This window comes from Candidatus Polarisedimenticolia bacterium (assembly GCA_036001465.1).
GTDB lineage: Bacteria > Acidobacteriota > Polarisedimenticolia > Gp22-AA2 > Gp22-AA2 > Gp22-AA3.
Window position 1 is genome coordinate 1 of record DASYUH010000045.1, and the last position, 43,951, is coordinate 43,951.

33 protein-coding genes, 1 tRNA gene, 1 pseudogene and 1 riboswitch are annotated in these 43,951 nt (G+C 70.1%); of the genes and pseudogenes, 16 read left to right on the plus strand and 19 right to left on the minus strand.

Annotated elements, in window-relative coordinates:
• The 7 genes from VGV60_09310 to VGV60_09340 form a co-directional block, all read right to left on the minus strand.
• A partial coding sequence (locus VGV60_09310) for a hypothetical protein (protein HEV8701454.1) occupies positions 1-381 on the minus strand: 381 nt, incomplete at its 3' end.
• A gap of 380 nt (positions 382-761) precedes the next feature.
• On the minus strand, positions 762-1,394 hold the full coding sequence (locus VGV60_09315) for a cyclodeaminase/cyclohydrolase family protein (GenBank protein ID HEV8701455.1): 633 nt from the start codon (positions 1,392-1,394) through the stop codon (positions 762-764).
• Between the two features lie 130 nt (positions 1,395-1,524).
• Complete coding sequence (gene hutI, locus VGV60_09320; GenBank protein HEV8701456.1) at positions 1,525-2,853, minus strand: imidazolonepropionase; 1,329 nt, start codon at positions 2,851-2,853, stop codon at positions 1,525-1,527.
• 34 nt (positions 2,854-2,887) lie between these two features.
• Positions 2,888-3,394: a DivIVA domain-containing protein gene (locus VGV60_09325; GenBank protein HEV8701457.1), complete on the minus strand. Its 507-nt coding sequence runs from the start codon at positions 3,392-3,394 to the stop codon at positions 2,888-2,890.
• A 15-nt stretch (positions 3,395-3,409) separates the two neighbouring features.
• The gene (locus VGV60_09330; protein HEV8701458.1) at positions 3,410-4,102 is read right to left on the minus strand and encodes a YggS family pyridoxal phosphate-dependent enzyme; all 693 of its coding nucleotides are present in this window, start codon (positions 4,100-4,102) and stop codon (positions 3,410-3,412) included.
• Positions 4,103-4,214: 112 nt separating this feature from the next.
• A complete protein-coding gene (locus VGV60_09335; GenBank protein HEV8701459.1) occupies positions 4,215-4,724 on the minus strand; it encodes a ribonuclease HI family protein in 510 nt (169 codons plus the stop codon).
• The gene (locus VGV60_09340) at positions 4,721-5,428 is read right to left on the minus strand and encodes a C4-type zinc ribbon domain-containing protein (protein HEV8701460.1); all 708 of its coding nucleotides are present in this window, start codon (positions 5,426-5,428) and stop codon (positions 4,721-4,723) included. The genes VGV60_09335 and VGV60_09340 overlap by 4 nt, the downstream gene beginning before the upstream one ends.
• Positions 5,429-5,751: 323 nt before the next feature.
• Here VGV60_09340 and VGV60_09345 point away from each other — a divergent pair, with 323 nt between their 5' ends.
• The 3 genes from VGV60_09345 to VGV60_09355 all read left to right on the plus strand — a co-directional run bounded on the left by VGV60_09345 (position 5,752) and on the right by VGV60_09355 (position 9,940).
• On the plus strand, positions 5,752-7,068 hold the full coding sequence (locus VGV60_09345) for a dicarboxylate/amino acid:cation symporter (protein ID HEV8701461.1): 1,317 nt from the start codon (positions 5,752-5,754) through the stop codon (positions 7,066-7,068).
• A gap of 89 nt (positions 7,069-7,157) precedes the next feature.
• Positions 7,158-8,339: an FAD-dependent oxidoreductase gene (locus VGV60_09350; protein HEV8701462.1), complete on the plus strand. Its 1,182-nt coding sequence runs from the start codon at positions 7,158-7,160 to the stop codon at positions 8,337-8,339.
• Complete coding sequence (locus VGV60_09355) at positions 8,336-9,940, plus strand: NAD(P)/FAD-dependent oxidoreductase (GenBank protein HEV8701463.1); 1,605 nt, start codon at positions 8,336-8,338, stop codon at positions 9,938-9,940. The genes VGV60_09350 and VGV60_09355 overlap by 4 nt, the downstream gene beginning before the upstream one ends.
• Here the strand turns inward: VGV60_09355 and VGV60_09360 are convergent.
• Together VGV60_09360 and VGV60_09365 are read right to left on the minus strand one after the other, a co-directional pair.
• Positions 9,937-10,824, minus strand: a complete 888-nt coding sequence (locus VGV60_09360) for an arginine deiminase family protein (GenBank protein HEV8701464.1) — start codon at positions 10,822-10,824, stop codon at positions 9,937-9,939. The genes VGV60_09355 and VGV60_09360 overlap by 4 nt on opposite strands.
• 26 nt (positions 10,825-10,850) lie before the next feature.
• Positions 10,851-10,925: transfer RNA gene (locus VGV60_09365), tRNA-Ile, on the minus strand.
• A 186-nt stretch (positions 10,926-11,111) separates the two neighbouring features.
• Here VGV60_09365 and VGV60_09370 point away from each other — a divergent pair.
• Entirely contained in the window at positions 11,112-12,548 is a 1,437-nt protein-coding gene (locus VGV60_09370; GenBank protein ID HEV8701465.1) for a Glu/Leu/Phe/Val dehydrogenase, read from the plus strand.
• Between the two features lie 37 nt (positions 12,549-12,585).
• Here VGV60_09370 and VGV60_09375 read toward each other — a convergent pair whose 3' ends face one another.
• Positions 12,586-13,077 (minus strand): tetratricopeptide repeat protein, encoded by a 492-nt coding sequence (locus VGV60_09375; protein ID HEV8701466.1) that lies wholly within the window; start codon positions 13,075-13,077, stop codon positions 12,586-12,588.
• A gap of 148 nt (positions 13,078-13,225) precedes the next feature.
• Here VGV60_09375 and VGV60_09380 point away from each other — a divergent pair, with 148 nt between their 5' ends.
• Together VGV60_09380 and VGV60_09385 are read left to right on the plus strand one after the other, a co-directional pair.
• The gene (locus tag VGV60_09380) at positions 13,226-15,154 is read left to right on the plus strand and encodes a DUF885 domain-containing protein (protein ID HEV8701467.1); all 1,929 of its coding nucleotides are present in this window, start codon (positions 13,226-13,228) and stop codon (positions 15,152-15,154) included.
• On the plus strand, positions 15,151-16,197 hold the full coding sequence (locus tag VGV60_09385; GenBank protein ID HEV8701468.1) for a hypothetical protein: 1,047 nt from the start codon (positions 15,151-15,153) through the stop codon (positions 16,195-16,197). The genes VGV60_09380 and VGV60_09385 overlap by 4 nt, the downstream gene beginning before the upstream one ends.
• A 30-nt stretch (positions 16,198-16,227) precedes the next feature.
• Here VGV60_09385 and VGV60_09390 read toward each other — a convergent pair whose 3' ends face one another.
• The 4 genes from VGV60_09390 to VGV60_09405 all read right to left on the minus strand — a co-directional run bounded on the left by VGV60_09390 (position 16,228) and on the right by VGV60_09405 (position 21,624).
• Positions 16,228-16,452 carry a cold shock domain-containing protein gene (locus tag VGV60_09390; protein ID HEV8701469.1) on the minus strand — a complete coding sequence of 75 codons (225 nt, stop codon included), beginning with the start codon at positions 16,450-16,452 and terminating at the stop codon, positions 16,228-16,230.
• Between the two features lie 208 nt (positions 16,453-16,660).
• Entirely contained in the window at positions 16,661-18,778 is a 2,118-nt protein-coding gene (locus tag VGV60_09395; protein ID HEV8701470.1) for a thioredoxin domain-containing protein, read from the minus strand.
• Positions 18,779-19,096: 318 nt separating this feature from the next.
• Positions 19,097-19,774, minus strand: a complete 678-nt coding sequence (locus VGV60_09400) for an FHA domain-containing protein (GenBank protein ID HEV8701471.1) — start codon at positions 19,772-19,774, stop codon at positions 19,097-19,099.
• Positions 19,775-19,785: 11 nt separating this feature from the next.
• Positions 19,786-21,624, minus strand: a complete 1,839-nt coding sequence (locus VGV60_09405; GenBank protein ID HEV8701472.1) for a serine/threonine-protein kinase — start codon at positions 21,622-21,624, stop codon at positions 19,786-19,788.
• A 240-nt stretch (positions 21,625-21,864) separates the two neighbouring features.
• Between VGV60_09405 and VGV60_09410 the strand changes: the two genes are divergently transcribed.
• Positions 21,865-23,916, plus strand: coding sequence for a thiamine pyrophosphate-dependent enzyme (locus VGV60_09410; GenBank protein ID HEV8701473.1), 2,052 nt, complete (start codon positions 21,865-21,867; stop codon positions 23,914-23,916).
• Between the two features lie 25 nt (positions 23,917-23,941).
• Positions 23,942-24,946 (plus strand): metallophosphoesterase, encoded by a 1,005-nt coding sequence (locus VGV60_09415; protein HEV8701474.1) that lies wholly within the window; start codon positions 23,942-23,944, stop codon positions 24,944-24,946.
• Positions 24,947-25,016: 70 nt separating this feature from the next.
• Here the strand turns inward: VGV60_09415 and VGV60_09420 are convergent.
• Positions 25,017-25,475, minus strand: a pseudogene (locus tag VGV60_09420) (TlpA disulfide reductase family protein).
• A gap of 22 nt (positions 25,476-25,497) precedes the next feature.
• On the opposite strand from VGV60_09420, the gene VGV60_09425 reads away from it, so the two are divergent.
• Positions 25,498-26,523 carry an arginase family protein gene (locus VGV60_09425; protein ID HEV8701475.1) on the plus strand — a complete coding sequence of 342 codons (1,026 nt, stop codon included), beginning with the start codon at positions 25,498-25,500 and terminating at the stop codon, positions 26,521-26,523.
• A 72-nt stretch (positions 26,524-26,595) separates the two neighbouring features.
• On the opposite strand, the gene VGV60_09430 is transcribed toward VGV60_09425, so the two are convergent.
• Together VGV60_09430 and VGV60_09435 are read right to left on the minus strand one after the other, a co-directional pair.
• A complete protein-coding gene (locus tag VGV60_09430; protein ID HEV8701476.1) occupies positions 26,596-27,636 on the minus strand; it encodes a hypothetical protein in 1,041 nt (346 codons plus the stop codon).
• A 145-nt stretch (positions 27,637-27,781) separates the two neighbouring features.
• Positions 27,782-28,234: a hypothetical protein gene (locus VGV60_09435; GenBank protein ID HEV8701477.1), complete on the minus strand. Its 453-nt coding sequence runs from the start codon at positions 28,232-28,234 to the stop codon at positions 27,782-27,784.
• A 164-nt stretch (positions 28,235-28,398) separates the two neighbouring features.
• On the opposite strand from VGV60_09435, the gene VGV60_09440 reads away from it, so the two are divergent.
• The 4 genes from VGV60_09440 (at position 28,399) to VGV60_09455 (ending at position 36,315) form a co-directional block, all read left to right on the plus strand.
• A complete protein-coding gene (locus VGV60_09440; GenBank protein ID HEV8701478.1) occupies positions 28,399-31,284 on the plus strand; it encodes a zinc-dependent metalloprotease in 2,886 nt (961 codons plus the stop codon).
• Positions 31,285-31,382: 98 nt separating this feature from the next.
• Positions 31,383-32,447: a thioredoxin domain-containing protein gene (locus VGV60_09445; protein ID HEV8701479.1), complete on the plus strand. Its 1,065-nt coding sequence runs from the start codon at positions 31,383-31,385 to the stop codon at positions 32,445-32,447.
• Between the two features lie 379 nt (positions 32,448-32,826).
• Positions 32,827-32,905, plus strand: a riboswitch (cyclic di-GMP riboswitch).
• Positions 32,906-32,945: 40 nt separating this feature from the next.
• Positions 32,946-35,549 (plus strand): S8 family peptidase, encoded by a 2,604-nt coding sequence (locus VGV60_09450; protein HEV8701480.1) that lies wholly within the window; start codon positions 32,946-32,948, stop codon positions 35,547-35,549.
• Position 35,550: 1 nt separating this feature from the next.
• Positions 35,551-36,315, plus strand: a complete 765-nt coding sequence (locus VGV60_09455) for a hypothetical protein (GenBank protein HEV8701481.1) — start codon at positions 35,551-35,553, stop codon at positions 36,313-36,315.
• 28 nt (positions 36,316-36,343) lie between these two features.
• Here VGV60_09455 and VGV60_09460 read toward each other — a convergent pair whose 3' ends face one another.
• Together VGV60_09460 and VGV60_09465 are read right to left on the minus strand one after the other, a co-directional pair.
• Positions 36,344-37,336 (minus strand): hypothetical protein, encoded by a 993-nt coding sequence (locus tag VGV60_09460; protein HEV8701482.1) that lies wholly within the window; start codon positions 37,334-37,336, stop codon positions 36,344-36,346.
• 31 nt (positions 37,337-37,367) lie between these two features.
• Positions 37,368-39,365, minus strand: coding sequence for a hypothetical protein (locus VGV60_09465; protein HEV8701483.1), 1,998 nt, complete (start codon positions 39,363-39,365; stop codon positions 37,368-37,370).
• 60 nt (positions 39,366-39,425) lie between these two features.
• Here VGV60_09465 and VGV60_09470 point away from each other — a divergent pair, with 60 nt between their 5' ends.
• The 3 genes from VGV60_09470 (at position 39,426) to VGV60_09480 (ending at position 43,694) form a co-directional block, all read left to right on the plus strand.
• Positions 39,426-40,832: a S1C family serine protease gene (locus tag VGV60_09470; protein ID HEV8701484.1), complete on the plus strand. Its 1,407-nt coding sequence runs from the start codon at positions 39,426-39,428 to the stop codon at positions 40,830-40,832.
• Between the two features lie 474 nt (positions 40,833-41,306).
• Positions 41,307-41,957, plus strand: coding sequence for an isochorismatase family cysteine hydrolase (locus tag VGV60_09475; protein HEV8701485.1), 651 nt, complete (start codon positions 41,307-41,309; stop codon positions 41,955-41,957).
• A 24-nt stretch (positions 41,958-41,981) separates the two neighbouring features.
• Positions 41,982-43,694 (plus strand): DEAD/DEAH box helicase, encoded by a 1,713-nt coding sequence (locus tag VGV60_09480; protein HEV8701486.1) that lies wholly within the window; start codon positions 41,982-41,984, stop codon positions 43,692-43,694.
• The last annotated feature ends 257 nt before the right edge of the window (positions 43,695-43,951 follow it).

Genomic DNA, 43,951 nt, shown 5'->3' on the forward strand with positions numbered 1-43,951 from the left:
GCCGTTGGCCCGGACGCCCGGTCCGGACGCCCGGAACTCGGCCGGGACGCGGTTCAGGGCGTCGTTCTTCTTCAGATTGATATGGCCGATGTTCGTGGAGATCAGCCCGCGCGGATCGCGCGCCTCGGCCGCCTTGAACCCCTTGCCGAACGGCGTCAGCCCCTCGGGCCGCGCCGTCGCGTTCAGGGGCGGGTTCCTGCGCCTCCACTTCTCGACGGCGACCTCGTCCATGTGGGCGCCGCCACTCTCGGTCAGCACCTGGTTCTGCCGGCCACCACGGCTCGCCCAGTTGAATGCGGCCGGAGCGACCAGCAGCAGGGAAAGCATCACGCCCGCGATCAGCACGCCACGGAGCGACCTGAAATAGGCACTTCGGCTCATCATGACCTCCCGAAATGGGAAGAGGCGCCTGGCAGGAGCTGGAGGCGCCTGTTCATCGGTAAAGACTTTTGATTCCTCGTACGCCCTCGAAGACTCGTCACCCGGTCCTTGCATCCCTGCGCCATCCGGGCCCGGCGGGACATGCCCACGGGCGCGGAGCCGCAGATATGAGTGGCCTATCTGTACGGTGGTACCGGGGGGTTGTCAACTTGATTCTTGGTGGAGAACCCGCTGTTTCATGATGCGGATTGTTTTTACAGCAATCCGAACCATATCCGCGGAGCGATGATTTATGGACGTTTTATATGGGTCTTTGTCATAACGCCAATGCCGGAACGGCGCCCCGGATGGGGCACGAGGCACTCGGGGGGGCGCCTCGATCAGCGGCTGCCGGTGCGCAGGTAGACAGCCGTCAGGGACTCCTCGCGCAGCCTCTCCGAGTCGATCTCGAGGCGCCTCGCCCGGTCGCGGATCTTCGTCGCCCGGGCCTCGTCCGTCACGCCCTTGAGGTTGACCCGCACGCTCAAAATCGCCCCGCGCAGCCCGGCGTAGGCCAGGAGCGCTGCGGCCCCGACGTCGCTGACCGCATTGACGTTCCCCTTGAACGCCAGCTCCCCCGCCATCCCCATCAGGACGGCGCAGGCGTCCGCGATCGCCATCGGCGTCTCGATGGCGAACAGATTGGCCCGGCCCAGGGCGGCGGCGCGCGCGTCCTTCTCGGCCGGGGTCGACTTGGGGAGCCGCAGCGCCTTCACCACGCTGTCGTACGCCTCCGCGTCCCGGTCCACCAGCGCCAGGAGGTCCTTGCGCAGGCTCTCGGCCCGCCCCTTGATTCCCTGCACGGCCTCCTCGTGCGACCGGTACGCCTCCCTGCCCAGGGTGAGATCGCACATCATGCGGAGGAGGGAGGCGGCCGTGGCCCCTGCCAGGGCCGAAGCGCTGCCGCCGCCCGGCGTCGGCGTGGGAGCGGCCAGGGCCTCCACGAATTCCTCGACGGTCAGTCCGGTCAGCATGGCTCGTGTCCTCGTGGCTCCTGCCCTTGCCTCACCACGGAGCCGGCGCGCCAGCCGGTCGATGAGGCCCCTGAGCGCGCGGCCGACTCGTGGCATGGAAATCTACGATCCTGTCTCCGGGGTGTCAAGGTCAGAAACCGCCGGAAGGCCTGTCTGTCGCGCCATTCCCTGGAGTGCCCGGCGCGGTCCCGGCGATGGCACCGTCCTCCACCACCACGCGTCCCCGCTTGACCACGGTGCGGCAGTGGTTGACGCCGAAATGGTAGACCAGGTGAAGGTGGTTTGGAACGTCGAGCACCTGGACGTCCGCCTCCTTGCCCGGCTCGAGGCTCCCGACCCGCCCGGCCAGGCCGAGGGAGTGGGCCGCATTCAACGTCGAGGCCACGATCGCCTCGGCCGGCGACAGACCGCCCTCCATGCAGGCCAGGGGCAGGATGGCGGACATCGCCTCGGTCGGGCAGGTCCCGGGGTTGAAATCGGTCGCCAAGGCCACGGCCACGCCCGCGTCCACCAGGCGACGCCCGAGCCCCGGGGCGCCGCGCCCCATGAAGAAGGCGGCCCCCGGCAGGAGGACGGCGTCGGTGCCGGACTCGGCGAGCGCCCGAATCCCCTTCTCCCCCGCGTGCTCGAGATGGTCGGCCGAGGCCGCGCCGAGGCGCGCCGCCAGGGCGGCCCCCCCGCCGTCGCGCAGCTGATCGGCGTGCACCCTCAGCCCGAGTCCGTGCCGGGCCGCCTCCGTCAGGACGCGCTCCGCCTCTTCGATCGTGAACGCGATGTCATCCACGAAGACGTCGCAGAAACGGGCCAGCCCCTCCCGGGAGACCTCCGGGATCATCCGATCGACGATCTCGCGCACGTAGGCCTCGCGCTCCCGCCGTCTCTCCGGGGGGACGGCGTGCGCCCCCAGGAAGGTCGGCACCAGGTCGACCGGATGGATGGCGTCCAGCGCCCGCACCACGCGCAGCTGCTTGATCTCGTCCTCGAGCGTCAGGCCATAGCCGCTCTTGGCCTCGGCGGTGGTCGTGCCGTGCAGAAGCATGCGGTTCAGGCGCCCCTTCCCCATCTCGATCAGGGCGTCGTAGGACGCCTTGCGGGTCGCCTCGACCGTGGACAGGATGCCGCCGCCGCGGGCGGCGATCGCCTCGTAGGACGAGCCCCGCAGGCGTTCCTCGAATTCGCGCTCGCGACTCCCGGCGAACGGCAGGTGGGTGTGGGGGTCGACGAAGCCCGGCAGGACGGTCCGCCCGGTGGCGTCGATCTCAACGCCGCTGCGCTCCAGCCGGACTTGCCGGCGGTACTCGCGCTCGTCCCCTATGAAGACGATCCGGCCGTCCTTCGCCGCCAGGCAGCCGCGCTCGAGGACGCCGAGATCGCCCTGGGCCGCGCCTCGGCGCGGCGCGGCGCCCGCCAGGGTGACGAGCTCGGCGGCATCGACGATCGCCAGGTCGGCGTCGATCATCGTGACGGATCCCGAGGGACCGGGCCCCGGCCGATCAGACCTTCTCCCCGGCGGAAGGCTTCTTCATGAAGCGCAGCCGGTCCTCGATCTCCTCTTCCTTCTTGTGCATGTCGAGCAGGCGCAGGTGCTGCTCGACCGCCGAGCGGACGCGCTGCTCGAAGGCGTCGCGCTCGACCCTCAGGTTCTGGATCATCCCCTCGATCTGGCCCGCCTTGCGCGCCGCCTGATCCAGGAGCTGTCCTCCCTTGATCTCCGCCTCCTTGATGACCAGCTGGGCCTCCTTCCGGCCCTCCTCCTTCATGTCCTGCGCCAGCTTCTGGGCGGTCAGCAGGGTCTCCTTCAGGATCCGCTCGCGCTCCTTGAAGTCGGCCATTCCCGACTTGAGCTGGGCCAGCTCCTCCTTGAGAGCGTTGTTCTCGATGACCAGCCGCTCGAACTCCCCCGCCACCAGGTTCAGGAACGACCGGACCTCCTCGGGGTCCAGGCCGCGCATCTTCTTCGCGAAACGGTGGCTGCTGATGTCGATCGGGGTGATCTTCATGCTCCTCCTCCTTCTTCAGTTCCCGGCCGCGACCGGCGGGCCGGCGCGGCGCTCTCCGAACAGGGCGCGGCCGACCCGGACCATCGTCGCGCCCTCCTCGATGGCCACCTCGAAGTCCTCCGTCATGCCCATCGACAGCTCCCTCAGGTCGAGCCGGGGGTGGCGCCGGCGCGACTCCTCGAGGATGCCGCGCAGGCGGCGAAAGTGCGGACGGCTCCTCTCCGGATCGGGATCGTAGGGCGGCAGGATCATGAGGCCCGTGACCCGCATGGACGTGCACGTCTCCGCCCGGTCGAGCACGGCATCGAGGCCGTCCACAGGAACTCCGAACTTGGTCGCCTCGCCCGCCAGGTCGACCTGGGCCAGCCCTTCGATCGACCGCCCTTCACGGGCGGCCGCCTGGTCCAGACGGGAGAGGATCTCGACGGAGTCGATCGAGTGGATCACCTCGAACAGCCGCGCCGCGTGGTTCGCCTTGTTGGCCTGCAGATGGCCCACCAGGTGCCAGCGCACGCTCCGCGGGATCCGCGGCGCCTTGTCGCGCGCCTCCTGCACCCGGTTCTCGCCGAGATCGTGGAGCCCCGCCGTGACCGCTTCCATGATCCGCTCCGCCTCCACCGTCTTGCCCACACCCACCAGCACGATCGAGCCGGGATCCCGGTTCGCGCGGCGGGCCGCCGCCGCGATCCGCCCGCGGAGGCGCGTCAAGTTGGCTGCGATCGATCCCGCCGCGGCCGGCCCCTGTGCCATAGGCAATCAATATAGCGGGGGGACGGGGCCTGTCAAACCGTCGCCGCCCGGCTTTCGCTGCCCGGCTCCCCTACGGGAGTCGGGGCTGAAACGGGAGCGGCGGCAGATCGCGCAGGACCCGGGGGAGCGGGCCGGAGCTTTCCCGCAGGTCCATGGCGCGATTGGCGAGCGCGTCGGCCGCGCGGTTCTGCTCGCGGCGCACATGCTCGACGACGACCGACGGCAGGCCGCTCATCAGGCGGCGGGCGGCGCCGTGCAGGACCTGGAGGCCCGGGTGCTTCACGCGGTACTCCCCCTTGATCTGCCGCACCAGGAGCTCCGAGTCGGACAGGATGCGCAGCGACGGGGGGGCGGCGGCGACGGCGTATTCGAGGAGGGCCAGGAGGGCGGCATACTCCGCCGTGTTGTTGGTGGCGACCCCGAGGTAGCCGTAGAGATCCGCCACCGGTCGGCCCTCCCCGTCCTGGATGCTGACGCCGTAGCCGGCCGGCCCGGGGTTTCCGCGCGCGCCGCCGTCGATGTGGGCGACCAGGCCTGGAGGCGCGGGCTTCGACCGGCGCCGGGCCGGGCGCGGCGTCACGACGGAGTGGTCTCGGCGCCCGCCGCGTCGGAGCGGGCCCAATCGTCCGGGACGTAGAGGTAGCGCTTGCAGGAGTCGCAGGCGATGAGGCCGGTCGCCCGGCGCACCATCTGGATCAGCTTCGGCATGACACGGACATGGCAGCCGCCACAGCGCTCATCCTGGACCGCGACCAGGGCGAGCCCCTTGCGCTGCCTGGCCACCTTCAGGAACGGCTCCAGGACCGCGGGCGCGATGGCCCCCGACATCTGGCGGCGCTCCGCCTCCAGGGCGGCGATCCGGGCCTCGAGGTCGCGGGTCTCGGCGTCGAGGCGCGACTTGCCATCGGTCGTCTCGCGCCGCCGGCGCTCCAGCTTCTCCCCCAGGGCGCGGACGGCGGCGTTGCGCTTCTCGCTCTCCTCCATTTCGACCAGGATTTTCTCGTCCAGGGCCGCGCGCTCGGATTTGCAGGCCTCGATCTCGTGCAGCATCGCCTGGTATTCCTTGTTGGTCTTCACGTCGAGGAGCTGGCCCTGGTACTTGGTGATCTTCGTCTCGACTCCCATGAGCTCCATCTCGAGACGGCGCCGATCCTTGTTCAGCTCCTGCACGCGGGAGCTCTCGCTCTCGATCTCCTTCTGAGCGGCGATCAGGTCCTTCTCCAGGCGCGCCACCTCGGCGGGGATCGCGGCGATCTTCTCCTGCAGGCCCTCGATCGCGCTCATGACCTCCTGGAGGCGGACGAGCCTGCGAAGATCCTCCATCATGGCGCGACTCCCCAGGACATAAAAAAAGAGGTGCTTCCTTGCGGAAGCACCCCGGGGGCCGCGCACCCGCGGGACCGGCCCGGCGATCGGCCGGGCCAATGCCTCACATTCATCATGAGATCGTCGATCGGCGGATACGGCTTCACGCGACACCCTTGAGGAGCCTGCCTGCCCGAAGGGGCGCGATTATAGCACGCGCGTGCTACCATCCGGCGCCCGTCGCGCCCCGCGGTCCCCGGCGATCCCGGGTGGCCGGGCGCCGGCCGGCGCCCGGAGATTCCTTGGCCGACGTCCCCGCTCCTCGCCGCGCACCCCTTGGGCGCCGCCGCCTGCCGCTGCACTTCAGGATTTTCCTCGGCATGTTCATCGGGGCCGTTCTCGGACTGGCCGCCAACCTGGCCATGGGGGACAGCCCCCTCCTGGGCGGGTTCGTCGCCAACGTGACGAGACCGGTCGGCCAGATCTTCCTGCGCCTCATCTTCATGGTGGTCATCCCCCTGGTCCTGGCTGCGATCATCCTGGGGGTCGCCGAGCTCGGCGATCCGCGGCATCTCGGGCGCGTCGGGCTGAGGACGCTGTTCTTCACCCTGGCCCTGAGCAGCCTCTCGGTCATCATCGGCGTCACCCTCGCGAACGCCATCCGGCCCGGCGCCGGGCTGTCCGACAGCTCGCGCGCCAAGCTCCTCCAGGTGATGAGCGCGAACGCCTCCGCCGTGAAGGCGCCGCCGCCTCCCAAGACCGGGCTCCGGATCCTGGTGGACCTCATCCCCGAGAACCCGGTGAAGGCGATGGTCGGCGCCCTGGACGGCGAGATGATCGCCGTGATGGTGTTCGCCCTGGTGATCGGCGTCGCCCTCACCCTGGTCGACAGGAGGACGGTCGAGCCCCTGCTGCTCTGGCTGCAGGCGGTCTACGAGGTCGTCCTCAAGGTGATCGGGATGGCGATGCAGCTGGCGCCCTACGGCGTCGCGGCGCTCCTGTTCAGCGTCACGGCCACCGCCGGCCTGGACGCCCTCACCGCCCTGGCCTGGTACGTCGTGACCGTCCTTCTGGGGCTGGCGATCCACCAGTTCGTGACCTACTCGCTGCTCGTGAAGTACTACGCGCGCTACTCCCCCTGGCTGTTCTTCAGCCGCATCCGCGAAGTGATGCTGACCGCCTTCTCGACCTCCTCGAGCAATGCCACGCTGCCGGTGACCCTGCGCGTGGCGGAATCGGAGCTCGGCATCCCGCGACCGATCGGCGGCTTCGTCCTGACGCTCGGCTCGACGCTCAACCAGAACGGCACCGCCCTGTACGAGGGGATCACCGTCCTGTTCCTGGCGCAGTTCTTCGGCGTCCCGCTGACGCTCCAGGCGCAGATCACGGTGGTGCTCCTGTCGATCCTCTCGGGAATCGGCACCGCCGGGGTCCCCGGCGGGTCGCTCCCCCTGGTCACCGCCCTCCTGGTCACCATCGGCGTCCCGTACGAAGGGATCGGCATCATCGTCGGGATCGACCGCCTGCTCGACATGTGCCGCACGGTGCTGAACGTCACCGGAGACGTCACGGTCGCGGCGTGCGTCGCCCGCTCCGAAGGCCACATCCTGAAACCCTGAGCGACAGGGCGAAACGCCGTGCTATCCTTCGCTCTCCGATTGAATCGGCCCGTGTCTCGATCGCGCCCTGAAGGAGGGCGTTTTTCGTCATGTCTCGCACCGCGGACGTGGTGATCATCGGCGGCGGCATCCAGGGGGCTTCGATCGCCTACCACCTGACGCTGCGCGGCCAGAAGAACGTCGTGGTCCTCGAGAAGGACACCCTGGCCTCCGGCTGCAGCGGCCGCACCGGCGGCATGATCCGGCAGCACTACTCGACCGGCCTGGTCACGGAGATCGCCCGGCAGGGGCGCGACTTCTTCTCCACCTTCGACCGGGTCGTCGGCGGCCACTCCGGGTGGGTGCAGTGCGGCCTGGTCTACATGGTGACCGGCAAGGACCGGGAGGCGCTGGAGCACAACATCGCCCTCGGCCGGAAGCACGGCGTGCCGACGCGGCTGATCGACGCGCGCGAGGCCCGGGAGCGCGTGCCCGGCCTCAACACGGAGGGGGCGGTCGCCTTCGGATTCGAGGAGAACGCCGGCTACGGCGACGGCTACGGCACGACCGTCGCCTTCGCCGACCGCGCCCGGGAGCAGGGGGCGACCATCCTGCAGGCCACCCCGGCCACGGGCATCCGGCTCGACAACGGCCGCGTCACCGGGGTCACAACACCGAAGGACACGATCGCCACGCGCACGGTCGTGAACGCCGCCGGTCCCTGGGCCGACCGGATCGGCCGGATGGTCGGCCTCGATCTGCCGCTCAAGCTCGAGCTGATCGAGGAGGCGGTCATCCGCGTGCAGGCGCCCGATACCTATCCGATCGACACGCCGAGCGTGTACGACTTCGTGAACGGCCTGTCGTTCCGGCCCGAGGGGACCGGCCACACGGTGGTGGCCGAGGGGAGCTCCTATTTCAAGGGGGACCTCGACGCCGACGGCTACCCCACCCGCCCTTCCGATCGCTACATCGAGGACGTCTCGGAGCGGCTGGCCAAAGCGATGCCGCGCCTGGCCAGCGGCACGCCCCGCGGCGGCTGGGCCGGCCTGCTCGAAGGGACCCCCGACTTCCATCCGATCATGGGGCGGGCGCCCGGGGTCGAGGGATTGCTCCTGTGCTACGGCTTCTCCGGCCACGGATTCAAGGAGGCCCCGGTCACCGGCCGGCTGATCGCCGAGCTGATCCTCGACGGCAGGACCAGCCTCGACATCGCCCCCCTCGGGTTCGAGCGCTTCGCGAAGGGGGAGCTCCTGAGATCAAAATACAAAGACGACCCGGTCATGGCATGAACGCCTGCGATGCTGTCGTCATCGGCGGCGGGCACAACGGGCTGGTGACCGCCGGCTTCCTGGCCCGCGCCGGGCTCAGGGTCGTCGTCCTCGAGCGGCGCACTCTCGTCGGCGGCGCCTGCGTCACCGAGGAGATCGCACCGGGCTTCCGCGCCTCGACCGCCGCCTACATCGCCAGCATGATGCGCCCCGAGGTCATCCGCGACCTGGGGCTCTCGAAGTACGGCCTCCGGATGACGCCGTGCGATCCGATCCTGTTCGTCCCGAGCCGCACCGGCCGCGCGCTCTTCATGCACCAGGACCCCCGGCGCACGGCCGCCGACATCGAGGCCTTCTCGCCGAAGGACGCCCGCGCCTTCCTGCAGTTCGACGCCGAGATCAAGCGGCTGGCGGCCTACCTCGAGCCGTTCTTCATGGAGCCGCCGCCCGCCCTCAACGGCGGCCTGGCGTCGCTCCGGGACCTGGCGCGCCTCGGCCTGCGCCTGCGCCGCCTCGACGACGAGGATGCCGGCCGCCTGACGCAATTCCTGACCGCCAGCGTCATGGACCTGGTGGACGGACGCTTCGAGTCGCCCGAGGTGAAGAACCTGATCGGCTCCTCCAACGTCCTCGGGGCCCACAACGGGCCGATGACCCCGTGCTCGGCCTCCGGCCTCATGTTCCACAGCCTGTCGGGCGGGGACGAGCTGTCGCAGGGGTACATGGGTCACGTGCACGGCGGCATGGGGACGATCTCCGAGGCGCTGGCCTCCGCCGCGCGATCGTTCGGCGCGGTCATCCGCACCTCCGCCGAGGTGGCGCGCATCCTGGTCGAGAAGGGACGCGCCGCGGGCGTCGTGCTCGCGTCGGGGGAGGAGATCCGGGCGCGGGTGGTGGCGAGCAACGCCGACCCGAAGCGCACCTTCCTGAGGCTCCTCGAGCCGGGCCAGCTCGAGGGGAGGTTCCTCGAGGACATCGCGCGCATCAAGATGGCCGGGCCCTGCGCCAAGATCAACTACGCCCTGTCCCAGCCCCCGGTCCTGACGCAGTGGCCGAAGAACCGGACGCTCTCGCCGGCGGACAAGTCCGACTTCACCGTCTGCCACGGGCTCGAGTACCACGAGCGCGCCTGGGACGAGTGCAAGCACGGCCGGGCCTCGACCGAGCCGTACGTCGACTGCGTCGTCCCGACCCATATCGACCCGACCCTGGCGCCGCCGGGTCGCGCCGTCCTGACCGCCTTCGTGCAGTACGCCCCCTACCACCTCGCGGAAGGGACCTGGACGGTCGAGCGGGAGAAGCTGGCCGACCGCGTCACCGACACCATCGAGGAGGTCGCCCCCGGATTCCGGACCTCGGTTCTGGCGCGCGACATCCTGTCGCCGGTCGACCTCGAGTCGCGCTTCGGCCTGACCGAGGGGAACATCTTCCACGGCGACCTGAACCTCGGGCAGCTCTTCCTGGGGCGCCCGGTCCCCGGCTGGGCGCGGTACCGCACGCCGATCCGGGGCCTCTACCTCTGCGGCGCAGGCGTCCACCCCGGCGGCGGCGTCACCGGCGCCCCCGGCTTCAACGCGGCGCAGCAGATCCTCAGAGACTGGAAGGCGAAGCAGCTGCGCTAGGACGCCGCACGGCGCAGGAGCGGCCGCGTCAGGCAGGTGGGGCCGCCGCACCCCTTCGCGGAGATCTCGCCCCCCTCGTAGGTCTTCACCTCGCAGCCGGCTTCGCTCAGGAGGCGGGCCGTCCCCGGGTTTCCTGCGAGCATCACGCAGCAGCGGGGCTCGACGGCGAGGACGTTGCACCCCATCGTGTCGAACTCCCCGTCCGGGACCTCGAGCAGCTGGAATCCGCGGCCCAGCAGCCACCGCCGGAACGGCGCCGGCAGGAGGCGCGAGCGGACCAGGAGAAGATCCCGATCGATCGGGCTCACGAGCGACATCAGATGCAGAACGTCCTCGGGGCCGTTCCAGTGCGGCAGCGGGACCGCGACGATCTCGTCGATGTCGCCGGCCAGGATGAGCCGGAGCTGCCGGATCCCCTCGGCGTTCGTGCGGTACCCCTCTCCCACCGCGGCGGTGCGCGCGTCCAGGAAGACGACGTCCCCCCCTTCCAGGCGGCCCTCGCCCTCGATCCGCCCGGCGATCGGAATGTCAGACCGCGCGAAGAAGCGGCCGGCGGCCTCCGGCTCGCCGCGCCGTGCGGCCTTCCCCATGCTGCAGAGAATCGCCCCGCGCCCCGAGATGACGACGGGATCGTGCGTGTAGATGGAGTCGAGGCCGGTGTCGGGGTCGTGGGGCAGGAAGCTGATCTCCGTCCCCGGCCGACGCACCAGGTCCACGAAGCGCTCGTACTCCTCGAGCGCCTTCCCGAGGTCGGGTGGGCCGGTGAAGCGCAGCTCGCGCCACTGCGCCTCGACCTGTCGCCGGTCGACCCAGGCGTCCTTCGGATGCTTGAGGAGGAGGCGCCGGATGGGCGCAATCTCGGACTGGCTGCCAATCTCGGTCACGCCGCCCGCCTCCCGGGAGATCGCGGTGGGCCCACCTGGATTCGAACCAGGGACCAACTGATTATGAGTCAGCTGCTCTTACCAGGCTGAGCTATGGGCCCGCGCGATGCCGCCACGCGGCGGCATCATTATATATAGGCGGGCCCGGCCGGGGAGCCGGCCCCTGAGCGCGGCCCGGCCGAATACCTCGGACACCCTCCCGGTCCTTGTTGAGGGCGGGTCCGGTGTGCAAGGATACGCGGCGCCGGGAGCCGGTCCGGGCATCCGGCCGGGTGGGGAGGGACGAGATGGAGAACCGCCGCAAGACCTCAGGCGAGGACCTCAACCTCTGGAACATCGTCGGCCGGCAGTTCGACAAGGCGGCCGCCACGCTCGACGTCCCGCGGGGGCTCCTGGACCAGATCAAGGCCTGCAACGCGGTCTACTACATGCAGTTCCCGGTACGGATCGGCGAGAAGTACGAGATCTTCGAGGGCTGGCGCGCCGAGCACTCGCAGCACCGCAAGCCGACCAAGGGCGGGATCCGCTACAGCGAGATGGTGACGCAGGAGGAGATCATGGCGCTCGCCGCCCTGATGACCTACAAGTGCGCCATCGTGGACGTGCCGTTCGGCGGGTCGAAGGGGGGCATCAACCTTTCTCCGAAGAAATACACGCGGGAGCAGCTGGAGAGGATCACCCGGCGGTACACGGCCGAGCTGGTGCGCAAGAACTTCCTCGGCCCCGGGATCAACGTCCCCGCGCCCGACCTGGGGACGGGCGAGCAGGAGATGGCCTGGATCGCCGACACGTACGAGGCGCTCTCACCCGGCCAGGTCGACTCGCTCGCCTGCGTGACCGGCAAGCCGGTCACCCAGGGGGGGATCCGCGGGCGGAAGGAGGCGACCGGGCGCGGCGTGCAGTTCGGCATCCGCGAGGCGTTCAAGCACAAGGCCGACCTCAAGAAGTTCGGCCTGTCGGGAGGGCTCGAGGGGAAGCGCGTCGCCATCCAGGGGTTCGGCAACGTCGGCTACCACGTGGCGAAGTTCCTGTCGGAGGAGGACGGCTGCAGGATCGTCGGCATCGGCGACGTGGCCGGCGGGTCGATCAACCCCTCGGGGCTGAACATCAACCACCTGTCGGAATACCGCGACATGACCGGCGGCCTCAAGGGGTTTCCCGGGGGGAAGGACCTCGCGGGGCCGCGGGACGTCCTCGAGGTGGAGTGCGACATCCTGGTCCCGGCGGCGCTCGAGAACCAGATCACCCTCGAGAACGTCGACCGGGTCCGGACGAAGATGATCGCCGAGGCCGCCAACGGCCCGACCACGCTGGGGGCCGACGACGCGCTGAACCGGCGCGGCGTCATGATCATTCCCGACATCTACCTGAACGCGGGGGGCGTCACCGTCTCCTACTTCGAGTGGACCAAGAACCTGTCGCACATCCGCTACGGCCGGATGGAGAAGCGCCTCGACGAGATCTACCGCGACAAGCTGGTGCTCACGATCGAGCAGGTCACCGGCAAGACGGTCCCCGAGAAGCAGCGGCGCGAGCTCCTGCGGGGGGCCGACGAGGTGGACCTGGTGAACTCGGGCCTGGAAGGGTCGATGCAGAACGCCTACCGGGAGATCCGCGACGCGCTCATGGCCGACGCGCGCCTGGCCGACCTGCGCACCGCGGCGTTCGCCGTCGCCATCACCAAGGTGGCGCGCAGCTACATGGAGATGGGCGTCTTCCCGTAGGAGCGTGGCCGCTCGGCCGGCCGCGGCCTCCCGCGCGTCAGTTGACGCTGCCCGGCGCCGGATCGTCCTCGGCGGCGCCGGCCTGCCGCTCCAGGGTCTGCTGGATGAACAGCGCCTGCTGCAACTCGCGCTGCGCCCGGTCGAGCTCCCCGAGCTTCAGGTAGACCCGGTACAGGTTGAGGTAGGGGAAATGGCGCGGCTCGTAGCGCGTGGCCTTCTTCGCCAGCTCCAGCCACGGGATCGCCTGATCGATCCGCCCGAGGTGGATCAGGTAGGAGCCGATGTCGTTGTACGGGTTGCCGAAGTTGGGATCGATCCGGATGGCGATCTTGCACTGATCGATCGCCTCCTCGTAGCGCCCCTGGAATGAAAAGGTCCAGCCGAGGAACGTGTGGGCCTCGGCGGTCGGGTGCTCGTCGATCGACGCCCGATAGAGCCGGATGGCCTCGTCCAGCTCCCCTTTCGTCTGCCTCTCGTAGGCCTTCTGCATGAGGAGCACGGCGCGCTCGATCCGGTCTTCGTCGCTCATGATCTCCCGGCCTCCGCCGGCCCGCGTGCCGGCCAGTCCCCGCGATGGATCCTAACGGCGCCCGCGGCAATCGTCAACGCCGCCGGAAGCGGGTCCCGGTATTCGCCCGGGCTCCTGCTAAGATAGGCGCTCTCGAACGGAGGCGACGATGACGACCGCATCCTCTCACGCGCGACGACTGTCCGGACGCTTCGCAGTCTTCGTGACGCTGTGCCTGACCGCCGGCCTCGCCGCCGGGGCCTGCGGCCGCAGGCCGGCGCCGCGGGGCGGCACGGAGGAGCCGCGGGACGGGACGGGCGCCTCGACGGACCGGGGCGCCGCCCGGGATGGCGACCGCGTCGGCGCGCGCTTCGCCGCCTTCGCCGAGCGCTTCACGCGCGGCTCCCTGGCGCTGTCGCCGCCCGCCGCGACTCTGGCCGGCCTGCACCGGTACCGCGATCCGGACGGCGGCGAGGATTTCGATCTCGATCGGGAGCTCGACGACTTCTCCCCGGCCGGCGAGGTCCGGCGCCTGCGCTTCTACCGGGACACGATCGCGGCCCTCGATCGGGACTTCCCCGCCGGCGCGCTCGGGGCGCAGGAGCGGATCGATCGCGACATCATCGCCGCGCAGTGCCGCCTGGCGCTCCTGGACCTGGAGCAGGTGCGCTCGACCCAGACCAATCCGACGGCGGCGGTCGAGTCGATCGGCACGGCCCTCTTCTTCCCGGTCGTCTTCGAGTACGCCCCCGCCGCGGATCGCGCCGCCGACGTCATCGCCCGCCTGGAGAAGACCCCGGCGTTCGTCGATCAGGCGATCGCCGCCCTCCGGACGAGCGCGCCGATCTACACCGATGTGGCGATCGAGGAGAACGACGGGAACCGCGACGTGATCCAGAACGCCCTGCCGGCGCTGTTTCCGAAGGGATCCGACCTGGAGGCTCGCTACCGCGCCGCGCGCGGTCCGGCGCTCGCGGCGATCGACCGGCTCGGGTCCTTCCTGTCTCAAGACCTGAAGCCGCGCTCGACCGGCGACTGGCGGCTCCGGGCCGGCCTCTACGGCGACAAGTTCCGGGCCTATTTCCAGGGCGATCTCGACCCGATGGACGTGCTGCGCGACGCGGAGGCCGGCGTGCGGCGCGTGCGGTCCGAGATGCTGGCGCTGGCGACCCCGCTGCACGACCAGTGGTTCCCGGCCCACGGGAACCATTCCGCCGTGAAGGACCCGGAGGCCAGGACCAACACGATCGTCCGCGAGACCCTCGACCGGATCGGCCGCGAGCGCCCGGCGCGCGACCGTCTCTTCCAGACGATCGAGGCGGATCTGCTCGAGATCGCCGCCTTCCTGGAGAAGGAGCCGATCGTCTCCATGACCCGGCACGACAACCTGGCGGTCATCGAGACGCCGCCGTTCTTGCGCGGCATCTACAGCGTCGCCGGGCTCAACGCCGCGCCCCCCCTCGAGCCGGGCCTCAAGTCGCTCTACTACGTCACGCCGATCCCGAAGGAGTGGCCCGACGAGAAGGCCGATTCGAAGCTGCGCGAGTACAACCGCTACAAGTTGCTGCTGCTCTCCATGCACGAGGCGATGCCAGGCCACTACACGCAGCTCGAATACGCCAACCGGGTGCAGCCGGAATGGCGCCGCGTGCTGCGCAGCGTGTATGGCAACAACGCCTACATCGAAGGCTGGGCGCAGTACGCCGAGCAGGTGATGCTCGAGCTCGGCTTCCACGACGGGAGCGATCCCCGGATGGTCCTCACCTTCCGGAAGGAGGAGCTGCGCGTGCTCGCCAACGCCATCCTCGACGTCCGCCTGCACGTCCTCGGCATGACGGACAAGGAGGCGCTCGACCTGATGATGAAGAGCACGTTCCAGGAGAAGACCGAGGCGGAAGGGAAGCTCCGGCGGGCGAAGCTCTCGTCCACGCAGCTGCCGACCTACTACGTCGGCTGGCGGGCCTGGCGCGACCTGCGGCGCGACGCGGAGGCGCGGCGTGGCGCCTCTTTCGACCTGCGCGCCTACCACGACGAGGTCCTGGCATACGGGGCCATCCCGATGGAGGCGCTGCGACGGCAGGTCCTGGGGAGCGAGTGAGCCACCGGTCGCCCGACCGGCGCCGCGAGGCCCGCGTGCGGGCCCTGATTCTCGCCCTGCCGCTCCTCCTCGCACTGCCTTCGGCCTGCGGGGGGCGGCCCGAGGCGATCGACGAGAGACGGCCGTCGCTTCTGGTCTCCGACCGGAGCGGGGCGCTCCGGATCTACGAGGAGAGCGGCGACGGGGGCGCGCGCCTTCTGGGACGCCGTGGCCTGGGCGATCGCTCCACCCGGGACATCATGCCGGCGCGACTGCCGGACGGGCGGATCGTGTTCGTGTCGGACCGCGACGGGAACCCCGAGATCTACATCGCGGCCTCGGACGGCGAGGCGAGACGCCTGACGGTCGATCCGCCCGATCGACCGGCGGTCGATTCCGGCCCGGAGCCGCTCGGAACGGATCGGATCGTGTTCGCGAGGACCGCGCCGGGCGAGCCGGACGCGCCGGCGGGGACGCGCGACCTCTTCGTGCTGCGGCTCGACGGGACGGGCGAGAAGCGCCTGACGCACCATCCCGCGGACGACTGGGCGCCTTCGGCTTCCGCCGACGGGCGGTCGGTCGTCTTCGTGTCGGACCGGACCGGCACCCCGCGCATCCACATGATTCCCGACGTCGAGGCCGCCGACTTGGAGGCGTCAACGGTCTGCCTGTCCGACTTCGAGCTGCCCCGCACGTCGCCGGGGCCGGGCGGGCGCGCTTCAGCGGACGGCGCGCCGGCGTTCCTGCCGGACGGGTCGATCGTGTTCAGCCGCACGCCGTTCGAGGGGGTGCCCCATCTCTACGTCATGGGAGGGAGGGGCGCGCGGGACGGACTGAGGCAGATCACCGAGTCGCTCACCCTGCCGTTCGGGGCGGCGGAGCCGGTGGTGCTGGACGCGCGGACCCTTCTGTTCACGACCGGTCCGATCGTGGACCGAGGTCGTCCGGGAAGCCCGGCCCGATTCGCGGTGTACCGGATTGCCCTGGGAGGATTCAACCTGACGCGGGTGACGCGCAGTCAGGCCCCCTACGCCGACTTCGCGCGGCACCTGGACGACCGCTGACGTCGCGGCCCACTGACGGCGTGTTCGGCGTCAGTTCGCGGCGGCGCTGCTGCCCGGCGCGCTCCTCACGTTGGCCGCGCGCAGTCCCTTCGGCCCCTTTTCGACTTCGAAATCGACGACCGCGCCCTGCTCGAGCTCGTCGAAGTTCATTCCGATGAGGCCCGATCGGTGGAAGAAGACCTCCTTGCCGTCGTTTCCCCGTATGAACCCGAACCCGCGATCGCGAACGACCTTGGCAACTGTTCCCCGAGCCATACAAGTCCCCACACGAAAGTCCGATGCATGCGGCGGTCGTGTTGCAAGCCTGGCTTGCGATTCTCAGCCCTGGCCTCGAAGGCCAGCCCCTCCCGGCTTCCGACCGCCCGACGCCTGTGGAAAGGAATGCCGGCAGCTCCCAAACGAAGACTGTAGAAAGCGCCGTGACGAAGTGTCAAGACTCCGGAGAGGCATTAGGGTGAAGACCCTAACGGCCTTCCGGGGCCTCGAGACGGAGATCGGCGGGTGAGACGACCGGGGGGCGGCAGGCGCCCCCCTCGCACAGATAGGCGGCGGCGCGGCCTTCGACGGGAGACTTGCCTTCGAGCAGGGGCACGAGGCGTGCGGCATCCGGGGCGCCGGGATCGGCGAGGGCGACGACGGCGTTCGGATTCCAAGAGTCGCGCAGAGCCTGCAGAAACGAACGCAGCCCGGGATCGTCCCTGCGGGCCGCCAGGACGACCTGCCGCACGCCGGCAAGGTGCTGATCGAGGGCGCACAGCATCATGCCGAAGGCGGCGGGAAAGCGCTCGATCCGATCGCGATAGAGCCGGAGCGTCTCCTCGGCCCTGCGGGCGAAGCCGTCGTCGAGGGTGAGCGCCGCCAGGCGAGGCAGCGCGAGCGCGGCGACCGACGCGCCCGCCGGGACGGCGCCGTCGTTCCCCTCGCGGGTGCGGGCGATGAGCGACTCGTGATCGCGCGCGGTGAAGAAGAAGCCCGGGACGTTCTCCTCTCCGAACCGATCGATCATCCGGGTCGCCATGGCGCACGCCTCGCCGACCCACGCGGGGTCGAGCGTGGCCTCGTACAGATCGAGGAACGCCGCGACCAGGAAGGCGTGGTCGGTGAGGTAGGCCGGGTGACGCGCCTGCCGGTCCATGTACGAGTGCAGGAGCCGGCCGTCCAGGACCATGCGATCGAGCACCAGCCGGGCGGCGCGGGCCGCGGCGTCGGCGTAGCGCGGCTCGTCCAGGACCCGCGCCCCGTACGCCAGGGCGGAGATCATCAGGGCGTTCCAGTCCGCCAGGATCTTGTCGTCCCGTCCCGGCCGCGGCCGGCCCTCGCGTGCCTTCAACAGCCGGGAACGGGCGGACGCCATCCGCAGCCGCAGCTCCCCCTCGTCCATGCGCAGGTCGGCGGCGATCCGCGCCACGGGGACCTCGAGGTGCAGGATGCTCCGGCCGTGCTCGAAGTTGCCGCCCCGCACGGCGCCGTAGACGCTGCAGAAGAGGCCGGCCTCCTGGGCCCCGAGAACGGCGGCGATCTCGTCGAGCGTCCAGACGTAGAACTTCCCCTCTTCCCCTTCGCTGTCGGCGTCCAGGCTGGAATAGAAGCCCCCTTCGGGCGAGGTCATCTCGCGCAGCACCCACTCGAAGGTGTCGCGCGCCACCTCCTTGAAGAAGGCGGCGGGGACGGCGCCCCCCTGGGGAAGCGCCGGCGAGACCGGCAGCCGTCCGACGGCCTGCGCCGCCTCGAGGTAGGAGCGCGCCAGCAGGGCGTTGTCGTAGAGCATCTTCTCGAAATGGGGGACGAGCCATCGCGCGTCCACCGAGTAGCGGTGGAATCCGCCTCCCAGCTGATCGCAGATGCCGCCGCGCGCCATCTTCTCCAGGCTGAGGACCGCCATGCGCAGCGCCTCGGGATTGCCGGTGCGCCGGTGATAGCGCAGGAGGAACGACACGTCCATGCTGTGCGGGAATTTCGGCGCCCCGCCGAACCCGCCGTCGTTGTTGTCGAAGCGCCCCGCCAGGTCGCCGAACGCCCGGTTCAGGATCGCGGGGCCCAGGGCCTGCTTCGAGGCGGTCATCTCGGACAGGCGCTGGATCTGTCCGGCGATCTCCTGCGCGACGCGCACGACGTCGTCCTTCTTCCCCCGCCAGGCTTCCGACACGCCGACGAGCAGGTCCGGAAAGCCCGGGCGGCCGTGCCGCGACTCGGGCGGGAAATACGTCCCGGCGAAGAACGGCTTCAGGTCGGGGGTCAGGAAGACCGAGTTGGGCCAGCCCCCCTGCCCGCTGAGCATCTGCGTGGCGGCCATGTAGATCTCGTCGAGATCGGGGCGCTCCTCCCGATCGACTTTGATGTTGACGAAGCGCTCGTTCATGATGGCGGCGATCCGCTCGTTCTCGAACGATTCGCGCTCCATCACGTGGCACCAGTGGCACGAGGAGTAGCCGATCGACAGGAAGATCGGCCGGTCCTCCTCCCGGGCGCGGCGCAGCGCCTCCTCCCCCCACGGGTACCAGTCGACCGGATTGTGCGCGTGCTGCCTGAGGTACGGGCTGTTTTCCCGCGCCAGCCGGTTCTCCCGCTGTCCGGTCGTCACGGCCGTGCCTTCGCGCGCATGGTGTGAATCGTGTGCATGCGTGAAGGCTACAGGAGCCATGGGTCAGGCGCAAGGCAAGTGTTTCGCAAGGAACCCGGCGCGGCGCGGACCGGTTGGCGAGTGACGGGTGGGTAGCCGCAGGGTGAGGCGCCCTGCCCTGAGGAGCCGGGCCGTGTGAGACCGTGCGCCGGGGCCCCATCGCGCGTTTTCATGCGCGATGGGCGGCGCACGGCGAACCGAGGGGAGGCTCGCGCCAGCGAGCCGGACCCGTGCCCGGATCCCCAGGGCAGGGCGCCTCACCCGGGGGTTGGGCGCCAGTTACTTTTCGACGGGAACGGGTCCGTCGAACACCGTAAACCTGAGGGTGCAGTTGCCGATCCGGATCAGATCATTGTGCTGGATGTTGCGGCGTGTCAGGCGGACGCCGTTGACGAAGGTGCCGTTTCGGCTGGCGAGGTCCTGCACGGAGTACTTGTCGGCCTGGACGATGATGATGGAGGCGTGCTTGCGCGACACCTTCTCGTCCTCCAGCACGATGTCGCAGTCCCGGCGGCCCATGGTGTAGGTCCCCAGGCCGGTGATGTCGAACGACTTCCCCTTCAGGTCCCCTTCGATCACCGTCAGGTAGATCGACTTTCCGCCGAGCGCCGACGGTCGGCGCAATACTTTTTGGACCGGCGACTCGAGGGAGGTCTCGTCGATCGCCCCGCCGCCGGCCGGCCGCGGGGCGACGCTCGAGGGGACGCCGACCGCGCCCGGCGCGCCGGGATCCGTCCCGGTCGCGCGGGTCGCCGGGCGCCGGGCGCCGTCCGTGCCCGGGCAGATCATGGAGCCGCCGGCGGCGGTCCCGCCCGGGGCGTTGATCCCTCCTGGGGCGGGCGGGCGCGCGGGGGGTTTGGACGGAGGAAGCGGCTTCTCCTTGCGGATCAGCCACGCGCCGGTGGAATGGCGCATCCTGGGGATCGGGTCGCCTGTGCGTGGGGTCGATGTGCTCATCGTGCGCTCCATCAATGAGGGACCTTCCAGTCGAGCTCGAGCTCCTTGCGCGATGCGTTCGGCTGCTCGCCCTTGAGGAGGGCGATTTCGTTCTGTTTCACGACTCCGGTGATCTTCGACCGGGATGCGATCTGGCCCTTGTCGGCCAGGAGTCGCACCTCGACGCCATGGCGGCCGGCCGGGACGGAGAGCACGTGCGTGACCGTCCCCGATTTCCCCTTGGTCGCATCGAACGGCTTCGACAGCACCGTCTTGCCGTCCACCAGGACCAGGAGGCGGCCGGAGCGCATCTTGTGCTTCACCTCGACCCGGAGGCGGCCGTTCGGTCGCTCGACCGGCCGGGAGGAGCGCACGGAACCGGGCCGAGGATGGCGTGCCGCCTCGATCGCGTGGGCGATCTCGACCGGGCCGGCGTACGTCATGGCGCACACCGCCTGGATCGGCCGATCGGAATGGATCGCGTCCTGCCCGCCCTCGTCGGCCGCCGCGCGCGCCGCCTCGATCCCCCCGCGCGCCCCTTCCAGCGAACCGCTCGGGGAGGACGCTCCGGAGGGGCTGCGCCCCGGCGGCGGCGGGACGCTGGTCCCGGCGATCGAGACGACGCCGCGGGGCGAGCGGTGCACGACGACCCGGCCGGACGGCGGCGCCTGCTCCTCCTGCGACTGCACCGCGCGCCCGAGCGGCCCGCGGAACAGCTGGCTGATGGCCATGTTCACGCCCACCAGCGCCAGGACGAGCACGCCGACCAGGGCGCCGAGGCGCCACTGGCTGGTGAGCGTGAACCAGGGAGAGGGCGTGAGCGGGACGACGGCATCGAGCTCGTCCGCCTCGGGCGACGCGGCGTCCTCGGACCGGACCTCCGTCCCGTCCCCCGCCGGCGCGGCCTCCTCGACCGGATCAATCTGAAGGCCGCCGAGAGGCGCCAGGACGGCGATCATCTCGTTCCCCGTCTGGAACCGGCTCGCCGGGTCCTTCGCGAGGGCCTTCTCGAGGACACGGTCGAAATCCGGGGAGACGTTGGGGTGCGCCTCGCTCGGCGGCTCGGCCGGCTGCGTCGTGATGCGGTACAGGACCTCCGAGACGGTCTCCCCCTCGAACGGCGCCTTGCCGGTCAGGAGCTCGTAGAGGATGACGCCGAGCGAGAACAGGTCGGCGCGGCCGTCGACCGGCGCCCCCTTGAGCTGCTCGGGCGACATGAAGCCCGGCGAGCCGACGAACTGGTCCGACCGCGTCAGGTCCGACCCGGGGAGCCGCGCCACGCCGAAGTCGGTGATCTTCACCTTCCCCTGGTCGGTGATCAAAATGTTGGCCGGCTTGATGTCACGGTGCACGATGCCGCGCCGGTGCGCGTAGTCGAGCGCCTGGGCGATCTGCACGACGACGCCGACCGCCTCCTCGGGCTGGAGCGGCGCCCGCGACAGGATGACTTTCTTGAGATCGCGACCGGGGACGTGCTCCATGACGATGTAGGGGCAGCCGCTCGCCGCGTCCTGGCCGATGTCATGCACCGACACGATGTTCGGGTGAATCAGCGCCCCGGCCGCCTGGGCCTCGCGCAGGAAGCGCTCGCGGTACTGACGCGCATCCTCTTCGGAGAGGTCGGGCCGGATGGTGATCACCTTCAGGGCGACGTTGCGGCCGATGACCGGATCGCGCGCCAGGTACACCTTCCCCATGCCGCCCTGACCGAGCTCCGACTCGATGGTGTAGCGGCCGATGCGGGTGATGGTGCCTTCGGAGGCCGCCCTCTCCTCCGGGGCGTCGGCCTGGTCCGGGGCATCCGCGGGCTTGCCGGCCGCGGAAACCTCCGCGCGCTTCCTGGATGACTTGCGTCGCTTTTTCCCGAGCACGCGTTCCCCCGCAGCCAGCGACTTCGGTTTGCGGCGTGAAGCCGGGAGCCGTTCGCAATATAAGGACCTGCCCGGCGGGCGGCAAGGCAGAAACCCGCGTCCGACAAGGCATTCCACGCGAAGGGCGCTTACAGAATCGTGCGCCGTCAAGGGCCTGGCGGGACCGGGGAGCGGCCCCCCGCTGGCGTTCCATAGTGTGAAGTTGTACGATGGGAGTTGATCCCGATCCGGAGGCTCCGCATGGCCGTCAGGAAGCTGCCCTCGGAACGCCCACGCCCGAAATCGGTCGCTCCGAGCGTCAAGCCCGATCTGTATCTCAAGCTGTACGAGCGCATGCTGCGGGCGTATTACGTCGAGGAGCAGTGCCGGGTTTTCGTGCGCGCCGGGAAATGCTCCTTCTACGCCTCGGCCCGCGGCCACGAGAAGATGCAGATCCTGGTGGCCCTCCTGCTGCAGCCGGGGAAGGACTGGTTCTTCCCCTACTATCGCGAGAAGGCGCTCATGGTCGGGCTGGGCATGCCGCTCGAGCACATCTTCCAGGGGATGCTGTCGCGCGAGGGGGACCCCAATTCGCTCGGCCGCAACATGTCGGAGCACTTCTCGTCGAAGGAGCTGCGGGTGGTGTCGCCCACCGCCTGCACCGGGACCGAGTTCCTGATCGCCGTCGGCATGGCCAAGGCGGTCAAGGCGGCCGGGGGGGACGAAATCGTCTACGTCTCCGGCGGGGAAGGGTCGACCTCGGAGGGGGAGTTCTTCGAGGCGCTCAACAAGGCGCAGCACGATCTCCTGCCGGTCCTGTTCCTCATCCAGAACAACGGCTACGCCATCAGCGTGCCGCAGCAGCAGCAGACCTCCTCCGAGCTGGCCGACGTGGCGCGCAGCTTCGGCATGCGCTCGGTGCGCGTGGACGGCACGCGCTTCACCGAGGCTCATCACACGCTCGAGCCTTTGGTCCGGGAGCTGCGGCAGGGCCGCGGGCCGCTGTTCGTCGAAGGGATGGTGGTGCGGTTAGACTCCCATTCCTCCTCGGACGATCAGACCAAGTACCGCGCCCCCCAGGACATGGAGGAGGCCCGCCGCAAGGACCCGCTGGCCCACACGGAGATGCGCATCCGGGAGATGGGGATCCTGAGCGACCGCGAGATGGAGGAATGGCGCGAGCGCGCCCGTGTCGAGGTCGAGGAGGCCGCCCGCAAGGTGGACACCCTCCCCTACCCCGATCCGGCCTCCGCCACGGCCGACATCTTCAGCGCCGACCGCGTGATCCTGGAGGAGACCGAGCCGGCCTACGTCTCGGACAAGCCGATCACGATGGTCGAGGCGATCAACCGCGGCCTCAAGGAAGAGATGGCGCGCAATCCGAAAATCATCATGTGGGGCGAGGACATCCAGGACCCGAAGGGGGGCGTGTTCGGCGTGACCCGCGGCCTGACCGAGGCGTTCCCGGGCCGGGTCGAGAACTCCCCTCTCGCCGAGGCGACGATCGTCGGCGTCGCGCAGGGGATGGCGATCGGCGGATACAAGCCGGTGGTGGAGATCCAGTTCGGCGACTACTCCTACCCGGCCTACATGCAGATACGCAACGAGATCTCGACACTGCGCTGGAGGAGCGCGGGAGCCTGGACCTCGCCGATCGTGGTGCGCGTGGCGGTGGGGGGCTACATCCGTGGCGGGCCGTTCCACTCGCAGACCCCCGAGACCCTCTACGCCCACACGCCGGGCTGGTACCTCGCCTACCCGAGCAACGCTGCCGACGCCAAGGGGCTGGTCAAGACCGCCTGCCGGATGGACGACCCGATCCTCTTCTTCGAGCACAAGGGGCTGTACCGGCAGGTGTACACCAAGACCCCCGAGCCCGGCCCCGACTATCTCATCCCGTTCGGCAAGGCGCGGACCGTGCGGCGGGGGGACGACCTGACCGTCGTCGCCTGGGGACGGACGGTGCACATGGTGCAGCAGGCCCTCAGCCAGGTGGCCGAACGGGCGGGGGGGGAGCCGTCGGTCGACCTGATCGACCTGCGGACCATCGTGCCGATGGACGTCGACGCCGTGCTGCAGTCGGTGTCCCGGACCGGACGGGCGCTGGTCGTGCACGAGGCGCCGCTGTTCGCCGGCATGGGGGCCGAGGTCGCCGCCCTCATCGCCGACCGGGCGTTCGAGTTCCTCGACGCCCCGGTCCGGCGCGTGGGGGCGCGGGATTCCTTCGTGCCGTTCGCTCCCAATCTCGAGGCGGCCGTTCTGCCGAGCGTCGAGCAGGTCGCCCGGGCGATCCAGGAGATCCTCGAGTACTAGGCCCGAGTACCAGGAAGGAGGCGTCATGCCCTCGCGCGCACTTCCGACGCTCCCGTCACCCAGCCCGCTCGAGTTCTCCCGCGACGAAGGACCGTTCGACATCATCGGGGACGTGCACGGCTGCGCCAACGAGCTCGTCCGGCTGCTGCGCCGGCTCGGCTACCGGAGGCCCTCGCCGCGCCGGGCGTTCCGCCACCCCCGTGGCCGCCGCGCCGTGTTCGTCGGCGACCTGGTCGATCGCGGCCCCGGCGTCGTGCAGGCCATGCGCATCGCGATGCGCATGGTCGACGAGGGGAGTGCCCTGTCGGTCTCCGGGAACCACGAGGTGACGGTCCTCCGCGCGCTCGAGACCGGGGCACGCAACGGCAGCGCCGGAACGCTGAAGACCATCCGGCAGATCCGGGCGCTCCCGGCCCGCTCGCGGCGGCGCTTCGTCGACCGGTTCCGCGCGTTCGTGGCCGGCCTCCCGCCCCACCTGGTCCTCGACGGCGGCCGCCTCGCGGTGGCGCACGCCGGGATCAGGCCCGAGCACCTCGGGACCGACTCGGCCGAGGGGCGGCGCTTCTCCATCCACGGGGAAACCACCGGCGAGACCGATCGCTACGGCCTGCCTGTCCGGGTGAACTGGGCGGCGGACTACTCGGGGAAGGCCCTGGTGGTGTACGGCCACACGCCGGTGGGGCGCCCGGAGTGGATCGGAAGGACCGTGAACATCGACACCGGCTGCGTCTATGGCGGCAGCCTGACTGCGCTGCGCTATCCCGAGATGAAGCTGGTCCGCGTCAAGGCGGCGCGCGCCTACTACCGTCCACGCCGTTCGCTGCCCGGCGGCGTGGGGCTGCGCGCGGAGACCCGGGCCCGCCCCGGCACAGGCCTCAGTGTGACGCCGACGGGTCCTGCGGCCGCGGAGCGCCCTCTTTCTTTCGGGCGTGCTGCGCCATCGCCCGGCGGACCTCCTCGATCGAAGTCTGCCCATCGAAGCGCGCCACGTCCCGACCTTCCGGGTCGTACAGAATGGAGTAGGGAATAGACCCGGGAAGCCGGAACCCCTCGAGCAGCGGGTCCTGGTCACCCGTGTACACCACGTTCGGATAGGAGACGCCGGCCGAGGCCAGGGCCTTCCGGACCTTGTCGCCGGTCTCCGTCCCCTCTCCCGTCACCCAGGAGTCGAGCGAGATCCCGAGGAAGGCCATGTTCTCGCCGCCCGCCTCGCGAGCCAGCGCCGCGAGATCGGGAAGCTCCTCCATGCAGGGGGCGCACCAGGTCGCCCAGAAGTTCAGGAACACCGGCTTCCCCTTGAGCGCGGCCAGATCGGCGCGCACCCGATCCATGTCGCCGAACGAGACCGTCGCGACGGGGGCCGCCTCCAGGGGGGCGGCTGCGTCCGAGGCCACGCCCGCTGCGGGGGCGTACCCCGCCGCCGCTCCGGCCTCGCTCCGGGGGGCCGCCCGGCCGCAGGCCTGCAGCACGACGGCCGCGGCGATCAGGGCGGGGACAGGTCCCGGGAGCTTCATGGTCCCGCCATCATAGTTCGGGCGGCGTGTCCTTCCAAACGCCATCGATCGAGCCTAGAATGCCGCGGTGATCCAACGCCACCCATGGGGCGGGCTCGCGGTGCCGGGGCTCGAGCTGCCTCACGACGTCGTCATCCTCGGCCTCCCCTATGACGCCGGCGCCTGCTGGCGGGGCGGAGCGTCCCAGGCGCCACGCCGCCTGCGCGACATCTCCGGGACGTCTCCGGCGATCTCCGAGGAGGGTTACGTCGTCGATCCGCAGATGCTGCGGCTGCGCGACGCCGGGGACGTCGCGCCCGAGGGGGCGTCCGGGGCGTCCGCGCTCGCCGCGCCGCGCCCGGGCAGCCCGGCGGCCGACGCGGCGCGGCAGGCCTACTTCGCGCGCGTCGAGCAGGCGGTCGTGCAGATCTTCAAGACGGGGGCCATGGCCGGGAGGGATTCCTTCCTGTTCTCGATCGGCGGCGACCACTCGGTCAGCATTCCCCTGGTGCGGGGGTTTGCCAGCCGCTTCCCGGAAGGGTTCGGCCTGGTCTCGCTCGACGCCCATCCCGACCTGTTCGACCGCTACGAGGGGTCGCCGCTGTCGAACGCCTGCCCGATGCGCCGGGCGCTCGACGGCAGCCGTCTCAAGCCGGAACACCTCCTCATCCTCGGGACGCGCTCCTACAACCAGGTGGAGCTCGATTACATGCAGGAGAAGGAGATCCGCTTCGTGCCGGCCAAGGAGATCGAACGGATCGGCATCCGGGGGGCGATCGAGGTCGCCCGCGAGAGGATGGCCGGCGTCGGCAACATCTACCTGAGCATCGACATCGACGTGGCCGACCCGTCCTGCGCCCCCGGGACCGGCGCCCCGGTCGCCGGCGGCCTGTCCAGCCGGCAGCTGATCGATCTGACGCGCGGCCTCGTGCAGCACCTGCCGGTCCGCGCCATGGACCTGGTGGAGATTGCCCCGCCCCTCGATCCGACCGACGCCACCCTGTTCCTGGCGCTGCAGATCGCCTTCGAGACCTTCGCCGTCCTGGCGGAGAAGCGCCGGCCGAATACTCGGACAGGCTCCTCGCGCTCCGAGGCTTCGAGCTCGAGGATATAGCGGAGATTCATCGTACCACGCCGCTCCGGCGCGGGCAGGTCGTCGCCGGATCGTGCCCCGGTGATTCGGGGCTCAGCGGTTCGGGAACTTCTTCGCGTCGAGGTCCCCGGGGGACGCGACCAGCCGTGTCGACGCCGGCATGCTCTCGAGGCTGTAGGCCGTGCCGTTCCAGGCGACCAGGGCGGTCACGATCCCGCCGGGGGCCGGGACGAATGAGCCGTACGGGTACCACGCCGGCAGCTGGACCAGCGGGCCGGGCGGGATGCCCTGAAAGATGACATCGTCGGGGCGCGGGGTCGGGCGATCGTTGAGGATCTGATCCTCGTTCCGATCCTCGACGTACGGGAAAATCAGGGGGAAATCCACGGCGAACTGGGCGTCCCGCGTGTCCAGGTGACCGTTCCCGTTCCGATCCTCTCCGACATCCAGAATCCCATTGTGGTTCCTGTCCTCGTCGATGTAGTCCAGGCGGCGGTCACCATCCTTGTCCTCTCCAGGATCCAGGGCGCCGTTGTAGTTCAGGTCCTCCCAGAACAGGTCCACGTGGCCGTCGCAGTCGACGTCCTCGCGCGCTTCCCCTTCGCATCCGTCGGGAGGGGTGAGACGGCCGTCGCCGTCCCGATCCTCGCCGGGATCGACCCGGCCATTGCGATTGAGGTCCTCGAAGACGTCGAACTTGCCGTCGCCGTCGAGATCCTCCCGCTCGTGCCGGATCTCCAGGACGAGCGGCGGGCGGGGCGGAACGAGAGTCGAGGGGCAGCCCACGGTGCGGGGATCCCCCCAGCCGCCCGGCCCCTCGCCGGGGGCATCGATCCGATATTCCGGAATGCCGTCGCCGTCGAGGTCCCCCAGGTTGACCAGCCAGGCGGAAGGCGGAAGCGAGCCGCTGTGCGCGCGGCGTTCCGCGCCCAGGACGAAGAACGAGGCGGTCGGGGCGCCTCCCAGATTGCCGAAGAGGACCGGCGAGCGGCCACCCGGCGACCCCGAGGTGATCGGGTTCGACTGGCCCGCGGGACACGCGGCGTCGATCGGCGAGGCTGTCAGCAGAGCGCCAAGAACGATCGCCGTGGCGCTCGCGAGCGGGCGCGAGGAATACCGAGGCGGGGTCTTCATCAGGTCTCCTTTCGCACCGGAAGGTACCGCGGGGGGGGTCGGTGCGAGGGGGGCCGGACGGCCGGCTCCGCGTCTCGTGCTCCGCATCGCGCGCTGAGTGATCGCCGCGCGGGGACATGATGAAACACCCGAGGGGCCGGCGGGCCTACTTCTTCTTGAACAGCGCCTCGAAGGCGGCTCGACCGGGGCTGACCTTCGCGGCGGCGGTGGCGGCCGCCGGCGCGGGGGTGGCGATGCGCCGGCCGGTGGCGTCGAGGACGGTCTCGGGACGGAAGGACTCGCAGGTGTTGGCGGCGGTCTTGGAGTCGAAGCGCTTCGGGATCGGCTGGCGGCACTCGAAGCGTGCGCCGGGATCGAAGTGGACGCAGTTGCGGCAGCAGTGCTGGGCGGCGCGGCACTTGGGGCAGAGGGCGTTCGTCGGCAGGCTCTCCGGCGACGGCTCCTGGTGGCCGCACTGGTAGCAGCGGGTCACGACCCGCGCCTCGCGCGCCATGCCGCGCGGCTCGCGCGGCCCGCGAGGGCCCAGGTCCTCCTTCTTTCGTTTCTCGCGCTCTTCCTTGTACTCGCTGTCGCGGTATCCGGGCTGTCGGTACTTCATCGGGGCATGCTCCTGCTGCCGGGGGTTTGTCTTGGGTGGAGGGCATTGTACCCCGTCAGGGCCATTTTCGGGTAGAATCCTGCACTTCCGGTGCGACTGGTATCGTCCGCCGCCTGCCGCGGCGGATCCATTCCACGATGGTCATGGGGCACGAGGTGCCGACGATGATGACCCCCCGCAACGCTCTTTCCCTGTCCGCTCGAGTCTTCCTGGCACTGGCCTGGCTCGCCCTGCCGGCCTTTTCCACCAGCGCCCCCGAGGCCCGCGAGCACAAGCCCAAAGGGGAGGCGGCGACCACCGACGGCGGCGACTCCAAGGACAAGAAGGACGAGAAGAAGGACGACAAGGACGCTCCGAAGGAGCCCGCATTCGACAAGGTGGTCAAGGGGACCAAGGAGCTTCAGGGGCTGTTCCGCGTCTACTTCAAGGAAGACGACGCGAAATACTTCCTGGAGATCGCCCCCGACCAGCTCGACGTGCCGTTCCTGCTGAACCCGACGCTGGTCTCCGGAATCGGCCAGGGGTTCATCTACCCGAGCGACATGCTGCCGGAGTACGTCGTCGCCTTCCATAAGAGCGGCAAGACGGTGCAGCTCATCCACCGGAACACGTTGTTCCGCGCCGACGAGTCGTCCACCCTCAGGAAGCCCGCGACCCTCGCCGCTCCCGACGCCATCGTCGGGCAGGCGAAGGTCGAGAGCCAGCCGCATCCGGATCGCAAGAGCGTCCTGATCGACCTGGGGTCGATCGCCGTCGGCGATCTCGAAGGGTTGACCCAGCCGCTGAAGCAGGTGTTCGAGTCCCCCTACCAGCTCGACCGGGACGGCAGCACCCTGGCGTTCGCGAAGAACTTTCCGGACAACCTCGACTTCGAGACCGTCCTGCACTTCAAGACTCCCGAGATCAAGAAGCCGGCGGTGTACGCGGCCGATCCCCGGAGCATGCTGGTCCGCTTCCACTACTCGCTGTCGCGGCTGCCCCAGACCGGCTTCCGTCCGCGCCTGGCGGACGATCGCGTCGGGCATTTCCTGGCGATGATGGGGGACTACACCGACGACCGGCCGGACGTGCCGACGGTGCGCTACGTGACCCGCTGGCAGATGGAGAAGAAAGACCCCGCGGCGGCGATCTCCGAGCCGAAGCAGCCGATCGTCTTCTACCTGGAAGACTCGATCCCGAAGGAGTACCGCGAGGCGGTGCGCCAGGGGGTGCTCGGCTGGAACCCGGCCTTCGAGAAGATCGGGTTCAAGAACGCCCTGGTCGTGAAGGAGCAGCCCGACGATCCCGACTGGGACGCGGCGGACGTGCGCTACTCGACGCTCCGCTGGATCGTGGCGCCGAACGCCGGGTTCGCGCAGGGGCCGTCGCGCATCAATCCGTACACCGGGCAGATCTTCGACGCCGACATCCGCTTCAGCGCCGACATGCTGCGCAACATCCGGCACGAGTACGAAGAGCTGGTCGCGCCAATCGCCGCCCGGCCTGGAGACGGCTCCGTCCCCGCGGAGACGGCCGCCCTGCTGCGGACGCTGTCCGGCTGGACGGCGTCCCTGGGGCCCTTCCCTCTCGACTCGCTGATCGGGGCCCTCGACGGGACGCCCGGAGCGCCCGCCGGACGGGCGGTCCTGGGCGCCGGCTCCCGGCCCGGGGTTCCCCCGGCCTCCCTGGGCTACTGCGACTACGCCACCGGCCTGGCGCACGAGGCGGCGCTCGGCTGGAGCATCCTGCAGGCCCGGGGCGGCCTGGACGAGAAGGCGCAGCAGGCCTACATCGACGATTTCATCGTGTCCGTCACCCTGCACGAGGTCGGCCACACCCTGGGGCTGCGCCACAATTTCAAGGCGAGCAACTCCCTGCCGTTCGAGAAGCTGCAGGACGCCGCCCTCACCTCGCGCGCCGGCATGACCGGGTCGGTCATGGACTACACCCCGGTCAACCTGGCCCCCGAGGGGAAGCCGCAGGGCGAGTACTGGCAGAGGAACATCGGCGCGTACGACTTCTGGGCGATCGAGTACGCCTACAAGCCGATCGACGCCCCCTCCACCGCGGCCGAGAGGCCCGAGCTCGATCGGATCGCCTCGCGCGTCAGCGAGCCGGGCCTGGCGTACGGCACCGACGAGGACACCTTCACCGGCTCCCCCAAGGGGATCGACCCGACGTCGAACATGTGGGACCTCGGCAGCGACATCCTGACCTACTACTCGTCTCGGGCCGGCCTGGCGCGCGAGCTGATCGGGAAGATGGAGGACCGCTTCAACGAGCCGGGGCTGCGCTACCAGAAGCTGCGCGTGGTCTTCGCCCAGGCCGTCGGCGAGCTCGCGCCGGCGGCGCTGAACGTGCCGAAGTACATCGGCGGCATCCGGCATTACCGCGACCACATCGGCGATCCGAACGGCCGCCTGCCGTACGACCCGGTGCCGGCACCCGAGCAGCGCGCCGCCCTGGCCTTCCTCAACCAGGAGATCTTCGGTCCGGATGCCTTCAAGCTGCCCTCCCGCCTGTTGAACAAGCTGGCGGTCGAGCGCTTCCCCGACATCGAGGGAAACTTCTGGACCCTGGAGCGGATCGACCTGCCGATCCACACGGTCGTCCTGGCCCTGCAGTCGATCCCGATGGACCGCCTGTACCACCCGATCGCGCTGGGCCGCCTGCTCGACATCGAGGAGCGCTACGACGGGAAGGACAAGGCGTTCACCATGTCCGAGATGTTCTCCTCGGTGCGCCGGGCCGTCTGGAGCGAGCTCGACGGCCGCGCGAGCATCAACTCGTTCCGCCGCAACCTGCAGCGGAAGCATCTGCAGACCCTGATCGGCCTGGCGGTGGGCTCTGAGCCCTCCACACCAGAAGACGCCCGCACCCTGGCGCGCGCCGACCTGATGGCGATTCGCCGCGGCATCGACGCGGTCCTCGGACGGGTCGAGGGGCCGGCGCCCCGGGTCGACGTCATCACCCGGGCGCACCTGGACGAGACCCGGGCGCGGATCACCGCGGCCCTCGACGCCGGCATCCAGCGGCAGCTGCCGCAGGCCACGCAGCGGCCCCAGGGATAGACCCGCCCTTTGACCGCCGGGGCTTCCGGGGGTAGAATCCCCCCCGAACCCTGAAGAACTGTCCCGAACTCGACCGCAACGAACGCGAAGGAGGCGTCATGCAGCACCGCAACAAACAGGTCCTTTACCTCGCCGCGCTGGTCAGCGCCGCGACCGTCTTCGCCTGCGCCGCCGCCACGGGCGATACCGCCAAGGAAGGCAAGGGGAAGAAGGGCGCCGCGAGCGCCGCCTCGGATTCCGCCGCGGCCGTCATCGGCGACAAGACGATCACCATGGCGGAGCTCGACGCCAAGGCGGCCGGAGCCCTGGTGAAGGTCCGGCAGGACGAGTACGAGGCCCGGAGGCAGGTCCTGGAGAGCCTGATCAACGACGAGATCATGGCGAAGGAGGCCGCCGCCAAGAGCAAGACCAAGGAGGAGCTGACGAAGGCGGAGATCACCGACAAGGTGCCCGAGCCGGCGCAGGCCGACGTGGACGCCTTCTACGAGCAGAACAAGGCCCGCTTCGGCGCCCAGACGAAGGAGCAGCTGGCGCCGCAGATCACCGCCATGCTCAAGAACCAGAAGATGGCGGACACCCAGCGGGCGTATTACAAGTCGCTGCGCGACAAGTACGGGGTGAAGACGATGCTCGAGCCGCCCCGCGTCCAGGTGGCGCTGGACGACGACCCCGTGAAGGGACCGGCCAAGGCCCCGATCACCATCGTCGAGTTCTCCGATTACCAGTGCCCGTACTGCAGCCGCGCCGAGACCACGGTCACCGAGGTCCTGAAGAAGTACGGCGACAAGATCCGGCTGGTGTACCGCGACTACCCGCTGTCGTTCCATCAGAACGCCAACGTCGCCGCCCAGGCCTCGGAGTGCGCCGAGGAGCAGGGGAAGTTCTGGGAGATGCACGGCGCCATGTTCGCCAACCAGTCGAAGCTGGCGGCGACCGACCTGGTCGAGACCGCGGCGACGATCGGCCTGGAGAAGGACAAGTTCAAGGCCTGCCTCGACAGCGGCAAGTACAAGGACGAAGTGCAGAAGGACTTCGAGGACGGCCAGAAGGCCGGGGTGACCGGGACCCCCACCTTCTTCATCAACGGCATCCCGATGGTCGGCGCGCGCGACGTCAACTCGTTCGCGGAGATCATCGACACCGAGCTCGAGCGCAGCAAGTAGGCGCGCAGCCAGGTCCAGTGCCGGCCCCCCGTGCCGCTCCGGCGCGCCGGGGGCCGGCCTCTCCCCCGACTCCACCCTGCCGCGATTTCCCGACACCTCCCCACGGTGATGCACGCCCCTTGGACACTCCCCTGAACCCAGCCTGACACAGGGACTTGAAGCGCGATGATGCGGGCAGGCCTGGCTCGACGCCCGGCCGCGTGTCCGGAGCATGGTCAGACGCAGCCGCCGCGCCGGCGCACTGACGCCGCGCGTGATGCGCTGACGGAAGGTCGTGATCCTCTGCAGCCTCTTGCCGGGGCAGGGCTTCCGCCCTCGAAGCTGACCCGTCCTGCCGCCTGTCGGACCCCTGGCACTTCGCTTGCTCTTGCCAAGGGTCGTTTGACAGCGCCAAACCACTCGTGAGGGTGGGACGGAAAGCCGACGGGTCTCCTGAGAGAGACGGCCGGGTTGCCAGCGGGATGGCCGCAGCCAGCTCGTTGAACCCTTGGAGGCCCGATGACGCTGAGCCACGCGGATCGCCGTCCCCCCGAAGCTGCCCAGCCCCCCATCCGGCGTTCCGCTCTCCACTTCATCTGCCGGTCGCTCCTCGTCCTGTTCGTGGTTCTCGGCGTGTCCCCGGCCTCCGCGGCCGCCGCTCCCAGCCAGAGATCCAAAGTGGCTCCCGATCTGGTGGAGGAGGCCCGGAAAGGCTCGCCGTCCCGGACGGTCCGCCTGGTGGCCACGCTGGAAGGGGCCGATGCGGATGGCCTCGCCCGCGAGATCGCCAGGCTGGGCGGCAGGGTCCGCGGGAACTTCCGTCATGCCGGAGCCATGGCATTCGAGGCGCCGCTCGACGCGGTCGAGGCGCTGGCGGCCACGCCGGGCGTCCGCTACATCGCGCCCGACCGCGAGGTGAGCGCGCTCGCCAGCCAGGTTGGGATGACGACCGGAGCCGATCTCGTCTACCCGGGGATGCTCTCCCTGGCAGGCGATGCGGAGACGGTCGTCGCGTCGCCGGTCGTGGTCGACGCCCGCAGCAGCGCGGCCGGTCCGGGCACCAACGGCACGACCCTCGCCTGGCCCCACACGATCGGCTCGGGGCCGGACCGCTTCCTGGTCGTCGGCGTGTCGCTGCGCGACGGGAACACTTCGGTGACCGGCGTCACTTACGGCGGGGCGGCGCTGACGCGCATCGGCTTCCAGAACGCGGGCGGGAGCCAGAACCGCACCGAGATGTGGGAGCTGCCCGCCCCCGCGACGGGCACCGCCGACGTCGTCGTCACCCTGTCGGCGGCCAAGAAGCTGGTGGGCGGCGCCGTATCCTTCTTCCACGTCGATCCGACCGCGCCTCATGGTCCTTTCGTGTCCGCGATCGGATCCACCAAGACGGCCTCGGTGACCGTCCCGAGCGGCAGGGGACAGCTGGTCGTCGATACCGTCAGCACCAACGGCGACGCGAATTCCCTGACCGAAAGCGCGGAGCAGGCCGCGCAGTGGGACACCTTCAGCGGCAAGGGTGACGCCGGGAACGCCCGTGGCGGCGGGAGCCTCGAGACCGGAGCATCCTACGTCACGATGTCCTGGGCGCTCGGCGCGGGGAAGCCATGGTCGGCGGGCGCCGTGTCCCTCAAGCCGGCGGGGGCGCCGGCGTTCGGAGGCTTCGACGGAACGGGCGTCACCGTGGCCGTGATCGACTCCGGCATCGCGCCCCAGCACCAGGACCTGATCCGTGGCGGCACGACCGAGTCGCGGGTCGTCCTGGGCGTCGATTTCACGGGCAAGGGAAAGACCGACGACCTCTTCGGCCACGGCACGCACGTGGCCGGCATCATCGCCGGGGACGGCGGCGCCTCGCACGCGTTCGGGCGCGACTACATGGGGATCGCTCCCGGCGCCACCCTGGTCAATCTCAGGGTGCTGGACGATTTCGGTCACGGCTACGTCAGCAGCATCGTCGCGGCCATCGACCGCGCCATCGCCGTCCGGACCCTCTACAACATCCGGGTCATCAACCTGTCCCTGGCGGCGCCGCCGATCGACTCCTATGTCGACGATCCGATCTGCCAGGCGGTGGCCCGCGCCACGAGCGCCGGGATCGTGGTCGTGGCCTCGGCGGGGAACTTCGGCCAGGACCCGACGTCGGGCGAGGAGGCGTACGGCAGCATCACCTCGCCGGGGAACTCGCCCGCGGCCATCACCGTCGGCGCGGTCGACGGCCGTGGCACCGCCCCCCGCTCGGATGACCAGATCGCCCGCTTCTCCTCTCGCGGGCCGACCCTCTCCCATTCGATCGATCCCGTGACGGGCGCCGCCGTTCCTGACCTGCTGGCGAAGCCCGATCTGGTCGCCCCGGGCGGCCGCATGGTGTCGCTGGAACGGGACGACAATTACCTGGTCAAGACCTATAAGGAGCTGGACGTCGACGGCTCCAAGCCGAATGCCCGCTACATGATGCTGAGCGGCACCTCGATGTCGGCGGCCGTGGTCTCCGGGGCCGCCGCCCTGATGCTGCAGGCCAACCCGTCCCTGACGCCCAACATGGTCAAGGCGATCCTCATGTACTCGGCGCAGATGATGGACGGGCCGGACCTGTTCGAGCAGGGCGCCGGGCTTCTGAACATCGAAGGGGCGGTGCGGCTGGCGGCCACTCTGCGCCAGGACGCAGGCACCCTGCCGGTCGGATCGACGCTCGCCGACCTGCCCCTGCCGCAGCCCGTGAGCACCATCTCGGGGGAAACGGTCGCGTGGAGCCAGGGGCTCATCTGGGGATTCGGCGGGCTCCAGGGCATGGCCATGCTCACCACCCGGCAGGAGGCGTACTCGCAGTCGCTGATCTGGGGCCTCGGACGTCTCGACGCATGGGGCGCCGGCGTCACGTACTACGACGGGCTCTACTCGCAGAACTATGTCGCCTACGGCCAGGACAACGAGTGGTGCGGCGTCACCTGGGATTCGGGGACGAGCACCTCCTCCGGCCTGATCTGGACCCGCCCGATGGACGCCTCCGGCCCCATCTGGACCAACCGGGTGATCTCGAGCGACTTCTTCGACCCGTCCTCCTCGAGCCTCATCTGGGGTATCAACAATTACGATGCCGGTCTCATCTGGGGGGGGTTCTGACATGAACGCTCAGGTGAGCATCCAGCCGGCCACGCCCGCGGCACGCGACACCAGGGCGCGCCTGTTCATCGCGGCGGTGGTGGCGGCCGGCGCCGTCGTCCTGGCGGCGAGCCTGCGGCAGATTCTCGCGGCGGGGCTCGACGCGCGGCACCTCGCGTGGCTCGGACTCGCGGCCCTGACGATCGGCGTGGGCCGGCTCTCCGTGAGACTCCCGGGGCCGAGCTGCAAGGTCTCGCTCTCGGACGCTTCCATCTTCCTCTCGCTCCTGGCCTTCGGTCCGCACCTGGCGACGGTGACGGCGGCGCTCGACGGCTTCGCCGCATCGACACGCAGGAAGGGCGCCTGGCACAAGGTGGCGTTCAACACGGCCGGCATGGCGATTTCCATGTCGATGTCATCCCGGGTCTTCACCCGACTGGTCCCGCCGAGCGGGCTCTCGGGTCCCAGGCTTTCCGTCTCCAACCTCGTCGTTCCGATCGTGGCCCTCGTGCTCGTCCAATACCTCGTGAACACGGCTCTCGTGTCGACCGTGATGGCCCTCAAGGATGGCGTCTCCCCCCTGACGGTCTGGCAGGATGCATCGCCGTGGGCCGGCGCCGCGTATGTCGCGGGCTCGGTGGCGGCCACCCTCGTCTTTCTGATCGTTCGCGAGCTCGGAGCGCTCTCGGTCCTGGGGGTCCTGCCGTTCCCGGCGATCCTCTATCTCGCCTACCGCGCCTGTCTCAATCGGCTGGTCAGGCTGAAGGGGACCGCGCCCGCCGCCTAGGAATGTGTCGGAGTCTCCGGACCCATTCTTAGTTCTCGTCGATTCCGGGCAGCTCGATCCCGAAGCGCTCCGCCAGGCCGACCACGTCCCACTGCAGATCGTCGAACGCGGCGATGAACGCCTCCTGCTTCGCCTCGACGGCGTCGTCCCAGGCGCGTGACGCGCGGGCGTGGAGCGCCGCGAGGACGGCGGTCGCGCGCTCGCGATCCTCGGGCGACTGCGGCGGGTTCTTGATGAGCCGCGCCTCCTCCTGGTCGAGCGCCGCGAGGATGTCCTGGCGCACCGACTCGGGATCGGCGCCCGGGCCACCGCCGGCGCCCGGTTCGGCGGCCGCGAGGCGCCCGCGCCGACCGGCGCGCTCCGCCACCTCGCTCCGCAGGCGATCGATCTCGTCGGCGGCCTGGCGGGCCTCCGTCTCGTCGGTGACGTCCTTCAGCGCCTTCTCGGTCTTCTCGATCCAGAAGGCCACGTCGTCGTAGCGCCCGGAGGCCATGAGCGCCCAGGCGGCCCGGAGCGGCACCCAGGGATCGTCCGGGAGGGCGTTCGCCGCCCGCCGGAACAGGTCGAGCCCCTGGTCCACCCGGCCGCGCAGGACCAGGATCTCCGCGCGGCGCTCGTCGCAGCGGCCGCGCAGGCCGGGGTCGAGCCTCGACACCTGATCGATCACCCCGGCCGCCTCGTCGTAGTCCCCCCGGTCCTTCAGGCGCTCCGCCAGGCGCAGCAGAATGACCGGGTAGTCGAGAGCAGGGTGGCGCGACTTCGCCGCGGCGATCCGCTTCAGGAGCGCCATCGCCTCCTCGCCGCGCTCCAGCTCCTCGAACGCCTGCGCCGCCGCCCACAGGACGTAGTCGCCGGCGGCCGTGAGATCGAGCTCCTCCAGATCTTCTGCTTCGATCTCGTCGAGGAGGTGCATGTGGACGCGATACTCCTCGGCAGGCAGCTCCCGCTCCTGGCGCGCGAAGTCCCAGGCGTACCCCTCGGGCGGCTCGTCGTCGGAGGGGTCGTCGTCCACGATGCTCATCGTCCCGGCGCTCCTTTCGCAGATGGTCGTCTCACAGGCTTTCCTCGTATCTGTGCCAGGCGGTCTCGAGCGCCGCGAAGTCCCGGCCGAACAGCCCGGCGAAGGTCTCGATTCCCCCCTCCCCGGCCGCCTCGGCGCGCGCGTACTCGAGGAAGGGCGCCTTGTAGCGCCCCTTGTCGCCGTGCAGCAGGAAATGCACCAGGGTCCAGGAGGCGTTGTACGCCAGGTCCCCCCGGCCGCCGCTCCAGAAGGGATCGCCGGCGCGCGCGGTGAGAAGCGGGCGCAACGGGATCGCCCCCTCGTCCCGTATCCTCTTCAGATAGTCGTTCAGCGGGGAGCGCGGGTCGAACTGCAGCATCACGTCCCCGGCGACGATCGTCCCCGATCGCCTGATGCTCCCCGGCTCGATGCTCAGCTGCCCGCCGATCTGCGAGTAGCCGAAGTAGGTCGCCAGCCCCTCCTCGAACCATTTCGACGGCCGGACGCCCGCCTGGTAGGTCCTCTCGTAGTTCAGCATGTGGATGGCCTCGTGGATCAGGATCGGGATCGGCAGGTGCCCGCGCATCGCCTCGCACGGCACCGACAGGATGCGCGAGGCGGGGATGTACTCGCCGGCGTAGCTCCAGATCTCCGGCTTGCGGCCGGGGGCCCAGAGGCGGTGCAGGCGATCGTGGTCCCCCTGCCGCGCCCAGGCGAACACCAGGACCTGCTGGTTGAACGGGCGCAGCGGGACGAGGGGGGACCAGAACGCCTCGTGCGCGCGCACGGCCGCCTCGACGACCTGTCCGAGCCGATCGATCTCCCGATCGTCGAGGACGTCGGTGTGGACCAGGAGCTGCCCGATCTCCTTCCGCACCTGGCGCATCCCCATCTGCCGGGCCGCCTCGTTGACGTACGACTGGCGCCGGGTCTCGGCGAGGTAGTCGGCGATGTCCCCTTCGACGGCGAGCCGCAGGGCCTCGCCCGGGGGGGCGTTGCGCTGGTGCACGATCTGGTAGGACGTCTCGGCGTCCGGGCGCGGGCGCAGCGCGTAGTAGATCTCCCCCTTCTTCAGGAAGAGGTAATGCAGGCCTTCCGCCGAGACCGGCCCGGCGTAGCCGCCGACCGGAGCCTCATGCAGCGCCTTGCGCGCCGCCGCCGGCAGGGTGGCCGCGGACACGAAGCCCCAGTCGCCGCCCCCCAGGACCGAAGGCCCCGACGCGAGCGCCTCGAACGCCTCCCCGGCCTCGAGGCGCACCCGCGCCTCGTCCACCACCCTGCGGTCTTCCGAGACGATCGCCTCGACGTGGAACAGCGCCCGGTGGATCCAGTTGCGCGATTCGGGAGGCAGCCCGGTGAAGACGAGGTCGATGGGCGTGAAGCTGGTCACCGGGAGACCCCGGAGGCGGGCCGGCAGGAAGCGCCAGCGCAGCGCCGCCTCGCTCGCCGCGCGGCGCATTCCGAGATCGGGATCGGGGCCGCGCAGCGGCCTGGTCCGAAGCGGCTCCCCCGAAGGGGGGACCTGCACCAGGAGCTCCACGCGCGCCTCGCCGATGAGGCGCGCCCGTCCCGCCTCCTCCGGATACTCGGGCCGGCTGTCGCGGGTCACCTGGGGCGGGGTGATCAGGCCCAGCGGCGTCTCCGGACCGGTCTCCGTCCCCGGGTTGGCCGCGGGCGGGGCCAGCCCCCCCTCCGCCGCCTTCCTGCGGGACGCGTCGAGCGCCGCGCCGAGCCGCTCCGGCTCGGCCTCGAAGCCGCCCGCGACCTGCCACACCCCGTCCCTCTCCCGCGTCTCGAAGACGCCTTGGAGGCGGCGCGCCGTGTCGCCGCACGGGATGTCGTAACGCGCCATCAGGCCGCCGGCCCACTTCTCGACGATGCGGATGCCCGCGGGGGGGCCGCAGCCGTCCCCGGCCGGATGCGCCCAGCCCAGGAATTCGGTCAGCCGCTGGACTTCGGCCTCGCCGGAAACGCCGAAACTCTGACGCGCCGGACCGGGAGGGGCGGCGAGCGCCAGGATCAGCGGCACGATCACACTCCTGAGGTGCATTCACTCTCCTCGCAACTTGACGGGCTTCGGGCTTGACCGGGAATTATATTCCCGACCGTCATGCACATCCCGTCGTCCACTCTGGCCGTTCTCCTCGTCGCGTCCTCGCTCGCATCCGTGGTCCCCAAACCGGATCGGGACACGATTCCGGAAGAGGTCGCGGCGGCGTTCGGCGCCATCGTCAGCGTGCGCGTCCGTGAAGTGGTGAAGGTCCCGGTGTTCCGCGGCGGCCGCTTCCTTCGTGAGCCGATCGAGGGGCTGGGAGCCGGCTCGGGCGTGATCGTGTCCGCGGACGGCCTCATCCTGACGAACGCGCACGTCGTGGCCGGCAGCACGCAGGTGACGATCGCCGCGCTCGACGGCCGCGAGGTGGGCGCCCGCGTCGTCTCGATCGACGAGGCGTCCGACCTCGCCCTCCTGCGCGCCGAAGGGGGTCCCTACAAGCCGATCGCCTTCGCCCCCGACCGCCTGCCGGGGCCCGGCGCGCCGCTGTTCGTCCTGGGGAACCGCGGCGACCGCGGGATCGAAGTGGGCTGGGCCAGGATGGGAGCGCACGCGCGCCTGCGCGCCGGCACCCGGCCGCTCGAGTTCTGGGCCGAGGTCCTCGCGCCGATCGGCCCCGGCAACTCCGGCGGCGCCCTGGTCGACGAGGCCGGGCACCTGGTCGGCATGCCGAGCCTCCTGATCACCTACACCGAGGAGGCGACCGCCGCCTCGCGCCAGGCCTCCGGCCTGTTCGTCCCGGCCCGCCACCTGCGCCGCGCCATGCAGAAGATGATCGCGGGCCGCGCGCCGGCCTGGCCGTGGATCGGGATCCTGATGGACGACCCGCTCATCGCCCAGAGCGAAGGGCGAGGCTGGGACCCGCAGCGCGGCGCCACCGTGCGCCGGGTGTACTCCGGCAGTCCCGCCGCGGAGGCCGGCCTGCGCCCCGGAGATCGCGTCGTGTCGGTCGGCACCGTCCCGACACCCGACAACTACGCGGCGCTCGATGCCGTCCTGGACCTGGGCCTCGGCAAGGAGACGACCGTCACGGTCGAGAGGACGGGGCAGAAGCTCCTCCTCGCCGTCGTGCCGGCGCCCCGGCCGCCCGATCCGCGCCCCGAGCCCCTCGACGACTTCGCGCTGCACACGGGATTCCGGCTGCAGCCCCGATCCGCCGGCAAGGAAGGCCGGGACACTCTCGCTCTCGCCGGCATGTCCCCGCTGACCCGCAAGGGTCTGCCGGAGTTCGAGGCGGTCCTGTTCGACGAGCGCCCCGCCCTGGTCTCGATCCTCCCCGGACAGAACGCGCTCGAGGGACAGACGCGGCGCCTGCCGGCTTTGTCGGCTACAGACCTCGAGTCGATCATCGGGCGCTGTTTCGTCGAAGAGCAGTTCGTCGCCCTGGCGCACTGGGACTTCGACGGCCGCAAGACGCTGGATCGCGCTCACGTCCATCGCAAGGTGTACCCAGTCGTCCTATGAGATGACCGGTTCGACCAACGCAGTCTCACGGTTTCGCATGCGGTCCGGCTTCTGAGATCGCGTCGTATCTCATTTTTTTTCCGCATCTTGAACGACTGTCACAACCCCAATCGCCAGTTTTTGACAGTCTCAATTTCCCGGGTTGAGACCGGCCACCGCACGGTTCCGCAATCGGACGGAATTCCTTAAGTCCTTGAAACAGAAAGGCGTTGGATTTTCGCCGCGGGCGGTGAATCGATCGGCGGCATGCTCGTTGCAGACGACGGCGCGGAGATGTCTTTGAGTGGGGGTGGAGTGTCGCGCCGCCTCCAGCAAGTGGCGCGTCCGGCTCCTGCGATGGAGACTGGCCATCCTTCTCTGTCGTGACCCCATCGTCCGCCGTCCATCTCACCCTCCCGGGCATCCGGGGATGGACGGCGGGCGCCCTTCTCCTTTGACCTCTATCCCCCCGACCGCATAGAATCCGGGCCTGCCATGCGAGGAACGGTCTTCTGGGATGTCGATACTCAGTACGATTTCATCATGCCGGACGGCAAGCTCTACATCCAGGGAGCGGAGACCATCCTGCCAAGGCTCGCGGCGTTGACCGGTCTCGCCCGTGAGAAGGGAGTCCCGCTCCTCGGCTCGGTCGACTACCACAGCACGGAGGATGCCGAGATCTCGGATGCGCCGGATTACAAGGACACCTACCCGCCGCACTGCCTGGCCGGCACGGCGGGTCAGGAGCGGGTCGAGGCGACGCGCCCGCGGAAGCCGCTCTGGATCGACAGCGCGCCGGAACAGAAAGAGGCGCTGAAGACGAAGGTGCGCCGGCATCTCGAGGGCGGGGGAGAGGTCATCTTCCGGAAGCAGCGCTTCGATGTCTTCAGCAACCCGAACGTCGACACCGTCCTGGAAGCGGTCCGGCCGGATCGCATCGTCGTCTACGGCGTGGCGCTCGACGTCTGCGACCGCTTCGCCGTCGAGGGGCTTCTGGCGCTGCGGCGCTACCGGGTGACGCTCGTCGAGGACGCCACGCGCGCCATCCGCCCGGAGGAGGGGGAGAGGCTGGTCCGGGACTGGACGGCGCGCGGGGTCTCGATCCTGACGACCGGCCAGATCATCGGAGGAGCGCTCGGAGTCTAGGAGTTCCAGGAGCCTGTCGCCAGGATGGTAGACGCCCCCAGGAAGACCGGACGGATTCGGCAGATGCGCGTGGTGGCGATCCGCCCGCGCGGCACGCCGCGCGACGAGCCCCCCCCGATGCCGGTGCGCGCCGCGGGGACCGAGTTGTCCGCCTTCCCCGAGGTCCCGGTGCCGTTCTCGACGCTCGACCTCCCCGAGCCGATCCTGAAGTCCCTCCAGGCGATGGGGTACGGGCAGGCGACCGACGTGCAGGCGCGCTCCATCCCCCTGGCGCGGGCCGGCCGCGATCTCATCGTCGAGTCGCGCACCGGGACCGGCAAGACGACCGCCTTCGGCATCCCGATCATCGAGAAGGTGGACGCCACGAAGCCCCGGGTGCAGGCGCTGGTCCTCTGCCCGGCGCGCGAGCTGAGCATCCAGGTCTCCGAGGAGCTCGGCCGGCTGGGGCACCATTCGGGGGTGCGCGCCCTGACCATCTACGGCGGCGATTCGATGTCGCGGCAGCTCGACGGCCTGCGCCGCGGCGCCCACGTCGTGGTCGGCACGCCCGGGCGCGTCCTCGATCACCTGCGCCAGGGGACGCTGAAGCTCGACGCCGTGCGCTTCCTCGTCCTCGACGAGGCGGACCGCATGCTCGACATGGGGTTCGAGAAGGAGGTGCGGCAGATCCTCGACCAGGTGCCGAAGGACCGCCAGACGCTCATGTTCTCGGCCACCATCCCGTCCGCCATCGAGGCGATGGCCAGCCGCTACCAGCGCGAGCCGGAGCGCCTGATGCTGTCGCAGGACGCCCTCTACGTCACCGACGTGCAGCACCTGTTCTGCATCCTGTCGCGCATGGACAAGACGGGGGCGCTGTACCGCCTGATGGAGTACGAGGCCCCCTCCTCGTCGATGATCTTCTGCAACACCCGGGCCGAGACGCGGCTGGTGCAGTCGTACCTGGCGCTCCGCGGGCTTCCGGTCGCCATGATCTCCTCCGACCTGCCGCAGAAGAAGCGCGAGCAGGTCATGCGCCGCTTCAAGAGCAAGACGCTCAGGCACCTGGTCGCCACCGACGTCGCGGCGCGCGGCATCGACATCGAGGACCTGTCGCACGTCTTCATCTATTCGACGCCCGACTCGTCGGACCAGTACATCCACCGCGCCGGCCGCACCGGCCGGATCGGCAAGACCGGCCGGGTCATCTCCCTGGTCTCCGCGTTCGACCTGATGAACTTCAACCGGCTGGTGCGGGCCAACCATCTGAAGGCCTACGAGATCGACGTGCCCTCCGACGAGGAGGTGGCGCGCCGGAAAGTGAGGCGGATCGTGGACACGCTCAAGGAGCTGGCGGCGAAGCTCACCACCGCGGAGCGCGCCGAGTACGAGGCGATGGCGCAGGGGATCCTGGACGATGCCGACAAGCTCGCCATCGTCGGTTATCTCTTGAAGACCCACTTCGAGGAGGAGGCGAAGCGCGGCGTGCTGGACGATGGGGCCGGCGCGGCCGACGAGGATGCCGGCGGCCCGGCAGCCCCCGCGGAGCACTCCCACGGTGCGGGCGGGCACCATGCTTCCCACGGCGGGCACGGCTCCGGCGGCCATGGCGCAGGCGGCCACGGCGCAGGCGGCCACGGCGGGCCGAGCCAGGGGGGCGGAACCACGGGGACGCCGGGGTCGGGCCGCAGGCGCCGGCGCCGCAGGCGCCGCGGTGGTGGCGGTCCTGGAGGAGGCGGCTCGGGGGGCGGCTCGTAGAGCGCCTGCGCCCCGGAACCCGCCCGCAGGACCGGAGTCCGGATCCGCTCGAGCCGCGTCCCGCCGCGGCGCATGTTCCAGATTGAATCGGCCCACCTGCTCCGATCCGATACACCCGCCGCGCCATCCCTGACGCACTCCCACGGCCCCATCTTCCGATCCGCCTTGATCTTGGAGCGCACGGCGCGTGTCGATGATCCGATCGGGCACGGGACTTGCTGTGGGGAGCGCCGACGTGGCCGGCCGCCGGAGCGAAG

Bases quoted from the DNA above. Each gene is read 5' to 3' on its own strand.
- VGV60_09315 (HEV8701455.1), bottom strand. From the start codon at position 1,394: ATGCTGACCGGACTGACCGTCGAGGAATTCGTGGAGGCCCTGGCCGCT.
- hutI (HEV8701456.1), bottom strand. From the start codon at position 2,853: ATGATCGACGCCGACCTGGCGATCGTCGATGCCGCCGAGCTCGTCACC.
- VGV60_09325 (HEV8701457.1), bottom strand. From the start codon at position 3,394: ATGAAGATCACCCCGATCGACATCAGCAGCCACCGTTTCGCGAAGAAG.
- VGV60_09340 (HEV8701460.1), bottom strand. From the start codon at position 5,428: ATGAGCGCGATCGAGGGCCTGCAGGAGAAGATCGCCGCGATCCCCGCC.
- VGV60_09350 (HEV8701462.1), top strand. From the start codon at position 7,158: ATGTCTCGCACCGCGGACGTGGTGATCATCGGCGGCGGCATCCAGGGG.
- VGV60_09355 (HEV8701463.1), top strand. From the start codon at position 8,336: ATGAACGCCTGCGATGCTGTCGTCATCGGCGGCGGGCACAACGGGCTG.
- VGV60_09370 (HEV8701465.1), top strand. From the start codon at position 11,112: ATGGAGAACCGCCGCAAGACCTCAGGCGAGGACCTCAACCTCTGGAAC.
- VGV60_09375 (HEV8701466.1), bottom strand. From the start codon at position 13,077: ATGAGCGACGAAGACCGGATCGAGCGCGCCGTGCTCCTCATGCAGAAG.
- VGV60_09380 (HEV8701467.1), top strand. From the start codon at position 13,226: ATGACGACCGCATCCTCTCACGCGCGACGACTGTCCGGACGCTTCGCA.
- VGV60_09390 (HEV8701469.1), bottom strand. From the start codon at position 16,452: ATGGCTCGGGGAACAGTTGCCAAGGTCGTTCGCGATCGCGGGTTCGGG.
- VGV60_09400 (HEV8701471.1), bottom strand. From the start codon at position 19,774: ATGAGCACATCGACCCCACGCACAGGCGACCCGATCCCCAGGATGCGC.
- VGV60_09410 (HEV8701473.1), top strand. From the start codon at position 21,865: ATGGCCGTCAGGAAGCTGCCCTCGGAACGCCCACGCCCGAAATCGGTC.
- VGV60_09415 (HEV8701474.1), top strand. From the start codon at position 23,942: ATGCCCTCGCGCGCACTTCCGACGCTCCCGTCACCCAGCCCGCTCGAG.
- VGV60_09430 (HEV8701476.1), bottom strand. From the start codon at position 27,636: ATGAAGACCCCGCCTCGGTATTCCTCGCGCCCGCTCGCGAGCGCCACG.
- VGV60_09435 (HEV8701477.1), bottom strand. From the start codon at position 28,234: ATGAAGTACCGACAGCCCGGATACCGCGACAGCGAGTACAAGGAAGAG.
- VGV60_09440 (HEV8701478.1), top strand. From the start codon at position 28,399: ATGATGACCCCCCGCAACGCTCTTTCCCTGTCCGCTCGAGTCTTCCTG.
- VGV60_09445 (HEV8701479.1), top strand. From the start codon at position 31,383: ATGCAGCACCGCAACAAACAGGTCCTTTACCTCGCCGCGCTGGTCAGC.
- VGV60_09450 (HEV8701480.1), top strand. From the start codon at position 32,946: ATGACGCTGAGCCACGCGGATCGCCGTCCCCCCGAAGCTGCCCAGCCC.
- VGV60_09455 (HEV8701481.1), top strand. From the start codon at position 35,551: ATGAACGCTCAGGTGAGCATCCAGCCGGCCACGCCCGCGGCACGCGAC.
- VGV60_09460 (HEV8701482.1), bottom strand. From the start codon at position 37,336: ATGAGCATCGTGGACGACGACCCCTCCGACGACGAGCCGCCCGAGGGG.
- VGV60_09465 (HEV8701483.1), bottom strand. From the start codon at position 39,365: ATGCACCTCAGGAGTGTGATCGTGCCGCTGATCCTGGCGCTCGCCGCC.
- VGV60_09470 (HEV8701484.1), top strand. From the start codon at position 39,426: ATGCACATCCCGTCGTCCACTCTGGCCGTTCTCCTCGTCGCGTCCTCG.
- VGV60_09475 (HEV8701485.1), top strand. From the start codon at position 41,307: ATGCGAGGAACGGTCTTCTGGGATGTCGATACTCAGTACGATTTCATC.
- VGV60_09480 (HEV8701486.1), top strand. From the start codon at position 41,982: ATGGTAGACGCCCCCAGGAAGACCGGACGGATTCGGCAGATGCGCGTG.